This window comes from Paraburkholderia aromaticivorans (assembly GCF_002278075.1).
GTDB lineage: Bacteria > Pseudomonadota > Gammaproteobacteria > Burkholderiales > Burkholderiaceae > Paraburkholderia > Paraburkholderia aromaticivorans.
Genome location: NZ_CP022989.1, coordinates 856,525 through 912,268, shown reverse-complemented (window position 1 = coordinate 912,268; position 55,744 = coordinate 856,525). Strand labels below are relative to the sequence as shown.

Below are 55,744 nucleotides of genomic sequence, written 5' to 3'. Positions count from 1 at the left end.
GCAAGGGCGTTATCTGCATTTCAACGGTCTCGCGCACTGGCTCGCATGGATCTGGCCGTATGCGGCGCTGGTGTGGCTGGCGTATGTCGTCGAGCAGGCGTGGCTCAAGCGGCGCATGAAGCACGCGTGAGGCGGCGGCGGTGAAGCATCGTGCGGCACCGATGAAGCAGGTGCGAAGCAGCGGTAAAAGCATGCGTGAGGCATGGATGAAGCAGTCGCGAAGCACGCGTGCAGCACGCATGAAGCAGGTGCGAAGCACGCAAGGAGCCCCGCCAAGGCGGGCGTGAGGCGGGCGTGAAACGGGCGTGCCCGCAGGCTCGAAGCGCCCCCGGCGTCAGCGACCGCCAGTCCCGCTCGTTATAATCGTTCGCACGACAGGCGCGCCGCTGTGCATCCAGCGCCATTCCGACACTGGCAGTTTCGCCCCCGGACATCATGGATTCCTTCTACAAGTACCACGTCTTCTTCTGTCTCAATCAGCGCGACCCTGGCGCCGAACGCCCGAGCTGCGCGAACTGCAACGCGCAGGAGATGCAGGAGCATGCGAAAAAACGCGTGAAGCAACTCGGTCTCGCAGGTCCGGGTCAGGTGCGCATCAACAAAGCCGGTTGCCTCGACCGCTGCGAACTCGGCCCGGCGCTCGTCGTGTATCCGGAGGGCGTCTGGTACACGTATGTCGACGAGAGCGACATCGACGAAATCGTCGACTCGCATCTCGTGAACGGCAAGATCGTCGAGCGTCTGAAAATCGATCAATAAGCCTCGCCATGAACGCACATACGAAGAAGTATCTGATCGACGGCCCGGTCGGCAAGATCGAGGTCGCGCTGGACCTGCCCGACGAGACGCGCGAGAACGGTGCCGCGCCGCGCGGCATCGCGCTCGTCGCGCATCCGCATCCGCTGTTCGGCGGCACGATGGACAACAAGGTCGCGCAGACGCTCGCGCGCACGCTCGTGCAGTTGAACTACGTGACCTATCGCTCGAATTTTCGCGGCGTCGGCGAAACGCAAGGGGAGCATGACGCGGGCATCGGCGAGCGCGACGATCTGCGCGCCGTGCTCGACCATATGCGCGCCGCGCCGGGTCAGGCCGATCTACCGCTCGTGCTGGCGGGATTTTCGTTCGGCACGTTCGTGCTGTCGCACGTGGCCGCGAAGCTGCGTGACGAAGGTCAGGAGATCGAGCGAATGGTGCTGGTCGGCACGGCGGCGAGCCGCTGGGACGTGGCCCCGGTGCCGGAAAACACGCTCGTGATTCACGGCGAAACCGACGAGACGGTTCCCATTCAATCCGTTTACGACTGGGCGCGGCCGCAGGAGCTGCCGGTCGTCGTGATTCCGGGAGCGGAGCATTTTCTGCATCGCAAGCTGCACGTTCTGAAGCGCATCATCGTCGACGCGTGGCGATGATCGGCATGCGCCGTGTGTTTTCCGGGGTACAGGTACGCACAAACGCAAATTAATCGCCGCCATTTGCGCAAAGTTACCGGGAGAGCACGCGTATAATGGCGACTCTTTTTTGGGCGCAGCGCCGCCCATCCGGCAGTTCGCGCGACGCGTAGCGTCTTTTCGCCGCAGCGGTGCCGGATACGGGGCGTGCTGCGCGAACCGATCGCGTGGCCGGAAGTCCAACGGGCGCCGCGCCGTTTTTACGGCCGGACGCTCGCCGACCGGCTCTTCCAAACAATGCGCCCTGCGCGCGATGTACTTTTCTGCACGAATCGACCCTATGCGTTTCTTCACCTCCGGCCGCACGTCATTCCCTTCGGTTGCTTCCTTCGTTTCTCCTTCGCTTAGCCGTGCCGTGACCCTCGGCGTGGTGCTGCCGGCCACGCTCGCCGCCAGCACGGCATTCGCGCAAGTGCCGCCGCCGGCGGTGAACGCGCGCTCATGGGTGCTCGTCGACGCCACCAGCAACCAGGTGCTCGCCTCGGGCAATGCCGACGAACGCGTGGAACCCGCGTCGCTCACCAAGCTGATGACGGCTTACCTCGTCTTCGAAGCACTGCAGACGAAGAAGATCACGATGGAACAGACGGTCATGCCGAGCGAAGGGGTGCGCCGCGTGCGGACCGACGAATCGCGCATGTTCATCGAAGCGAACAAGCCGGTGACCGTGCACGATCTGGTCTACGGCATGATCGTCCAGTCGGGTAACGACGCTGCGATCGCGCTGGCCGAACTGGTCGGCGGCAGCGAGTCGCAGTTCGTCAACATGATGAACACCGAAGCGCAGCGTCTCGGCATGAAGCACACGCATTTCGCCGATGTGAACGGCATGCCCGACCCGCAGCACTACACGACCGCGGGCGACCTCGCGATCCTGTCGGCACGGCTGATTCGCGACTTCCCGGACTACTACAACATCTTCTCGGTCAAGGAATTCACGTACAACAAGATCAAGCAGCCGAACCGCAACCGCCTGTTGTGGATCGACCCGACGGTGGACGGTCTGAAGACCGGTCACACGCAAGCCGCGGGTTACTGCCTGATCGCGAGCGCGAAGCGTTCGCTGCCGGGCGCGAACGACGCGTCGCGCCGTCTCGTCTCTGTCATGATGGGCGAGACCAAGGAACACGACCGCGTGCAGGACAGCCTGAAGATGCTGAACTACGGCTACACCGCATACGACACGGTGCGTCTGTACAAGGCGAACCAGGTGGTGGGCACGCCGCGTGTCTACAAGGGTGCGCAGGACACCGTGCAGATCGGCGTGAAGGGCGATCAGTACATCACCGTGCCGAAGGGTATGGGCGACAAGGTGAAGCCGCAGATCGAGCAGATCGATCCGCTGATCGCGCCGCTCGCGAACGGTCAGCAGGTCGGCACGGTGAAGCTGGTTGCAGACGGCAAGGTGCTGGCGCAGTTCCCGGTGGTGGCCTTGCAGGCCGTGCCGCAAGCCGGCGTGGTGGGCCGCGTGTGGGATTCGCTGATGCTCATGTTCAACAAGAAGAAGTAAGAGCCCGATTGCAATGACCGCTGTTTCCGATGTTTCGCCCGATCCGATCGTCTATCTGAACGGTGAGTTGGTGCCGTTGTCCGAAGCGCGTGTGCCTGTTCTCGACCGCGGCTTTATTTTCGGCGACGGCATTTATGAAGTCGCGCCGCTCTATGCCCATCCCGCGCATGCGGGCGCGCGTACGCCGTTTCGCTTCCAGCAGCACCTGGCGCGCCTCGCGCGCTCGGTCGGCAAGATCGGCATCGCCAATCCGTTCGACGACGCCGGCTGGCGCGCGCTGATCGGGCAGGTGGTCGCGGCGAACGAGGCGGACGGCGGTTTGCGCGCCGATCAGGACGCGATTGCCTATATCCAGGTCACGCGCGGTGTCGCGAAACGGGGTCATGCGTTTCCGGTTGGCATCCAGCCGACCGTGTTCGTGATGGTCACGCCGCTCAACCTGCCGGACGCGGTGCAGCGCGCGCAAGGTGTGCGGTGCGTCACCGCGGAAGATCGTCGCTGGCTCAATTGCGATATCAAGTCGGTGTCGCTGCTCGGCAACGTGCTGATGGCGCAATACGCCGCGGAGAACGACGCGTTCGAGACCATCCAGTTTCGCGACGGCATGCTGACCGAAGGGTCGTCGTCGAATGTATGGATGGTGAAGGACGGCGTGTTGTCCGCGCCGCCGCGCAGCCACAAGATTCTCGAAGGGATTCGCTACGGCCTGATCGAGGAACTGACGGGCGAATGCGGCATCCGCTTCGAAGCGCGCGAGATCAGCGAAGCCGAACTGCGCGCGGCAGACGAGATCATCGTCAGTTCGGCAACCAAGGAAGTGCTGCCGGTCACGCAGCTCGATGGCCGGCCGGTCGGCGAAGGCAAGCCGGGTGCCGTCTTTGCGGCGCTGTACGCGGCGTATCAGCGAGCCAAGACCCAGCAAGCGCGCGAGGCGCAGCAAGGAGTAGAGAATGAGTCCCGTGAACGAATCGCTGTTTGAGTTTCCTTGCGATTTCCCGATCAAGATCATGGGCAAATCGCACCCCGAGTTCGCCGAGACGATCGTCACGGTGGTCCGTCGGTTCGACAATGAAGTCGACGAATCGCGCGTCGAGATGCGGCCGTCCAGCGGTGGCAATTACACCGGACTGACGGTCACGGTGCGCGCCACGAGCCGCGAGCAGCTCGACGATATCTACCGCGCGCTCACCGGTCACCCGATGGTGAAGGTCGTGCTTTGAGGCTTCGGCCGGCGTCGTGTTTTACGGTCTGACGCGCAACGCGTTCGCTGCCATATCGACGCTTGCGCCGGGCCCCGCCTCACAGGCGCGGTCGAAAAGCTGCTTGAAACGCCCCACCTCCTCGAACACCCAGTCGCGAAACGCCCTGACCCGGGCCGTTTCGAGCATCTGCGGCGGGCAGATGAAGTAGTACTGCCATGGACTCGGTCCATCCACATCGAACAAGCGCACAAGGCGGCCCGCCGCGATTTCGTGCATGGCCAGCGACCGGCGCGTGAGCGCGACGCCCTGGCCGTCGATGGCCGCCTGCAGCAGATTCGACGAATCCTGATACAGCACGCCGCGCTTGGGCTCGGGCCAGTCGCTGAGGCCGGCGGCGTCGAACCAGGGGCGCCATAGCTCGTCGTCGGAACGCAGCAGCGGGACCTTGGCCAGATCGGCGGGCGTTTGCGGCAGCTTGCCGCCGTTGAAATTCGGCGCGCAGGCGGGAAAGAAGATCTCCTCCAGCAGCAACTCCGAATGCAGCCCCGAATATTTGCCGAAGCCGAAACGGATTGCCACGTCGACGTCGTCGCGCGCGAAATCCGTCAGCGCGTTGGTGGACAGCAATTCGAGGTCCCATTGCGGATGCGCTTCGATAAAGCTGCCGACGCGCGGCGTCACCCAGCGTGCAGCAAACGACGACAACATGGACACGACCAGCCGCCGCTCGCGGTCGCCGGCGCGGATCTGGCGGGTGGCGTCGGCGAGCGCCATCAGCGCGGAGCGCACGTGGGTGGCGTAGCGCCGGCCGGTCTCGGTGAGCCGCACGCGCTTGCCGTCGCGCGCGAACAGCGAGACGCCCAGTTCGGCCTCCAGCGCGCGAATCTGGTGGCTGACGGCGCCGTGGGTGACGAAAAGCTCGTCGGCGGCGCGCGAGAAGCTCTCGTGGCGGGCCGCGGCCTCGAATGCCTTGATCGCGTTCAGCGCGGGTAGTTGCCGAAGGTCCATGCCAATATTTCTCACATAGAGATGAAAATAGATCGTTTTGCGTAAACCCTTGCTACGCCTAGGATTGTAGTCACGAAACGATTTTTGGCGAGGGCATCATGCGAGAAATTTCCTCTAGCATCGCGTTTGAAATCCGCACCGGCGAAACGGTTCCTCTGAAGGTGGCGCGCAGCACCAAGCTGGTCGTTCGCGGCGGCGCCGTATGGATCACGCGCAGCGACGATACGGAAGACTACTGGCTGCAACCCGGCCATACGCTGCGGCTGCGGCGCGGCGAACGGCTGTGGCTGAGCGCTGAAGGCGACACGCAGGCAAAGGTGGCGTTTTCCGTGCCGACGCGTTGCGACGAGCGAGCGCTGAACTGGTTCGCGCGGATCGGCGAACGGCTGGCGGCGCGTGTGCGGGGCGGCTGGCGCACGGTTTGACAGGTGCCGCGGATGCGTTGGATTGGGCGAACGGCGCTGCTGGAGGGCCAAGGCCGCGCCGCGGGCTCAACCGCTCGATGGCGTTTGGCACGACCGGCAGCCGCGCCATGGCGATTCTCCGTCGAGGCGCGGCCAGCAGGCTCCCGACTTGACGCTTCCGATGTCTTCACTTCCGGCGGGGATTCCCAGATTTCGGTAAACTGACGAAATCATGTCCGCCACCCCGGTTTCACCCACTCCTGTGCCTGCCTCGGCGCCGCTTACGCTGCGCTGGCGTGGCGGCGAACCCTACGAAGCCAGTTTCGAAGCCATGCGCGCGTTCACCGACGAGCGCACCGCCGACACCCCCGACGAAATCTGGCTGGTCGAACACCCTCCCGTCTTTACGCTAGGCCAGGCGGGCGATCCCGCCCATCTGCTGGCCGCTGACAGCGGTATTCCTCTGGTCAAAGTCGACCGGGGCGGGCAGATCACCTATCACGGGCCGGGGCAGGTGGTGGCCTACCTGCTGCTCGATTTGCGCCGTCGCAAGCTGATGGTGCGCGAGTTGGTCACGCGGATCGAGCAAGCCGTGATCGACACGCTTGCGGCGTATAATCTCGCCGGAGAACGAAAGGCGGGCGCCCCCGGTATTTATGTCGCGCCCGGGCCGGCTGCCGGATTGCACGCTGGCGCCAAGATCGCGGCGCTGGGTTTGAAAATTCGCAATGGCTGCAGCTATCACGGCGTGAGCCTGAACGTGAAGATGGATTTGCGGCCGTTTCTGGCCATCAATCCGTGTGGCTACGCGGGGCTCGAAACAGTCGATATGGCAACGCTAGGCGTTGCCGCCGGCTGGGACGACGTGGCCCGTACCTTTGCAGCATGTCTCACCGCAAACCTCGACGGCAGTCCCGCGGCCGTCGCCCAACCACAGGCCGGTGCTCTCACCGCCTGACTGGACCGAACGAATGACTGACGTTACCGCGAACCTCGCAGCTTCCCCCGCGCCGGATGCCGTGCCGGCTCCCGCCGCTGCCTACGACGCCACTGCGAAGCAGAAGGCGCAAGCCAAAACCGCCCGTATCCCCATCAAGGTCATCCCGATCGAGAAGCTCAAGAAGCCAGACTGGATTCGCGTCAAAGCGGCCACCGGTAATTCGCGCTTCTATGAAATCAAGCAGATCCTGCGCGAGCACAATCTGCATACGGTGTGTGAAGAAGCGAGCTGCCCGAACATTGGCGAATGCTTCGGCAAGGGCACTGCGACCTTCATGATCATGGGCGACAAGTGCACGCGCCGCTGCCCGTTCTGCGACGTCGGTCACGGCCGTCCCGATCCGCTCGACGTGGACGAACCCGGCAACCTCGCACGCACTATCGCCGCGCTGAAGCTGAAGTACGTGGTGATCACCAGCGTCGACCGTGACGATTTGCGTGACGGCGGGGCGGCACACTTCGTGGAATGTATTCGTCAGACGCGTGAGCTGTCGCCGGATACGCGCATCGAAATTCTGACGCCGGATTTCCGCGGCCGTCTGGATCGCGCGCTTGGCATTCTGAATGCCGCACCGCCCGATGTGATGAACCATAACCTCGAAACGGTGCCGCGTCTGTACAAGGAAGCGCGCCCGGGTTCGGACTACGCGCATTCGCTGAAGCTGCTGAAGGACTTCAAGGCGCTGCATCCTGACGTGGCCACCAAGTCCGGGCTGATGGTCGGCCTTGGCGAAACCGAAGAAGAGATTCTGCAAGTGATGCGCGACCTGCGCGAACACGACGTGGACATGCTGACGATCGGCCAGTACCTGCAACCGTCGGAGCACCATCTGCCGGTGCGCTCGTACGTGCACCCGGACACGTTCAAGATGTACGAGGAAGAAGCGTACAAGATGGGTTTCACGCACGCAGCCGTGGGCGCGATGGTGCGTTCGAGCTACCACGCTGATTTGCAGGCGCACGGAGCCGGCGTGGTCTGAGTATTTTCGCTAGCTCTGTTTGTCAGATTGAGAAAGCCTGCACATGTTGCAGGCTTTTCTCTTTGGGCGGTCGGACATGGGGTGTTGAAATCATGCCCAGTTGATCCGAACCTACGAGTCACCGGTAATACCGCGCGAGCAGCATGCAGATCGAGGCCATCGTTCCGCCGATGATGGAAAAGGGAATCGTGAGTTCGATGATGCGATAACGCAGCTCACGATTCTCCATGATATGGTCGATCAGATTGGGCACTTAAGTTCTCCCAGTTGGACGTGCTCAAAAGTATAGCTCGGATTTTCTTCAATTAGTTAGGTTAACGAATAATGAGATAGAGGGAATGTGGCGGCTATCGTTGCTGTCATGATCACTGACGCCCACATCAATCTTCGCTCGGGTGGTTCGTCTGCGCAGCGAGATCCAGCGTGCGGCGCGGAGTCAGCCGCTGCGAACGATACGAGGATGCACGCCGCAACCAAAAATAGGGCATGCCAGAGCAATCCCGCCAGCATGAAAGCCAGCGTGTTTCTTGTGGATGCTCCGCTCAACGCGCTTCCGATCTCGTAGCATGCGCTCGCGCACATCGAAATGACGACCCAGAGAAGCTGTCCGTCCTGGACTGAACGTATCGCAATCCCCTTCGACGAATCCCGATAAAAGCGCGAAAAGCTCAACAGTGGAAGCAGCGCGAAAGGCGCACACACGGGCACGCCGACGTTAAAGAATAGCCAACTGAGACACCTAAGAAAATCGATCATAGGAATGCTAATTTCGACAACGAAAGGATGATCCGGCCGCAGCCAATCCCGGGTCAATCTGCCGAACAGCCAGCTTGCGCACAGGCGCCGCTAACCGCATCATTTGCTGGAACCGTTCGACTGCACGCAGCAGCAGTCGCGGCTTACCAACCCAACGTGAAAAGCAATGCTAAAACAGCGTGATTAGCAATCGCGGATTAATTAGAACCGGCCGCGAACAAACTGCCTATAGTCGAAAGCCTCCCGAACTCCACTTACACAAGAGGCTTTCCGATGAACCGCTTCCGCCGTTCGCTGGCCGCGTTCGCCACGCTGCTTGCACTGTCCGCGCCGTTTGCATCCGTGGCGCACGCCGACACTAAAGAAGTCGTGATTGCGTATCAGGACATGGTGGTGCCGTGGCGCTACGCGCAGGCCACCGGCGAAGTGGAAAAAGCCACCGGCTACAAGGTCACCTACCGTAAGCTCGGCAGCGGCGCCGACGTGATCCGCGCCCTGGCCTCCGGCTCGGTGCAGCTCGGTGAAGCTGGTTCGAGCCCGATCGCCGCGGGTCTGTCGCAGGGCGTGGACATTTCGCTGTTCTGGATTCTCGACAATATCAACGACGCCGAAGCGCTGGTCGCTCGCGACGGCTCCAATGTTTCGAGCGTCGCCGGCCTCAAAGGCAAGAAGATCGGCGTGCCGTTCGTCTCCACCTCGCACTTTCACACACTGGTCGCGTTGCAGAACGCCGGCGTGAATCCGTCCGACGTCAAGATCGTCAACCTGCGCCCGCCTGAAGTCGCGGCGGCGTGGGAGCGCGGCGACATCGACGCGACGTACATCTGGGATCCCGTGCTCGCCAAGGTCAAGAAGAGCGGCAAGGTACTCATCACGTCGGGGCAGGTCGCGCAGCAGACCGGCAAGGCGACCTTCGACGGGTTCGTCGTCGATCGCAAGTTCGCCAGTCAGAACGCCGAGTTCGTCACGCGTTTCGTGAAGGTGCTCGCCGCCACCGACGCGAATTATCGCGACCACACCTCCGCATGGACGGCTTCGTCGCCGCAGGTCGAGGCGGTCGCCAAAGAGTCCGGCGCCAATGCGCAGGAAGTGCCGGCGAGCCTCGCGCTGTACGCGTTCCCGACGCCCGCTCAGCAGGCGTCGAATGCGTGGCTTGGCGGCGGCGCGCAATCGGGCGCGGCGAAGTCGCTGGCTGCCACCGCGGCGTTTCTGAAGACGCAAGGCACGATCCAGAACGTGCTGGCCGATTACTCGACCGGCGTCGATCCACAGTTCGTGCAACGCGCGGCGCATTGATCGTCGCGCGCTGTTTTCAATCAGCATCATGAGGTCCGGCGATGAGCGGTCTTGAAATACGGCAACTGCACGTCGCCTACGAAGGCCCGCGCGGCGCGGCGCCGCACCTCGCGCTGGCCGATGTCGATCTGCGCATCGAACCCGGCGAGTTCGTGGTCGCGCTGGGCGCGTCGGGCTGCGGCAAGACGACCTTGCTCAACTGCATTGCGGGTTTTATCCAGCCGACCGGAGGCGAGGTGCGGCTGAACGGCGAGCCCGTTCTCGGGCCGGGCGCGGACCGCGGCGTGGTATTTCAGAAGTACGCGCTGATGCCGTGGCTCGACGTGCTCGACAATGTTGCGCTCGGCTTGCGCTTTCAGCGCGTGCCCAAGGCGGAGCGCGAGCGCGTTGCGCTCGAAATGCTGAAGCTCGTCGGACTGCAGAAGCATGCGCGCTCGCGGGTCTATGCGCTCTCAGGCGGCATGCAGCAACGCGTGGGGATCGCCCGCGCGCTGGCGAGCGATCCGCAAGTGCTGCTGATGGACGAACCGATGGGCGCGCTCGACGCCATGACGCGCGAGTCCATGCAGGAACTCGTACTCGACGTCTGGGGCCGCACGCGCAAGACGGTGTTCTTCATTACCCACAGCGTCGAAGAGGCGCTCTTTCTCGCGACCCGCCTCGTCGTCATGACGCCGGGTCCGGGCCGCATCGCCGACAGCTACGGCTTGCCGTTCGCGCGGCGTTTTCTGCAGACGCGCGATGCACGCGCGGTGAAGTCGTCGGCGGATTTCATCGAATGGCGCGAGCGCCTGGTGCATCGTCTGCACGAGCGCAATCAGGAAGAGGTGGTGTCGTGACGGCTTCGCGTGAATCATTGGGCAATGTGCCGCTCGCCGAGACCGGCACCGGCGCGAGCACCGGCATGAGCACCGGCAAGCCGCGGCGGACGGCGCGCCCCGTACGCGGCTGGCGTTTGCCGGGCGAAGGCCCAACCGCGGCGCTGAGCGCGATGTCGGTCACGGCGCTCGCGGCGTTGTGGTGGCTTGCCACGCATCTGCACTGGCTGCCGCCGCTCTTTCTGCCGACACCCGAAGCCGTGTGGGCCGCCTTTATCGACGCGTGGCACGGTCGCATTCAAGGCGGCTTGCCGCTCTCCGAACACCTCGCATGGAGTGCGTTGCGGGTGTTCGGCGCGTTTGCGCTCGCCGCGGTCACGGCCGTGCCGGTCGGTATCCTGATGGGGGTAAGCCGGGTCGCGCGCGGCCTGCTCGATCCGCCGCTGGAGTTCTACCGGCCGCTGCCGCCGCTCGCGTATTTGCCGCTGGTAGTGATCTGGTTCGGCATCGACGAAACGGCGAAGATCGTCGTGATCTATCTGGCCTGTTTTGCACCGATTGCCATGGCCGCGCGCGCCGGCGTGCGCAGCGCAACGATCGAGCAGATTCATGCGGCGTATTCACTGGGCGGCCGCTTTTCGCAGATCGTGCGGCACGTGGTCTTGCCGGCGGCGTTGCCGGAGATTCTGACCGGCCTGCGTATTGCCATCGGCTTCGGCTGGACCACGCTGGTCGCCGCGGAAATGGTCGCGGCTACGGCGGGCCTGGGTCAGATGGTGCTGAACGCGTCGAGTTTTTTGCGCACCGACGTGGTGGTGATGGGCATTATGCTGATCGGACTGATCGCGTGGTTCTTCGATCTGGGTATGCGTGCACTGGAGCGGCGGCTCGTGCCGTGGAAAGGGCGCGCCTAGCGCGGCGGCCGCCGCGCGCGCGGGTTCGGGCTCAGGCTGAGGCTTGGGCAAACAGTTCGATCACCGGCCAGCCGCGCTCCGCGGCGACGGCGCGCAATCGCGGATCGGGATTGGTCGCGACCGGATGCGTGACGCGTTCCAGCAAGGGGACGTCGTTGATCGAATCGCTATAGAACCAGCTCTGCGGGAAATCCTGCAGGCAATGCCCAAGCGAAGCCAGCCAGCTTTCGGTGCGCGTGATCTTGCCTTCGCGGAAGGTGGGCGTGCCGACCGCCTTTCCCGTAAAGCGCGCCAACGGATCGCCGCCTTCGGTGCCGAGCTCGATTCCCAGCAGATGCTCGAATCCGAGCGCCTTGCCGATCGGCTCCGTGATGAACACGTTGGTGGCGGTGACGATGCAGCAAAGGTCGCCCGCGTCCAGATGGCGTTGCACGAGTTCGCGCGCGGCCGGCAGGATGGCAGGCGTAATCACCTGCTGCATGAACTGCGCATGCCACGCGTCGAGCTGCTCTCGTGAGTGGCGCGCGAGCGGTGCTAGCGTGTAGTTCAGATACGCGGTCATATCGAGCGTGCCGGCCACATACTGCCGGTAATAATCGTCGATTTCCTGCGCGTGCCGCACGGCGCCTTCTATACCCAATCCGGCGATGAAGTGGGCCCACGCCTGATCGCTGTCGAGCGGCAGCAGCGTGTGGTCCAGGTCGAACAGCGCAAGGTTGCGGCTCATCCAGAGTCCTCATGATTAAGTGGTCAAGCGGTCGAACTCGATGCATGACTGACCACGAGCCGGTACACACAGCAATCCACAGCTTTACACGAGCGTATATTTAAACGCACAAAATTACAATAAGGCAAAAATGTGCAACACTACTGTCATATACGCCCCGGTGCCGGTTCGCGCGGCATGCGGTTCGGGTCATGGCAGCAGGAACGGATGCGCAGTGCCTTATGTTGATTCTCCTAAACCTTCTGGCCGGTGTGGCGCTCCTCGTGTGGGGTTCGCACATTGTGCGCACCGGCATATTGCGGGTGCTCGGCGCGGATCTGCGCAGCGTGCTGGGGCGCAGCACCAGTAGCCGCTGGCGGGCATTCCTCTCGGGTGTCGGTGTCACGAGCCTCGTGCAGAGCAGCAACGCCACCGCGGTGATCGTCACGTCGTTCGCGGCGCAGGGACTGTTGCCGCTTACCAGCGGCCTCGCGATCATGCTCGGCGCCGACGTGGGCACGGCATTGATGGCGCGGGTGCTCACACTCGACCTGTCCTGGTTGTCGCCGATCCTGATTCTGCTCGGCGTGCCGCTCTTCCTGTCGCGCAAACAAACCCGTCTCGGTCAGGTCGGCCGCACGTTGATCGGCCTCGGTCTGATCCTGCTCGCGCTGCGTCTGATCGTCGAAGCCGCCCAGCCCATGATGCAAGGCGCGGGCGTGCGCGTGATGTTCGGCGCGCTGACCGGCGACACCATGCTCGACGCACTGGTCGGCGCCGCGTTCGCCATGCTGTCGTATTCGAGCCTTGCCGCCGTGCTGCTGACGGCGACGCTCGCTTCATCCGGGGTGATTTCCCTGAAGGTCGCGCTGTGCCTCGTGATCGGCGCGAATCTCGGCAGCGGCCTGCTGGCGCTTCTCGGCACCGTCGCACAGAATGCGGCCGCGCGGCGCCTCGCGTTGGGCAGCTTTGCGTTCAAGCTGGCCGGCGCGTTGCTGATCCTGCCGTTCACCTCGCTGCTCGCACGCGGGCTGCCGGTGCTGATCGCGAATCCGCGCGAAGCGACTGTCGGTTTTCACCTGATCTACAACACGCTGCGCTGCTGCGCGTGCCTCTCGCTGATCGATCCAGTGGCGCGCGTCTGCGCGCGGGTCCTACCCAACCGGCCGTTGCCGAATGGCGAGCTGCGGCCGCTCCACCTGGATACCGCGGCGCTGTCCACTCCCACGCTCGCGCTCGCGCATGCCGCACGCGAGGTGCTGCGCATCGGCGACATCGTGCGCACCATGCTCGACAATGTCGCGGACCTGATCCATCACAACAATCTGGACAAAGCGCGGGAAACGGTCCGCATGGACGACGACGTGGACGAGCTCTACGCCGCGGTCAAGACCTACTTAACGCTGATCTCGCGCGAGCAGCTCGACGAAGCCGACAGCCGCCGCTGGACCGACATCATTTCACTGACGATCAACCTCGAACATGCGGGCGATATCATCGAGCGGATCGTGGGCGATATCGAAGAAAAGAAGATCGCCCATCGGCTGTCGTTTTCGGAGGAAGGGCTGGGTGAGCTGGACGACTTGCAGGCACGGCTCGTCAGCAATCTGCAGCTCGGGCTGTCGGTGTTTCTGAACAACGATCTGCGGTGCGCCGAGCGCCTTCTCGCGGAGAAGGAGCGCTTTCGCGATCTGGAGCGCGCCTATTCATACCGGCATCTGGACCGGCTCACCGGCCAGACCTTGCGCAGCATCGAGACCAGCGCTCTGCATCTCGATCTGATCAGCGACATGAAGCGGCTCAATTCACTGTTCTGTTCGACCGCCTATCCGGTGCTCGACGCCGCCGGCGCGTTGCACGACACTCGTCTGCGCAAGCGTTCGCTCGACACGATGCATGTGAAGGAATAAACATCGAGCATCGGGCCTCGAGCTGCCAACTTCGCGGCCCAGGCCTCAAGCAAGAATGATCTCTTCGAGCTTCTTTTTCAGCGATGCAAAATCGGCGGCTTCGGCCGCCTTCTTGTTGGTGACGAGCACGTCGATCCGATCGACCGGGCAGTAGGAGATGCGGCTGCGCTGGCCGATCTTGCTGTAATCGGCGAGGATCGCCACGCGGTCCGCGTTGGCGACCATGGCGCGCGCCACTTCGGTTTCGGCGTGGTCGTAATTGGTCGCGCCGTGCCGGTGATCGATGCCGACCGGCGACAGCAGCGCGAGGTCCGCGCGATAGCGCTGGATATCGAGCACGGTGGTGGCGCCGGTGGTCGCCATCGCGCGGTCGCTGATCGAGCCGCCGAGCAGGATGACTTCGTTGGCGGTTTCGGTTTGATCGCCTCCACCGCGCATCTTCAGCGCGACATCGATCGAATTGGTGACGATGGTCAGGTTCGCGAGTTTCGCCAGTTCTTCCGCTAGCGCGGCGGTGGTGGTGCCCGCGTCGATGAAAAGCGTCTGGCCGCTCGTGATCAGTCCCGTGGCCGCCTTCGCGATGGCGGTTTTGGATTTGACGCGCATATGCGCGCGCTCGGCGATCGGCGCTTCATCGGCGGGCTTGATCGCGCCGCCATGCACGCGTCGCAGCTCGCCAAGCGCTTCGAGGTCGAGCAGATCGCGCCGCACCGTTTCGCGCGACACCCCGAGGTCCGCCATGATCCGTTCCGTGGACACACGTTGAAGCGTGGACAGCAACGCGCGAATTCTCTGATGACGATCTTCCTGCCACATGCATGTTTCCCTGGGTGCGTACGCGCGTTTATCTTGCTTGTTGTTAACTACGACATCGTGCTCACGAATGTGTGTCCGGACGATGTCAAGCGTACTACTTTAGTCGAATTGTGTTGTATTTTTTTGGCAGCTTGCAAGTTTGTGTATTTAACTTTAGCCTTCGCAGATCGAAGCGCCAAGCCTGTTTCGAACATCAAATGTTCGAAAAGGAATTGAAATGTCCGATTTCGAGCATTGAGTGGCGTTTTTTGGCAATCCGGCTGGTCTGCGTCGTCGCCATAATGGATTCTGGGATCCACCGCCTGAACGAAGCACGCAAGGGGGGCGCTCCCCGGTGGCGGCACGCTTCGTCATCCTGACCATGGCGCCGCCGCGGCCGGCTCGGTGGAAGCATGAAGCGTTCGTCCGACTATCGCGGCGCCTGTCTTAGCGCGATACTACGCGCCAGGCTCGCGCGGGAAAGGACTACCTGAAGCATGCGTGCGTGCTTGATGGCAACGCGCAGTGGCGGCCGGGAACGTGTCGAGAGCATAGTCAACCGCTCTATCTGAAAGGTAACGAGACGTGGGAAACGGGATTAATCGCGCTTCATCCGCAGACTGGCCTTATCCGCGACTGGCGGCGCATCGCTGCGGCGGCACGCTCGCTCCGGAGAACACGCTCGCCGGTTTCGACGCCTGCGTGCGCTATGGCTACCGCATGGTCGAATTCGACGCCAAGCTGTCCGCCGACAACCAACTCTTTCTGCTGCACGACGACACGCTCGAGCGCACCACCAACGGCCATGGCGCCGCCGCGGAACACACGTGGCGGCAACTGGCCACGCTCGACGCCGGTGCATGGTACGGGGCGCAATTCGCCGGCACGCGTTTGCCGACGCTCGCCGAGGCGGCCGAACGCTGCGCGCGCGACGGCATTGCCGCCAACATCGAAATCAAGCCATGTCCGGGCCGCGACGCGATCACCGGGACATTGGTGGCAGGCGGCGCGCTGACGCTCTGGCAAGGGCAGACGCCGCCGTTGCTGTCGTCGTTTTCATTCGAGGCGCTGGCCGCCGCGCGTGACGCGGCGCCGTCATTGCAACGCGGCATGCTGTTCGACGAGGTGCCGGCGGACTGGCTGCGCGTCGTGCGGGAACTCGACTGCGTGTCCTTCCACGCGAACCACCGGTATCTGACCGAGCCGCTGGTCGCGAAGATTCACGCCGCCGGCCTGCGCGTGCTCGCCTACACGGTCAACGACACGGCGCGCGCGCAACTGCTCGCGCAATGGGGTGTCGACATGATTTGTACAGATCGCATCGATACACTGCGACACGACATGTTTTCCGCGCCGGCAAACCCGGCCTGAACATGGCGAGGCGGCGCAGGTGCCAGGGTGCACGGGCGCGCGTCCTGAAGCTCGAATTAGAAATTTTCCAAACGTAGCAATTTCGGCAGAGGATGGGGAAAACTATGAACCGCACCGCGTTAGCTCGTTTACTCTCGATGTCGGCCGTTGCGGGTGTGGCCGCCGCCGGCGCCAGCAGCGGCGCTTCGGCCGCGCCGCTCGATGCATTGATCGCCGCCGCCAAGCAGGAAGGCCAACTCACCGTGATCGCATTGCCCCATGACTGGTGCAACTACGGTGAACTGGTCGCCGGGTTTCAGAAGAAGTACGGTATCAAGATCAACGAACTGAATCCGGATGCGGGTTCGGGCGACGAAGTCGAAGCCATCAAGGCGAACAAGGGTAACAAGGGCCCGCAGGCGCCCGACGTGATCGACGTGGGCCTCTCGTTCGGCCCGTCGGCGAAGGCCGAAGGGCTGCTGCAGCCGTACAAGGTCGCCTCGTGGAACTCGATTCCGAAAGAGTCGAAAGACGCCGACGGCTATTGGTATGGCGATTACTACGGCGTGCTCTCGTTTGAAGTGAACGCCGACATGATCGACAAGGCGCCGTCCGACTGGAGCGATCTGCTCAAGCCGGACTACAAGAATGCCGTGTCGCTGGCGGGCGACCCGCGCTCGGCCAATCAGGCGATCCAGGCCGTCTATGCGGCGGGCCTCTCGCAAAGCAAGGGCGACGCGAGCAAAGCCGGACAGGCCGGGCTTACCTATTTCGCCAACCTGAACAAGAGCGGCAACTTCGTGCCGGTGATCGGCAAGGCCGCCTCGCTCGCGCAAGGCACCACGCCGATCGTCGTGCGTTGGGATTACAACGCGCTGGCCGACCGCGATACGCTGAAGGGCAATCCAAAGGTGCAGGTGGTGATTCCAAAGACGGGCGTGGTCGCGGGCGTGTACGTGCAGGCGATCAGCGCTTATGCGCCGCATCCGAACGCAGCCAAGCTGTGGATGGAATATCTGTACTCGGATGAAGGTCAGATCGGCTGGCTGAAGGGTTATTGCCACCCCATGCGCTACAACGAACTGGTGGCCGGCAAGAAAGTGCCGCAGGCGTTGCTCGACAAGCTGCCGCCCCCGTCGGCATACAAGAACGTGGTGTTCCCGACGCTCTCGCAACAGGACGCGTACAAGGAGACCATTACGAAGCACTGGGACGAAGCGGTCGGCGCGAACGTCAAGTAAGCCGCGTAGTGGAGGTCGCGGCGGCAGCGGAACACGTGCGCCGCGACCTCCAACCGTAACGTGAAGTTTTGCCGCCGGCGCGCCGCACGTGATGTGCGGCGCGTCCGGCGTTTGCCAGATTGCCCCAAGGGTGAGCTATGAGCGCTTCATCGGATGCTGGCTCGGTGCAGCCGGAATTGCTGGTTCCGCCTGTCCCCACTCCAACGCCTCGCGTCGACGGTCCGGGCCGCGCGTCGCAGTTCCTCGCGTGGATCGGCGTGGTGCCGTTTTTTGCTTTCGCGCTGCTGTTCCTGATTCTGCCGACCGGTTTCCTGATGGTCGGCGCGTTCCAGGATTCGCAAGGCCACTTCACGCTCGCCAACTTCCGCGACCTGCTCCAGCCGACCGTGATGGACGCGTACTGGATCAGCTTCAAGGTGAGCGCCGCTTCCTCGCTCGGCGGCGCGGTGATCGGCTCGCTGCTCGCATGGGCGGCGGTGCAGGGCAAACTGCCGGGCTGGATCCGTCCGACCTTGATGACGTTTTCCGGCGTCGCGTCGAACTTTGCCGGCGTGCCGCTCGCGTTTGCCTTCATCTGCACATTGGGACGCGTCGGGCTCGTCACCGTGTTGCTGAAGAAATACCTCGGCTTCAATCTGTACTCGACCGGCTTCAGCATCCTGAGCTTTTCCGGGCTGACGCTGACCTATCTGTATTTCCAGATTCCCTTGATGGTGCTGATCGTCACGCCCGCGCTCGACGGCCTGAAGCGCGAATGGCGCGAGGCCTGCGATTGCCTCGGCGGCACCGCGTATCAATACTGGCGCTACGTCGCGCTGCCTGTGCTGTGGCCGAGCGTGCTCGGCGCCGCGCTGCTGCTGTTCGCCAACTCGTTCGGTGCGGTCGCGACGGCTTATGCGCTGACCGGCAGTTCGCTGAACATCGTCACGATCCTGCTGTATGCGCAAATTCGCGGCGACGTGATGCACAACCAGAATCTCGGCTATGCACTCGCGCTCGGCATGGTGCTCGTCACCGGCCTCTCGAATGGCGGCTACATCTGGCTGCGCTCGCGCGCTGAAAGGGGACGTCGATGAAAAGCCAATCGCGTGTGGGTGCGTGGACCGCGATGATCGTCGGTTCGCTGTACTTCCTTATTCCGTTGATCGCGACGTTCGAGTTCAGCCTGCGCATGAAGCGCGGCACCTATAGCTTCGAAGCGTACAGCGTCGTGCTCGGCGATCCGCGCTTTCAGGCCTCGTTCGGCTATTCGATCCTGATGGCGTTGCTGACGATCGTGGTCGGCGTGCTGCTGGTGGTGCCGACGGCTTACTGGGTGCAACTGCGTTTGCCGAAGCTGCGCCCGCTCGTCGAGTTCATCACGTTGTTGCCGCTGGTGGTGCCGGCCATCGTGATCGTGTTCGGTTATCTGCGCATCTATAACAGCAGTTCGATTCTGCCGCTCACCGGCAACGAGCGCGCCACCGATCTGCTGCTCGTGTTCGGCTACGTGACGCTGTCACTGCCGTACATGTACCGCGCCGTCGATGCCGGCCTGCGCGCGGTCGATGTGCGTTCGCTCACCGAAGCGGCCGAATGTCTCGGCGCGAACTGGCCGACGATTCTCTTCAAGGTGATCTTCCCGAACATCCGCTCGGGCATTCTGTCGGGCGCGTTTCTCACCTTTGCGGTGGTGATCGGCGAGTTCACGCTGGCGAGCCTGCTCGACCGTCCCGCGTTCGGCCCCTATCTGCAGTTGATCGGCGCGAACCGCGCGTACGAGCCGTCGGCGCTCGCGATCATCGCGTTCGTAATTACGTGGGCGTCGATGGGTTTGATTCAGGTATTCGGCTCCGCCCGCGCGATGAGCGGCCAGAAAGTTTAATCCAACCGTTTGATCCAATGAGTTTGACGGACTGGGGCAGCGAAACATGGCATTCCTAGAGATCGAAAATCTGCATAAGTCCTTCGGGGCGAACACGGCGCTGCATCACTTCGATATGAAGATCGAGCGCGGCGAGTTCATCACGTTCCTCGGGCCGTCCGGCTGCGGCAAGACGACGGTGCTGCGCATGATCGCCGGCTTCGAAACGCCCACGCGCGGTATCATCCGGCTGGACAACAAGGACGTCACCCACCTTCGCACGCGGCAGCGCAAGGTCGGCATGGTGTTCCAGTCGTATGCGCTGTTTCCGAACATGACGGTGGCCGAGAATATCGGCTTCGGGCTGAAGATCACACATCGGCCGCAGGCGGAGATCAATCAGCGCGTCGAGGAGATGCTGCAACTGATCAAGCTGCCGCAACTGGGCGGGCGTTATCCGTGGCAATTGTCGGGCGGCCAGCAGCAGCGCGTGGCGCTCGCGCGGGCGCTCGCCGGTAAGCCGCAAGTGCTGCTGCTCGACGAACCGCTCTCGGCGCTCGACGCCAAGATCCGCATTTCGTTGCGCCAGGACATTCGCGCGTTGCAGCGCGAACTCGGGATCACGTCGATTTTCGTCACGCACGATCAGGAAGAGGCGCTGTCGATTTCCGACCGCATCGTCGTGATGAACGAGGGCCGCGTCGAGCAGATCGGCTCGCCCTCCGAAATCTATAACTACCCGCGCACACGGTTTGTCGCGTCATTCGTGGGCACACTGAACATTCTGGCCGGGCACGTGGTCGATCCGGCGACCGGCAAGATGGTGGTGGACGGCCAGGAATTGACCACCACGCAGGAGTTGCCGTCGAACGATGCGGGCAAGAAGCGTCTGCTCGCGCTGCGGCCCGAAGCGATCGTGCTGGAGCCCGCCGCGCCAGGCCGCAACACGCTGAACGCCACTGTCGAAGAAGTGAATTTCCTCGGTGCCGTGGTGCGCATCAGAACCCGCGTGAAAGACGCGGTGATTTCGCTCGATGTGTTCAACGACCCGAATCGCGGTTTGCCCGAACGCGGGCAGCCCGTGTCGCTGGGTTTCTCGCACGAGAATCTGCTGGTGCTGGAAGAGGGCGCGGTTTGAGCGCTGTTGCGGTGGCGTCGCTCGCTTCGCGCGAATCGAGCGTTTGAAAAGCCTCCGGGTTTTCCCGAGGCTTCTGTGCCGATAAATTCCGGATTCCGCGACATCCTGTGTCCGGCTTTCCGGAATTCCGGACGGCATGCGCGGTGAGTCGCTAGAAAATCTATATAAATCAACGCGCTGCGCCTGGCGTCGAGCTGGCATCGACCTTGCGAAATAGATATCGCGGCCGCAACGGTCCGACAACTAAAGCAAGGAGACAACGATGTCCGATTTCCCTTCCCGGTATTTCTGAATTCGTCGTCTTGTCGCGGCCTAATGCCGTGCACAGGCGTGACGATCATTCGTTCGCATGATGCGCAGCGTGGCAGGCCATTGAGCTCATCCACATCGCAGGAACCATCGTGAAGAAACCTATCCACAAAGTGCTGTACGTCCAGGTGATCGTGGCGATCATCATCGGTATCGCGCTCGGGCATTTCTACCCGGATTTCGCCGTCGACATGAAGCCGCTCGGCGACGGCTTCATCAAGCTGATCAAAATGGTGATCGGGCCGATCATCTTCTGTACGGTGGTGACGGGTATCGCCGGCATGGAGGACATGAAGAAGGTCGGGCGAGTGGGCGGCAAGGCGCTGCTGTACTTCGAAGTCGTCTCGACTTTCGCGCTGGTGCTCGGTCTGATCGCCACGCACGTGCTGAAACCGGGTGTCGGCTTCAACATCGATCCGGCCACGCTCGACGGCAAGGCGGTCGCCTCGTATGCCGCGAAAGCGCACGGACAGACCACCGTCGACTTCCTGATGCACCTCATTCCGGACACGCTCGTGTCGGCGTTCGCGCAGGGTGAAATCCTGCAGATCCTGCTGATCGCGTTGCTGTTCGGCGCGGTGCTCGCGACAGCCGGTGAAAAGGGCAAGGTCGTGACGAGCTTTATCGACGGCCTCTCGCATGTGCTGTTCGGCATCGTGCGCATCATCACGAAGCTGGCGCCGATCGGCGCGTTCGGCGCGATGGCCTTTACGATCGGCAAGTACGGCATCGGCTCGCTGCTGCCCATGCTCAAGCTGATCGGCACGTTCTATCTGACCTCGATCGTGTTCGTGGTGGTCGTGCTCGGCATCATTGCGCGCGCGGTGGGTTTCAACATCCTGCGCTTCGTGGCGTACATCAAGGAAGAAATGCTGATCGTGCTCGGCACGAGCTCGTCCGAAGCCGCGCTGCCGCAACTGATGCTGAAGCTCGAAAAGCTCGGCTGCTCGCGTTCGGTGGTGGGCCTCGTGGTGCCGACCGGCTATTCGTTCAACCTCGACGGCACCAACATCTATATGACGATGGCCGTGCTGTTCATCGCGCAAGCCACCAACACCGACCTCACGTGGACGCAACAGCTCACGCTGCTGGCGGTGACCATGCTGACGTCGAAGGGCGCGAGCGGCGTGACGGGCGCGGGCTTCATCACGCTGGCGGCGACGCTTGCCGTGGTGCCGACCATTCCGCTGTCGGGAATGGTGCTGATTCTCGGTATCGACCGCTTCATGAGCGAATGCCGGGCGCTGACGAACATTGTCGGCAACGGCGTGGCGACGGTGGTGGTCTCGGCATGGGAAAAGGAACTGGACCGCAGCAAACTGAACGCCGCGTTGCGTGGCGATGTGCCGCTCAAAGAGCCAGCCGGCGTTTGAGCCGCGCAATCGGCAACGCCTTCTAACGTAGCGCTCATGGCCGCGGACACCAGCGTATGAAACCGGTGGCCGCGCGTCCAACCCTCACCTCGTCGGCCGACGAAGCTGACGCCGACGACGCATCGCCTTATGCCACAATAAACGATCCTCACCGATCGGATATTGCCAACGTGACGCGACGCCTGCTGATCCTCTTCGCGCTCGTCGCCGGGCTCGTCGCAGCATGCGGGCTCACGTACAGCATCGCGTGGCAAAGCGGTATCGACCATTTGCGGCGCAACGCCGCGGTGCGAGTCGACCGTACGACCAGCGCGCTCAAAAGTACGCTGGAACGCTACGAGTCACTGCCTTATCTGCTGGCGGAACACCCCATCGTGCAGGATGTGCTGGTGAATCCCAGTCCAGCCAACGTCGCGCGCGCCAATCTCTATCTCGAAGACCTGAACCGCCACGCGCGCGCCACGGTCACCTACATCATTCCGCTCGACGGCTATTGCGTCGCGGCGAGCAACTGGCACGGGCCGGGCAGCTTCATCGGCGCCGGCTATCAATTCCGGCCGTATTTTCTCGATGCGGTCAAAGGCGGCGTGGGCCGCTTTTTCGGCATCGGCACGATCTCGCAGGCGCCGGGCTACTACATCTCGCAACCGGTGCGGCGCGACGGCAAGATTGTCGGCGTGGCGGTCGTCAAACTCGATCTCGAATGGTTTCAGGGCGCGGATGCGTCCGAGCCGCTCGTCGTGACCGACGATCACGGCGTCGTGTTTCTGTCGTCGATACCGGCGTGGAAATACCACACGATCCGGCCGCTGTCGGGGCCGGTCGCCGATTCGATCTACCAGGCGCGTCAATACGCGCAACAGCCGATCGCGCCGTTGCCGGTGTCGATCGAACGCACGCTCGAAGGCAACGCGCAGATCGTGCGCATCGGCGGCGGCCGCTATGCACCGCGCTATCTCGCGTCGCGGCGCGGCATGGGCGAGCCGGACTGGCATCTGATCACCATGTCGCCCGTCGATCCGGTCGACGCCGACGCGCGCAAGGCGACCATCGTCACCGGCTTCGGTTATGTGTCGCTGGTGTTGTTGGCGTTCTACTGGAGAATGCGCCGCGCTCGCGTGCGCGAGGTGATGCGCAGCCGGGCGCTGCTGCAAAAAGCCTACGCGGAACTGAACCGGCGGGTCGCCGAGCGCACCGCGGATCTCTCGCAGGCGAACGAACAGTTGCAAAAGGAAGTGGCCGAGCGCACGCGCGCCGAACAGGAATTGCGCGCCGCGCACGACGAACTGATCCAGGCGAGCAAGCTCGCCGCGCTCGGTCAGATGGCCGCCGGCATCACGCATGAACTGAATCAGCCGCTCGCCGCGTTGCGCGGTTTTTCGGACAACACGCGGGTGCTGCTCGAACGCGGCGACCAGGCGTCGGCGCGCGAAAATCTCGAAGCGATCGCGGCGCTCACGGAGCGCATGGGCAAGATCACCAATCAGTTGAAGCTGTTCGTCGGCCGCGCGCGGCCACGCAGTGCGCGTGCGCCGATCGTGCGGGCGTTGCGCAACGTGGTGGCGCTCTTGCAAAAGCGCCTGCAAGGCGTCGAGGTCGAATTGACGTTGCTCGACGCGCCAGGCGGCACGCGTACGGCGCTGAGTCTCGCCGACGACCATCCCGAACTGATCGCGCATTGCGACGATCTGCGACTCGAGCAGGTGCTGATCAACCTGCTCGGCAACGCGCTCGATGCGACGGCGGACATCGGCTCGCCGCGCATTGCGATCGAAATCGAAGTCGCCGATGCGAATCTGTCGTTCGTCGTGAGCGACAACGGCCCCGGCATTCCCGACGATGTCTTGCCGCGGCTGTTCGAGCCGTTCTTCACCACCAAGGAAATGGGCCAGGGGTTGGGGCTCGGGCTGGCGATATCGTCGTCGATCGCGCGCGATTGCGGCGGCTCGCTGGTGGCGCGCAACGCGCCGGACGGCGGTGCATTATTCGTGTTGACGCTGCGCCGCGCGCGCGCGCAGACGAGCCACACCCCGGACCCGCTGACCACGGGCTCCTGAATCACACGGAAAACGCCATGCTGAACCACGGCCTGCAAGTGCTGTATATCGAAGACGACGAACTGGTGCGGCGCGCCAGCGTGCAAAGTCTGCAACTGGCGGGCTTCGACGTGATCGGCCATGCGTCGGTGGAATCCGCGGCGAAGATGATCAGCGCGGACTTTTCCGGCGTGATTGTCAGCGACATTCGTTTGCCGGGCGCAAGCGGTCTTGAACTGCTTGCGCAATGCCATGAGCGCGCACCCGACGTGCCGGTGATTCTGGTGACCGGCCACGGCGACATTTCAATGGCCGTACAGGCAATGCGCGACGGCGCGTACGACTTTATCGAAAAGCCGTTCGCGTCCGAACGCTTGATCGAAACCGTGCGGCGTGCGTTGGAGCGCCGCAAGCTGGTGCTGGAGAATCTCGCGCTGCGACGCGAGCTGGCGGAACAGAACTCGGTGGCGCCGCGGATCATCGGCAGGAGTCCGGCGATCGAACAGGTGCGGCGTCTGATCGCCAATGTCGCGCCGACGGATGCCTCCGTGCTGATCAACGGCGACACCGGCGCGGGCAAGGAACTGATCGCGCGCAGTCTGCATGAACTCTCGCCGCGGCGTGACAAGCCGTTTATCGCGGTGAACTGTGGCGCGTTGCCGGAGCCGATGTTCGAGTCGGAAATGTTCGGCTACGAGCCGGGCGCATTCACGGGCGCGGCGAAACGCCGTATCGGCAAGCTCGAGCATGCGTCGGGCGGCACGCTGTTTCTCGACGAAATCGAGAGCATGCCGCTCGCGTTGCAGGTCAAGCTGCTGCGCGTGCTGCAGGACGGCGTGCTGGAGCGGCTCGGTTCGAATCAGCCGATTCGCGTGAATTGCCGCGTGGTCGCCGCCGCCAAGGGCGACATGGCCGAGCACGTCGCGGACGGCTCGTTCCGGCGCGATCTGCTGTACCGGCTGAATGTCGTCACGATCGCGCTACCGCCGCTGGGCGAGCGTCGCGAGGATATCGTGCCGCTCTTCGAACACTTTCTGCTGGACGCGGCGGTGCGTTATCAGCGCCCCGCGCCGATTCTCACCGATCGTCAGCGCGCGAGCCTGATGCAGCGCGACTGGCCGGGCAATGTGCGGGAACTGCGCAATGCCGCCGATCGCTTCGTGCTCGGCGTCGCCGACGACCCCGTCATGTCTTTCGGCGACGACGGCGCGGCCACGCAGCCTCTGAAGGAGCGCGTCGAACAATTCGAGCGGGCGGTGATCGCGGAGGCGTTGGAGCAGACCGGCGGTGTGGTCGCGATTGCGGCAGACAAGCTGCAGCTCGGCAAAGCCACGCTCTACGAGAAGATCAAGCGGTATGGCCTCGCGGCCAAAGGGGAAGGGGAGCGCTGACGAAATGAAAACGCCGGCGTCGAAATGCGACGCCGGCGTGTTTGAATCAGTGTGAATCGGATCAGGCGAGGCTGCGCGCTCAGGCCGGTTTCAGCGCCTTTTCCAGCAATTGGTCGAGTTCCGCGAATTGCGGCTCGCCCACATAGCGCTTGAGAATCCTGCCGTCCTTGTCGACCAGGAAAGTGGTCGGCGTGAGCTGGACATTGCCGAACTGCTTGGCGGCCGAGCCGTCGTCCATCGCAACCTTGAACGGCAACTGGCGCGTTTGCGTGTAGTTGGCCACGTACATGGGCGCGTCGTAGTTCATTGCCACGGCGACGAATTCGAGGCCCTGGTCCTTGAAGCGGTTATAGGTCTGGACCATCTGCGGCATTTCCTTCATGCAGGTATCGCAGCTCGTCGCCCAGAAGTTGACGAGGTAGACCTTGCCTTTCAGGTCGGCGGTCGAGACTTTCTGGCCGGACAGCAACGTGAAGGTCGCATCGGGCACGCGCTGCTGACCGGCAAACGCGAAATAACCGGCGATGGCGATCGCTATGGCCACGGCGGCAATGCTGATGTAGCGAATCGGATTCGCGCGCCGGCTGGCAGTGGACGGAGTGGAACTCATGAACGGAACCTCGAGAGTCGCGCGAAACGCGCGGGACAGTGCGTCGCTTCCGGCTTCGGCGCGGCGCTTTACAGCCTCGCTATTGTAGCCCCATTCCTGCGACGCGGCAGGACGCGAGCCCGCGGCGGATAATAGGGTTTTACGTCCTCGTCAGTTCGATCTTCTGTCCCCATGTTCCGATCCGTTTCCTGTTTTGATCGCTTCAGTTGCGTAAGCCGTTTCCTCGCCCGAATCCTGTTCCGCCTGTCCCTCGCCAACCGCTCCCTGAGCTGGTTTTCGGGCCAATCCGCGGCCGGCGCCGCTTCCCGGCGGGCGAAGGCGCGCGCCGTGTCGGGCACACTGGTTTGCGCCCTCGCGTTGGCCAGCGCACTGAGCGCATGTTCGCCGACCTTCGACTGGCGCACCATCACGAACAACGACAACGGCTATACGGTCGACCTGCCGGCGAAGCCGGGCAACGATCAGCGTGCGGTTCAGATTGACGGCACGCCGATGCAGATGGCGATGCAGACGGCCGAAGCCGGCGACGCCGTGTTCGCGGTCGGCACGGTGATGTTGCCGAACGACAGCGAGGCGACGCAGCGCGCCGCTCTGGCGTTCCTGCGCAACGGTCTTGCCCGCAACGTAGGCGCCGCGCCGGCAGCTCGCGCGGTGCAGATTCCGCTCGCTGCCGGCGGCCAGGTGCTCGGTCTGGAAATGAAGCTGAGCGGCGAAGCCGGCTCGCAACATGAGGAACGCACCGTTTACGCGCGGCTCGTAGCGCGCGGGCGGCACGTCTATCAGGCGGCCATCATTTCACCGAAGCCAATGCAGCAGGAGCAGGTCGACCAATTTTTTTCGTCTTTCAAACTCTATTGAGTGCGGTATTTTTGGCCGAATCGGCGCGTAAAGGACCGCTGTGCGCAGGCCGCGCACAGTGAAAGTTCCTTCGCAGCATCGCGTGCTAATTCCCGGTTTACGTTGAATTTTTTCCGTTCCTCACAGAGGCTGTGGATAACTCTGTTGAGAACTCGCCGAAATTGCCCGGAGATGCCCATTCTATGGGCACTCTGTCAGATTCGATCCGCTCGGCATGATGAAAAAAAGCCAGTCAAATCAATGATTTTCAGATGAGGCGCATGGCACACCTTTCAGATGTTTCAAAATCTGTCTGGAACGTGCGCGTGTGCATAAGTCAAGTCTTGACAGCATGTTTTTCGCCTCATACGGAGCCAAAAGCCCGGCGATATTGGATCGCTTCACCGATCTGCGCGGCGCTCGGCATGGCTGCACCAGCGAGGTCGGCAATGGTGCGCGCCACCTTCAACACCCGGTAGTACGCGCGCGCCGACCATCCGAAACGCTCTCCGGCTTCGCGCAGCAGTATTTCGCCCGCAGTATCGGGGCGGCACACTTCGTCCACTTCGCGTCCCCCCAATTCCCGATTGGTTTTGCCCTGGCGGCTCAACTGACGCTCGCGCGCGCGATTCACACGCGCGGCGATGGCGGCGCTCGTTTCTCCGGCGGCGAGCGAACGGGCGGACAACTCCGCCGGCGTGAGCGCGGGGATCTCGAGTTGGATGTCGATCCGGTCGAGCAAGGGCCCGGAGAGCTTGCGCAGGTAGCGCGCGGCGATTTCGGGCGTACAGCGGCAGCGGCCTTGAGGATCGCCGCGCCAGCCGCAGGGGCACGGGTTCATGGCGGCGATCAACTGGCACGCAGCCGGGAAATCCACCTGCAAGGCGGCGCGTGAAATGGTGATGCGGCCGGCTTCGAGCGGCTCACGCAGCGTCTCGAGCACATCTCGATCGAACTCGGGTAGCTCGTCGAGAAAGAGCACCCCCAGATGCGCCAAGGTGATTTCGCCCGGCTGTGGCGGATTGCGCCCGCCCACCAGCGCCGCGGCGCTAGACGAATGATGCGGGGCGCGAAACGGCCGCCGGCGCCATTGTGCGGGCGTAAAACCGGCCCGGCTGGCGGACAGCAGGGCGGCGGAGGCGAGCGCTTCGTCGTCGGTCATGGGCGGCAAGAGGCCCGGCAGGCGCGCGGCGAGCATCGATTTGCCGGCGCCGGGCGGCCCGACCAGCAGCACATGGTGTCCGCCGGCCGCGGCGACTTCAAGTGCCCGGCGCGCGCCGCGCTGACCGATGACGTCGCCCATATCCGGAACGACGGCGGTGGCGCTCTCGGCGAGGTCTGGCGCGGCAAGCGGATGGAGCCGCGCCTCGGGCGCACCTGCCAGGTGAGCGCACAGCGAAGGCAGATCGGCGGCGCCGTAGACATCGACGCCGGGCACGAGCGCCGCTTCCGCGGCGCTCGCGGCGGGCAGGTAGAGCTGCGGCGTGGAGTGGGCGGGCGGCTCGCACGCCGCCAGCTCGACGTCAGTTCCTGACGTCGACGCGCCGCCGTGAGCCACGCCGCTGCGCGCCGTTCCGCAAGCCATGGCGAAGGCGCCGCGCATCGGACGGAGCGCGCCGGTCAACGACAGCTCGCCCGCGAATTCGCGATGCAGCAAACATTCGGCGGGAATCTGGCCGCTCGCCGCGAGAATGCCCAAGGCGATGGGCAGATCGAAGCGGCCCGATTCCTTGGGCAAATCGGCTGGGGCGAGATTGACGGTGATGCGCCGGACGGGGAAATCGAAATTGCAGTTCTGCAGCGCCGCGCGCACGCGCTCGCGGCTCTCCCGCACTTCCAGATCAGGCAGACCGACAATCGAAAAAGAGGGTAATCCGTTCGCGAGGTGAACCTCGACGGTTACTTCGGGCGCGCGGCCAGCGGCCGGCGCGCGACTGCGCACCACGGCAAGCGACATGTTTTCTCCCGTCGGACGGCGCGCCTGACGCGCGCACGAGTCCCCTAAAACGCTGATGACGTCACGGCTCGCTTGCCTGTGATGTGCAGCACTGCGCGGCGGAAACGCCGCGAGCAGCAGTATTACGGCGTTTGCGTGACCGGAAGCTTCTGTTCGAGTTCGGCGACGCGGCGCTCCAGCTCTTCCAGACGCGCGCGCGTGCGCACCAGCACTTGCGTCTGCGTATCGAATTCCTCACGCGTAACCAGATCGAGCTTCGAAAAGCCCTGCGACAGCATCGCTTTCACGTTGCGTTCGACATCTTTGGCCGGCGAGTTCTTGAACAGCTCGCTCATGCGGGCTTGAAAGTCGTTAAAAACATCATTGGGTTGTTTCATGGTGTTCCCTTTGTTGCACAAAAATTGTGCATGTTTCGTTGCGCCTGTGCTTTGTCGCGGCGAATGGGCATTGTTGGTGCATGACCCGTTGCGCGCCGCGGCCGCATGGGCCCCTTTGGTGCGCGCCCGTGCGTTCAAAACCTTCGAACACTCTAGCAACGATCCATAAGCCGCGCCAGCGTGCCCCGCCAGCGTTGGCCTTCCGGCCAGGGGCGCTTGCGCCCCTTTTGCGACGCCTGCGGGGCGCAGTCTGACACAACTTGGCATGCGAGTTGCTGTTACTGCCCCGCGCGCTCTGCCGGCACCGATTTGCCGGCAGCGGAACGAGACCAGGCGAACGATTTACGGGTACGCAACAGGTTACGCAAACGGGTTACGCAAACGGGTTACGCAACTAAGCGAGGGATTTCATGAAACTCATTACCGCAATCATCAAGCCGTTCAAGCTCGATGAGGCGCGCGAAGCCTTGTCGGCCATCGGCGTCTCGGGCATCACGGTGACCGAAGTCAAGGGCTTCGGTCGCCAGAAGGGCCACACGGAACTGTATCGCGGCGCCGAATACGTCGTCGATTTCCTGCCGAAGGTGAAGATCGAGGCGGCTGTCTCGGACGATATCGTCGACCAGGCGATCGAGGCGCTCGAGCGCGCGGCACGCACCGGCAAGATCGGTGACGGCAAGATCTTCGTCACGCCGATCGAGCAAGTGATTCGGATTCGCACCGGGGAGACCGGCGCGGACGCTCTGTAACACCAAAAGATAGCGACACAGATAGCGATAAGAGGAAACGAAAGATGCGCAAATTATTGATGTCCTTGCTGATGGCCGGTTCGCTGCTCGCGGGCGGTATCGGCGCTGCTCTCGCGGACGACGCGTCCGCTCCCGCAGCCGCCTCGGCTCCCGATGCGACGGCGAGCGCCCCGGCACCGGACGCTTCGGCAGCACCTGCTGCCGCCGCGGCTTCGGCACCGGCCGCTGACGCGTCCGCCGCGCCGGCTGCCAGCGCGGCCGTCGCCGCACCTGCGGCATCGGACGCCGCGCCGGCTGCTCCGACTGCGCCGTTCTCCGTCGATTCGTCGAAGATCAATTCCGGCGACACCGCCTGGATGCTGACCTCCACCGCGCTCGTGCTGTTCATGACGATCCCGGGTCTGGCGCTGTTCTACGGCGGCATGGTCCGCAAGAAGAACGTGCTCGCGATCCTGATGCAAAGCTTCGCGATCACCTGCGTGGTGACGATCGTCTGGATCGTGGTGGGCTACAGCCTGGCCTTCACGCCGGGTGGTTCGTTCATCGGCGGCTTCTCGCGCGTCTTCATGGCGGGCATGAACTACATCAAGGGCGACAAGGCCACGACGCTGACCGTCAGCCACCTTGCCCCGACCATCCCGGAAACGGTCTACTGCGTCTATCAGATGACGTTCGCGATCATCACCCCGGCGCTGATCACGGGCGCGTTTGCCGACCGTATGAAGTTCTCGGCGATGCTGGTGTTCATGACGCTGTGGTCGATCATCGTCTACTCGCCGATCGCGCACATGGTGTGGGAACCGACCGGCTGGCTGGCTAGCGCGGGCATCCTCGACTTCGCGGGCGGCACGGTGGTGCACATCAACGCCGGTATCGCGGCGCTGGTCTGCGCGCTGGTCCTCGGCAAGCGTATCGGTTACGGCAAGGAAGCGATGGCGCCGCACAACCTGACGCTCACGCTGATCGGTGGCGCGATGCTGTGGGTGGGCTGGTTCGGCTTCAACGCGGGTTCGGCAGTGGCGGCTGACGGCCGTGCCGGTTTTGCGATGTTTGCAACCCAAGTGGCGACCGCTGCGGCAGCACTCGGCTGGATGTTTGCTGAATGGGCCGCCAAGGGTAAGCCGTCGGTGCTCGGTATCGTGTCGGGCGCGGTGGCAGGTCTGGTTGCGATCACCCCGGCTTCGGGCTTCGTCGGTACGCTCGGCTCGCTGGTGATCGGTGTCGTGGCAGGCGTGGTTTGCTTCTGGTCGGCAACGTGGCTCAAGCACAAGCTCGGTTACGACGACTCGCTCGACGCGTTCGGCGTGCACTGCATCGGCGGTATCGTGGGTGCGCTCCTGACCGGCGTGTTCGCGGTCAAGGACATCGGCGGCGCGGACGGCAGCGTCATCCTGCAAGCCAAGGGCGTGCTGACGACGCTGATCTACAGCGGCGTGGTGAGCTTCATCCTGCTGAAGATCATCGACATGGTGATGGGCATCCGCGTGACGGAAGAACAGGAACGCGAAGGTCTGGACGTGAGCCTGCACGGCGAACACGTCGAGTAAGCAACGCGCCGCGAGCCCGCGCTCCCGGGCTCGCAGGGTAACAAATAAGCGCAGCGACTTTGGCCCGCCTTCATGGCGGGCTTTTTTCTTGCGCGCTATCTTGTAAACGGTAGTTTTCCCTGCCTATCATGGCGATAGCGAGAATGCATTCGCGTCCGCTTGCGAATGGAGAAACCGTCCCCAAATGGACAAAGCATTTGCTCTACAATCTTTTTTCTCCAGTCTGCGAGTGATCAATGGTTCCGCACCTAGTTACGGCGTTAAACGGCCCGCTGCTCGATCTTGAGCGGAAGATCCTCGACGCCACCCCCGCCATCGAACGCTGGTTCCGGCTCGAATGGCAGGAGCACACGCCGCCGTTCTACTGTTCCGTCGACTTGCGCAACGCGGGTTTCAAGCTCGCGCCGGTCGACACCAATCTGTTTCCCGGCGCATTCAACAATCTGCCGCAGGAAGTGTTGCCGCTCGCCGTGCAGGCCGCGATGGCCTCGATCGAGAAGATCTGCCCGGACGCCAAGAACCTGCTGGTGATCCCCGAGCGCCACACGCGCAACGCGTTTTATCTGGAGAATGTCGCCCGTCTCGCCGCGATCATGCGCCAGGCCGGCTTGAACGTGCGGTTCGGCACGCTCGACGAAAACATCAACGGGCCGGTCACGATCGCGCTTTCCGACGGGCAGAAGCTCGTGCTGGAGCCGCTCGAGCGCTCGCAGCGGCGCCTTGGCCTGAAGAATTTCGACCCGTGCTCGATCCTGCTGAACAACGATCTGTCAGGTGGTATCCCGCCTGTGCTGGAAAATCTGCACGAACAATATCTGTTGCCGCCGCTGCACGCCGGCTGGGCCGTTCGCCGCAAATCGACGCATTTTTCCTGTTATGACGACGTCGCGAAGAAGTTCGCGAAGATGGTCGAGATCGATCCGTGGATGATCAATCCGTACTTCGCGCACGTCGAAGGCGTCGATTTCCAGGAACGCACCGGCGAAGAAGCACTAGCGGATGCAATCGACGGCGTGCTGAAGAAGATTGCCAAGAAGTATCGCGAGTACGGCATTTCCGAAAAACCGTATGTCGTCATCAAGTCGGATGCGGGCACTTATGGCATGGGCGTGATGACCGTGCACGACGCGTCGGAAGTCGCCGCGCTCACCAAGCGCGAACGCGCCAAGATGGCCGCGACCAAAGACGGCCTGGAAGTGCACGACGTGATCGTGCAGGAAGGCGTGTACACCTTCGAGCGCATCGGCGAAGAAGTGGCCGAGCCGGTCGTGTACATGATCGACCGTTACGTGGTGGGCGGCTTCTACCGCGTGCACGGCAGCCGTGAGCGCGATCAGAATCTGAACGCGCCGGGCATGCACTTCGTGCCGCTCGGCTTCGAGCATACGGCACTGCCCGACGCCCACGCCAAGCCCGGCGCGGCGCCGCCGAACCGCTTCTACATGTACGGCGTGGTGGCGCGGCTCGGGCTGCTGGCCGCATCGGTCGAGCTGGAAAAGACCGATCCGGAAGCGATTCAGGTCTAAGCCAGCCTGCGTGGTCGATGGCGGCATGCGTGCCGCCATCGCCATTTTCAACGACTATATTTACGATCAACGCCAAGCCCGTCAGGGCGCACCGGGACCTTCATGGACATTCTTTTCATCGCCGACCCGCTCACGCAATTCAAGATCTACAAGGACTCGACCTACGCGATGATGGCCGAAGCGGCGCGCCGCGGCCATGTGGTGTACACGTGCGAGCCGAAGCATCTGGCGTGGACAGGCGGCGACGTCGAGGCGAACGTGCAGCGCGTTGAGATCGTCGGCGACGGCGCCGATCTGCATCGCGACGTCTGGTATAACGCCGAAGCGGCCACGCCGCGCGCGCTCAAGGGCTTCAGCGCGGTGGTGATGCGCAAGGACCCGCCGTTCGACATGGAATATGTCACGTCGACCTGGCTGCTGGAAATGGCCGAACGCGCCGGCGCACGCATTTTCAACAAGCCGCAGGCGATTCGCGATCACTCGGAAAAGCTCGCCATCGGCGAGTTCGCGCAGTTCGTCACGCCCACGCTGGTCACGCGCGACGCGACCCGCTTGCGTGCTTTCCACGAAGAACACGGCGACGTGATCCTGAAGCCGCTCGACGGCATGGGCGGCATGGGCGTGTTCCGCGTGAAGGCCGACGGCATGAATCTCGGCTCGATCATCGAAATGCTGAGCCACGACGGCGCGCGTTCGGTGATGGCGCAAAAATTCATCCCCGAGATCAAGGAGGGCGACAAGCGTATTTTGCTGATCGGCGGCGAAGCCGTGCCGTATTCGCTTGCCCGTATTCCTCAGGGTAATGAAGTGCGCGGCAATCTCGCGGCCGGTGGCCTCGGCATGGCGCGGCCGCTAACCGCGCATGACCGCAAAATCGCCGATACGCTGGCGCCCGTGCTCGCCGCGCGCGGTTTGCTGCTGGTCGGGCTGGACGCGATTGGCGACTGGTTGACCGAAGTGAACGTGACGAGCCCGACGTGCTTCCGCGAGATCATGGATCAAACCGGTTTCGACGTCGCCGCCATGTTCATCGACGCGCTGGAGCGCGCGGCGGGTTGATGATGCGGGCCGATTTGCGCTCTTGAATGGCCGCCATGATCCCCAAACTGTGTATTAAATCCGCATCATGCAGCATGCCCGCTTTGGCGTGAAAATGAGCCTGATACAATGCCCGCTCTCGCGCGCCGAGCCGGATCGATGGCCTCCTGAACGGTGTCGTGGAGATGGATCGCGGGCTGTGAGCGAGCGGGCTTTCGCGGGCACGGGCATGGCGTCATGCGCCGCGGGCCGCCCGCCGGATTCATGCGTTCCGGCCCTCATGGCCCACGGCCGGTCGAGGGCGCTGACGAACCGGGCTGCGTCCCGGTCCACGGTTGGGGCCGTTCTTTTGCAGTAAGGCTGACATGGCAGGTATTCTGATCATTGCGCACGCTCCGTTCGCCACCGCGTTGCGCGATTGCATTTCGCACATCTACGGTGGCTTGCCGGCTCGCATCGGCGTGATCGACGTATCGCCGGATTGCGATCCCGCGCAGCAGGTCGCGTTCGCGCACGCGGAGATCGAGCGTCTCAAGGAAGAAAACGGCGCGCTCGTGCTCACGGATATGTTCGGCGCCACGCCGGCGAATATCGCCGGCCGGCTCGCTTCCGTGCCGAACGTACGCGTGCTGTGCGGCGTCAATCTGCCGATGCTGGTGCGCGCGGTCTGTTATCGCGCCACACCGCTCGACACGCTGGTCGACAAGGCGCTTGCCGGCGCGACCAAGGGCGTGCATGCCATCGGACCGGCCACGCCGGCACCCGTTGCGCCCACCGCGGAGTCCGGCGACTGTTTGCCCGCCCTGCCGCCCGATGCGGCGTCCGGCGGCGCGTGTATGCCGGCCTTGCCGGCCGACGCCGATCTCACGCAGAAAGCCGACTCGGCCGGCCTGTAGGCAGACTGGCCGGCTGCCTGGCTTTCAACCGCATTGCCAACGCTGTGCAGATTCACCTTTCACAACCACACTTACCCGCGCTTCGGACCATCACATGCTGCAACAGGAAACGACTATCGTGAACAAGCTGGGGCTGCACGCGCGCGCGTCGGCCAAGTTGACGCAACTCGCAGGCAACTACCAGGCGGAAATCTGGATGAGCCGCAATGGCCGCCGCATCAATGCCAAGAGCATCATGGGCGTGATGATGCTGGCGGCGGGTATTGGCAGCACGGTGCTGATCGAAACAGAAGGCGCGGACGAAAAAGACGCGATGGACGCATTGTTGAAACTGATTGCCGATAAATTCGGCGAGGGTCAGTGAGCTAGCGCGTCCACGTTGCGATGAGCGAAAACGCCGCGGCTGCCCGCGGCGTTTTTTTTAACGCGCGAAAATGGCCGGACGAAAGCGCGTCAGGGCGCGCATCGACATTCGCATGCAGGGTTCGCGTTGCCGGAATGCAAGTCGAATGAAGCTGCGTTGCCAGCCCGCTTACGGCAATTCGTGCTGCGCTGCACACAGACCCGACGTACCGGCAAGGGGCGCGGAATTTATAATGGCGCAGAATGTCTGAGAGCATTGCAGCGGTTTGCCGCGGCATCACACAACTAGAGGAGGTGCGCGTGTCCTTCACGCTGCATGGAATTCCCGTGTCACGCGGTATCGCCATCGGGCGGGCTTATCTGATCGCCCCGGCCGCACTCGACGTCGACCACTATCTGATCGAGCCCGCCCAGATCGAAGGCGAGGTCGAACGCTTTCGCGCGGCCCAGCAACACGTGCATCACGAGCTCGACGCGTTGCGCGCCGATCTCGCCGCCGACGCGCCCAGCGAGATGGGCGCGTTCATCAACGTTCATTCAATGATCCTGAACGATGCGATGCTCGTGCAGGAAACCATCGACCTGATCCGCACGCGCCGCTACAACGTGGAGTGGGCGCTGACCGAGCAACTCGAGCGCCTGTCGCGCCATTTCGACGATATCGAAGACGAATATCTGCGCGAGCGCAAAGCCGACATCGAGCAGGTGGTGGAGCGCGTGCTGAAGGCGCTCGCGGGCGCGTCCGTCGCGCTCGCCGATGGCGTACACGGCGCCTGCGACGAGATGATCGTGGTCGCGCACGACATTGCGCCGGCCGACATGATGCAGTTCAAAACGCAAACGTTTCAGGGTTTCGTCACGGACCTCGGTGGTCGCACCTCGCATACGGCGATCGTCGCGCGCAGTCTCGGCATTCCCGCCGCGGTCGGCGTGCAGCATGCGAGCGCGTTGATTCGCCAGGACGATCTGATCATCGTCGACGGCGATCACGGCATTGTAATCGTCGATCCCGCGCCGATCGTGCTGGAGGAGTATTCGTACCGGCAAAGCGAAAAAGCGCTCGAGCAGCGCAAGCTGCAACGGCTGAAGTTTTCGCCCACTCAAACGCTGTGCGGCACGCGCATCGAGTTGTGCGCGAACATCGAGTTGCCGGACGACGCGAGCGCGGCGCTCGACGCGGGGGCGATGGGGGTTGGCCTGTTTCGCTCCGAGTTCCTGTTCATGAATCACAAGAACCGCTTGCCGGAAGAGGAGGAGCAGTTCGCCGCGTACCGTCGCGCGGTCGAATTGATGAACGGCCTGCCGGTCACGATCCGCACGATCGACGTGGGCGCCGACAAGCCGCTCGATTCGATGGGCGGGGGCGACGGTTACGAAACCGCCGCGAACCCGGCCCTGGGTCTGAGAGCGATTCGCTGGAGCCTCTCCGAGCCGCAGATGTTCCTCACGCAGTTGCGCGCCATACTGCGCGCGTCGGCGTTCGGCACGGTGAAGATTCTGATTCCGATGCTTGCCCATGCGCAGGAAATTGACCAGACGCTCGACCTGATTCGCGAAGCGAAGCGTCAGCTCGACGATGCGGGCATCGCCTACGATCCGAACGTGCAGGTGGGAGCAATGATCGAGATCCCGGCTGCCGCCATCGCCTTGCCGCTGTTCCTGAAGCGGCTCGATTTTCTGTCGATCGGCACCAACGATCTGATCCAGTACACGCTTGCGATCGATCGCGCGGACAACTCGGTCGCGCATCTGTACGACCCGCTGCATCCCGCCGTGCTGCATCTGATCGCGTTCACGCTGCGCGAGGCGAAGCGGGCGGGCGTGCCGGTGTCGGTGTGCGGCGAGATGGCGGGAGACCCGGCGTTGACGCGTCTATTGCTCGGCATGGGTCTCACCGAGTTCTCGATGCACCCGAGCCAGTTGCTGGTGGTCAAGCAGGAAGTGCTGCGCGCGCATCTGAAGACGCTGGAAAAGCCGGTGGCCGACGTGCTGGCCTCGTTCGAACCGGAAGAGGTGCAGGCTGCGCTCAAGCGCGTGGCGCTGGCTTGAGCCGCCGGAGTCACGTCTTCGAATGAGAAACGCCGCCTCATGGGCGGCGTTTCCTTTTCAGTCGTCAGTCAGCCGATCAGGCGGGATGCATTTGCCCACACACGGGGCAATCCGGCTGACGCGCGATGCGCATGGTGTTCCACTCCATGCGCAGCGAATCGAGCATCATCAGTCGGCCGAGCAACGGCGTGCCGATTCCGCCGATCACCTTGAGCGCTTCGGCGGCCTGCATCGAGCCGACAATGCCGACGGTCGGCGCGAAGACGCCCATGGTCGAACACGCGACTTCCTCGAACGGCTGGTCTTCGGGGAACACGCAGGCATAGCAGGGAGACGTTTGGTCGCGGAAATCGAAGGTGCTGATCTGCCCGTCGAAGCGCAGCGCCGCACCCGACACGAGCGGCACGCCATGCTTCACGCACGCGCGATTGATCGCATGGCGCGTCGCGAAGTTATCCGTGCAGTCGAGTACGACAGTGGCATGCGGCACGTGCGCGTCGAGCCACGCGTCGTCGACGCGTTCGGCCACCGCATTCACCAGCACCTCGGGATTGATCCGCGCGATCGCGTCGCGCCCGGACTCCACCTTCTTGCGTCCGACGGATGCGGTCACATGCAGGATCTGCCGCTGCAGATTGGTCAGGTCGACCGTGTCGGCGTCGACCAGTGTCAAGCGGCCCACACCTGCCGCCGCCAGGTACATGGCGGCGGGCGAACCCAGGCCGCCCGCGCCGACGATGATCGTGTGAGCGTCGATAAAGCGCTGCTGCGCCTCGATGCCGATTTCGTCGACGAGGATGTGGCGGGAATAGCGAAGGAGTTGATCGTCGTTCATGGCGGGGCGCGTGAGTGTGTCGCGCGACGAGAGGCAGGGCCCGATGGGCGTGCCGTGCGCGGTTTCGTTATTTTAATCGCGCGGGGAGCGGGTGGTCTGGCTGGTGCTCAGGATCACACGGCGTGTCTTCGCAGCATGGTTCGCTGCGAAGACACGTGGGCTCGATGCTTATTTGCTTTGCGTAGCAGGCGTCGAGGCCGGAGCCGGGCCCGATGCACCCGGCACCGGTTGCGTCGGCTTGACCGCGACCGGCGCGGACGCCGAAGCGGCCGGCTTGTTCTGCGCGAGACGGCGCTCGGTCAGCGACTTCGATTCCTGCACCGGCTTGCCTTCCAGCTTGTTCAGCGCCTGTTGCAGCATGAAGTCGTCGGCCGAACCGAATTCCACCGGCTTGCGCTCACGATCCTTCTGACGCTGTTCCGGCGTCTTCTTGTCGTTCTGCTCTTCAAGCATACGCAACTGGTCCATGCGTTCCTGTTCGCGCTGTTCCGCTTCCTTCTTCTCGTTCGGATCCTGCGTGTTCGCAAGGTGATTCGAGTAGTCGACTTCGCGGGTGACGAGCGCGTCGTCCGGATCGCCTTCCGCGTATTGATCGACCGCGATGTCAGGACGGATGCCCTTGTTCTGGATCGACCGGCCGCTCGGCGTGTAGTAGTACGCCGTGGTCAGACGCAGCGCGGTCTCGGCCGTCATGGGGCGCACGGTCTGCACCGAACCCTTGCCGAAGGTGGTCTTGCCGACGATCAGCGCACGATGCTGGTCCTGCAGCGCGCCCGCGACGATTTCCGACGCCGACGCGGAGTACGCGTTGGTCAGCACGATCATCGGCACGGTCTTGAAGATCGGCGCTTCGTCCTTCAGCGGATCGCTGTCGAAAGATTGCAGGCGGTAGTTGTCGTAAGTGTCGCGATAGACCTGCTTCGAATCCGGAATCTGGCCGTTGGTGGACACCACAACCGAATTCGGTGGCAGGAACGCGCCAGCCACGCCGACCGCGCTTTGCAGCAGACCGCCGCCGTTATTGCGCAGGTCGAGCACGAGACCCTTCAGGTTCGGCTGCTGACGCGCGATGTCTTGCAGCTTCGCGGCGAGATCAGGCGTGGTGCGTTCCTGGAAGCTGGTGATCCGCACATACGCGTAGCCCGGCGCGAGGATCTTCATCTTGACCGACTGGACCTTGATGACCGCGCGGGTCACCGTGAGCGGGAACGTGCGGTCGTCGGTCTTGCGGAAGATCGTGAGGGTGACCTTGGTGCCCGGCTCGCCGCGCATCTGCTTGACCGCCTGGTCGAGCGTCATGCCGCGCACGGGCTTGTCGTTGATTCGCGTGATCAGGTCGCCCGGACGGATGCCGGCGCGGAACGCGGGTGTGTCTTCGATCGGCGAAATCACTTTGATCAGCCCGTCTTCCGACGAAATCTCGATGCCGAGACCGGCGAAGCGACCCTTGGTCTGCTCCTGCAGTTCCTCGTAATCGGTCTTGTCGAGATACGACGAGTGCGGGTCGAGGCTCGACACCATGCCCTTGATGGCGGCGGTGAGAAGCTTTTTGTCGTCGACGGGTTCGACGTACTCGTGCTTGATTTGCCCGAACACTTCGGCAAAGAGCCTGAGCTGGTCCAGCGGCAGCGGTGCAACGGCGCTGGAGGCGGCGCTAGCGGGTTGCTGCGCCGAAGCGGAAAGTTGCAGGGTGGCAAATGCACCGGTAGCAAGGCCCGCGGCAATCAGGCCGATATTTTTCAGGTTCTTTCGCATAGAGTCTGTTGCGGTCGGAAGCGCGTGGCAGCGTCGATAGAGATGGGGACGGACAAGTATAACTGCACACGCCAAGTCAGGGCGTAGCGCGGGCAATCGTGATTCGACAGCGCAGGCGGGGTCTGGTTCGTGAGATTACGCCCGCAACGCGTAAGTCATGTGCGGTAACGGCGTGAGGGCGGCCAGAAAGGCGCGCGCGAATGAGGTGAGCCGCGCGGACCGGTACGTCTTGCCGGTCCGCGCGGCCATTCGCCGCCGTCGCGCGACATTTCTGACGGCAACATGGCGGCGAGATGGCAGGATCAGCCCGCTTTGCCTTGCTTGGCGACTGCGGCTTGCGCCTTGGCGATCGCGTCCTGGTCGCCCAGATAGTAGTGCGTAAGCGGCTTCAGGTTCTCGTCCAGTTCGTAGACGAGCGGCACGCCGTTCGGAATATTCAGACCGACGATGTCGTTGTCCGAAATATTGTCGAGGTATTTCACGAGGGCGCGGATCGAGTTGCCGTGGGCGGCGATCAACACCTTGCGGCCCGACTTGATCGCCGGCGCAATCGACTCGTTCCACAGGGGCAGAACGCGCGCGACCGTGTCCTTCAGACATTCGGTGAGCGGCAGCTGTTCGCGCGGCACCTTGGCATAGCGCGGATCGCTGTAGGGCGCGCGCTCGTCCGTCGGCTCGAGTGCGGGCGGCGGCGTGTCGTAGCTGCGGCGCCAGACCAGCACCTGTTCGTCGCCGAATCTGGCGGCGGTCTCAGCCTTGTTCAAACCCGACAGCGCGCCGTAGTGACGCTCGTTCAGGCGCCACGAATGCACCACCGGCAGGTACATCAGATCCATCTTGTCCTGCACGTGCCACAAGGTGCGGATCGCGCGCTTGAGCACCGACGTGTAGGCGATGTCGAACGTGTAGTCCGAATCCTTCAGCAGCACGCCCGCTTGCTGCGCTTCGCTGTTGCCCTGCTCGGTGAGGTCGACGTCGACCCAGCCCGTGAAGCGGTTTTCCTTGTTCCACGTCGATTCGCCGTGGCGGATGAGAACGAGTTTGTACATGAGATTGCCGGTCGGTAGTGAGGAAGCGGTAAAGCGCTGCGGGGGTCCTCCGGAGGAGCGCCGCCATCGCGTCAGACGGTTATTTTATAATGCCTGGATTGCCCTTTTCGATTTCTCTCTTTTTCGGCGGATTTTCCGTGAAGTTTTTCACTGATTACACAAACCTTGTACTGATCGCGATCGTCCTCATCTCCGGTGGGTTGCTGCTGTGGCCGACGATCAGCCGGCGCGGCCGCGGCGGCCTGTCGGCCGCTGAAGCCACGCAACTGATCAACCGGCGCAATGCGGCGGTCATCGACCTGCGTCCGTCCGCCGACTTCGCCAACGGGCATCTGCCAGCGGCGCGGCACCTTGAATTTGCAGAGTTGCAGGCGAAGGTCGCGCAACTCGTGAAGAACAAGAGCAACCCGGTGCTGCTGGTATGCCAGACCGGCCAGCAGTCGAACAAGGCAGCGCGTATCGTGCAGGATGCAGGGTATGCGGAAGTCCATGTTCTCGAAGGCGGTGTCGACGCCTGGCAGAAAGCCGGCATGCCGGTTGTGAAACAAGGAGCAGCCAAGTGAACAAAGTGATCATGTACAGCACCCAGGTGTGCCCGTATTGCCAGATGGCCGAACGTCTTTTAAAGTCGCGCGGCGTCGAGCACGTTGAAAAGGTACTGATCGACAAAGACCCGGCCCGCCGTGAGGAAATGATGACCCGGACCGGTCGCCGCACGGTGCCGCAAGTGTTCATCGGCGAGACGCATGTCGGCGGGTACGATGACCTTTCCGCGCTCGATCGCGCGGGCGGTTTGATGCCGCTGCTCGAAGCAACCGCCTGAATTCGCGCGCTCGCGGGCGCGCGACAAGGGCGGGTGAACACCAAGCCGGCGCTTTCCCGCTCCATCAGGGCGGGCGGCGCGCCGCAACGATCTGGCGGCCCATGCGACCATGGGCCGCCGCCATGCATACCTATCAGGGAATCACTCCATCATGTCCGACGAGAATAACCAGCCGTTCTTCAACATCCAGCGCATCTACCTGAAGGACATGTCGCTCGAGCAGCCGAATTCGCCGGGCATCTTCCTAGAGCAGGAAATGCCGTCGGTCGAAGTCGAAGTCGACGTGAAGGCCGAGCGCCTCGCCGACACCGTGTTCGAGATCCTCGTCACCGGCACGGTCACGGCCAAGGTGTCGGACAAGGTCGCGTTCCTGATCGAAGCCAAGCAAGCCGGCATTTTCGACATCCGCAATATTCCGGCTGAGCAGATCGACCCGCTCGTCGGCATTGCCTGCCCGACCATTCTGTTCCCGTACCTGCGCTCGAACATCGCCGACGCGATCACCCGCGCCGGTTTCCCGCCGATCCACCTCGCCGAAATCAACTTCCAGGCGCTCTACGAGCAACGCCTCGCGCAGATGGGCGGCCCGGACGGCGCGGCGCAAAGCGGCGTCACGCACTAACGTGCCGCAAGCGGTGCCGGCTATGAAGGTTGCCGTCCTTGGCGCCGGCGCATGGGGCACAGCCCTCGCCGGCCATCTGGCCATGCGGCACGACACGATGTTGTGGGCGCGCGACCCCGCGCTCATTGCCGATCTCCGCGCTTCGCATGAAAACGCCCGCTATCTGGCGGGCGTTGCTTTGCCGCCGGCGCTTCGTTACGAAGCGGATTTCGACGCGGCGCTCGGGCACGCGCTCGCCGACGACGCGTTATGCGTCGTGGCCACGCCCGTGGCCGGACTGCGCGGTCTGTTTCGGGCCATGCGCGACGCGGGCAAAGTGCCGGCGCATGTGGTGTGGCTGTGCAAAGGTTTTGAAGCCGATTCGCAGTTGATGCCGCATCAGGTGGTCGCGGCCGAACTGCCGGAGCACGGCAGCAACGGCGTGCTGTCCGGGCCGAGTTTCGCGCGCGAGGTCGGGCAGGGCTTGCCGGTCGCGTTGACTATCGCGAGCGCTTCGGCGGCCTGCCGCGAGCGCACGGTCGCGGCGTTTCACCACGGCGCCATGCGCATCTATACCGGCGACGACGTCGTCGGCGTGGAAGTGGGTGGCGCGGTGAAAAACGTGCTGGCTATTGCCACGGGCATTGCCGACGGCCTCGGGCTCGGTCTGAACGCGCGTGCGGCATTGATTACACGCGGCCTCGCTGAAATGTCGCGTCTCGGCGTGACGCTCGGCGGGCGCGCGGAAACGTTCACCGGCTTGACGGGCCTGGGCGATCTGATCCTGACCGCCACCGGCGATCTGTCGCGCAATCGCACGGTCGGCCTGCAACTCGCCGCGGGTCGGACGCTCGACGATATTCTGGGCGGCCTCGGTCACGTGGCCGAAGGCGTGCGTTGCGCGCAAGCGGTCCTCGCGATCGCCCGCGCACATGCCATCGAGATGCCGATCACGCAGGCGGTTTGTGCCGTGCTGTTCGACGGCGTGGCTCCTCGCGACGCCGTCAGCGCCCTGCTGCGGCGCGACTCCAAAGCTGAATAAGCCTTGTCTGTCAGCCGTTTAGCGCGCAAAAGCGCTGAACGGCTGCCCGCTCCCGCTGTCCACGTTTTTATCGACGCTTCGGATCAGCGAGGTTCCCATGCTCCGTTTCAACCGTTGCACGCTGGAAGCGCGTGTGGTCGACATCACCGGCCTCGCCGTGGATGCGATCGTTAACGCCGCGAATACGTCGTTATTGGGCGGAGGCGGCGTGGACGGCGCAATTCATCGCGCGGCCGGTACCGAGCTGGTGCGGGAGTGCGCGACGCTCGGCGGCTGCGCGACCGGCGACGCGAAGCTGACAGGCGGCTACCGCTTGCCGGCCAGACATGTGATTCACGCGGTCGGTCCGCGCTGGCGGGGCGGTGCGCATGGCGAGGCCGACTTACTGGCGTCCTGCTACCAGCGTTCGCTCGAGGTAGCGCGCGAGGCGCGGTGCCGCAGCATCGCGTTCCCCGCGATTAGTTGCGGCATCTACCATTTTCCCGCTGACGAGGCCGTGCGGATTGCGCTCGGCACGGTGCTCGCCACCTTGCCGCGCACGCCGCGGATCGAACAGGTGGTGTTCGCCTGTTTCGACGGCGCGATGCTCGCGCGCTACGAGGCCGAAATGCGGCGCCGTCAGGCGCCGCCGTCGAAGCCGGTCTGACGCCAGGCTTCGAATACCACGATCGCGACGGTGTTCGACAGGTTCAGGCTGCGGTTGCCCGGCCGCATGGGCAGGCGCACGCGCTGATCGTTGGCGAACTGGTCGAGTACCGAGTCGGGCAGGCCGCGCGTTTCGGCGCCGAATACGAACCAGTCGCCGGATTGGAACGCGTGCTCGTGAAAGCGGCCCGAGCCGCGCGTGGTGAAGGCGAACATGCGCGCCGGGTCCGGCGACTCTTTGGCGATGAACGCCGCCCAGTCGGCGTGCACGTTCATTTGCGCGTACTCGTGATAGTCGAGTCCGGCGCGGCGCAGCTTGGCATCGTCGAGCGGAAAGCCGAGCGGTTCGATCAGATGGAGCCGCGCGCCGGTGTTGGCGCACAGGCGGATCACGTTGCCGGTGTTCGGCGGGATTTCCGGTTCTACGAGAACGACATTGAACATGGTGAGCTCAGGTTGAGACTAGTTTTTCGGCGTGCGCAGCGCGACGAAGTTGGTGACCCGCCGCGCACCGGCGGCCTTGAGCGTGCGAGCCAGCGCCTCGAGTGTCGCGCCGGTCGTCATCACGTCGTCGACGATGCCGACATGCAGGCCTTGCACGGCCCCTGCGACCTTGAAGGCACGGCCTACGTTCAGACGGCGGGCGTCGAGATCGAGCCGCGACTGCGGCGCGGTGTGAATCACCCGATGCAGCAGGGTCGCGTCGCTGCGCACATTGAGCGCGCCAGCCAGCGGCTTCGCGATTTGCCACGCCTGGTTATAGCCACGCTCGATGAGGCGTTTTGGGGCAAGCGGCACGGGCGCGATCACGTCGGGCCATTCAGCGAGGTCTTGCCAGGAATCACGGGCGAGACGCGCGAGGCGTTGCCCGAACTCGCGCGCCAGCATAAGCCGGGCGCGGAATTTCAGACCGACCGCCAGCGTGTCGAGCGGGGCGCGATAGTCGGCAAGGGCCAGCGTGGCGTCGAACGGTGGCGGCTCGCCGAGGCAATCCGCGCACCGATACTGGGTGCGGGCCGCCCATCGCGCGGCGGATAACGGTACCGCGCAGACAGTGCAGCGCAACCGGCCTTCGTTCCAGTAGGCCGCGTCGCAACCGGCACACATCGTCGCATGCGACAAATTGCCGCATAAGGCGCACAGATTCGGCAGCGCAGCCTGCGTCACACGTGGCCATGCCGAATTGACGGCACGCACGAAACGCGCGAATCGGCGGCCGGAAAAAGACGAAATGGGTCGGAGTGGCATAGCTGGACCGCCCGCGAAGGCCTTTCACGCTCAATGGAGGGAAGCGAGCGAGTATACTTCGGGCTCTACGCCAGTACGACACCCATGTCCCCAGCTCCCGCTCAATCAGGCCGTCCGGCCTATGACTCCCAACGCCTGCGGCGGATCTTTGACCGCCGCGCGGCGACTTTCGCCGACGTCGCGTTCCTGCCTCGCGAAATCGCGCAGCGCATGCGCGAGCGTCTCGATTACATCAAGGTCACGCCGGCAAGCGTGCTCGATGCCGGCTGCGGGATGGGTGAAGACATTCCCGCTTTGCGCGAACGCTTTCCCGAGGCGCCGGTGTTCGGCTCCGACCTGTCGCACGGCATGCTCACGCGCGCGCTGCAGCACGATGCGGGTGACACGAGCTGGCGGCGCTTTTTGCCCGCCACGCTCGGCAAGGCACTCGGCGCGCGTGGGCCACGCTTCGCGCAAGCGGACTTCTCGGCGCTGCCGTTCGCGGCCGGCGCCTTCGAATTCATCTGGTCCAATCTGGCGTTGCACTGGCATTCGCGGCCCGATCTCGTGTTTCCCGAGTGGCAGCGCGTGTTGAAAGTCAACGGCCTGCTGATGTTCAGCACGCTCGGTCCCGACTCCCTCAAGGAGTTGCGTGGCGCCTACGCCGAAGTCGAGGCCGCGCACGGCGTCGCCTCGCGCAAGCATGTGATCGACTTCGTCGACATGCACGACCTGGGCGATATGCTGGTGGAAAGCGGTTTCGAGATTCCGGTGATGGACCAGGAAGTTCTCACCATCACCTACAAATCCCCTGAGTCGCTGCTCGCCGACGTGCGCCGTTGGGGCGCCTATCCGTTCGAGCGCGAAGCCTCGTCGAGCGCTGCCGCGCGCAGACTGCACAAGGCTTTGCTGGCTGCGCTCGAAGCCCGCCGGCGCGCCGACGGCACGATCGCGCTGACCTTCGAGGTGATCTACGGACACGCATGGAAAGCGGTGCCGCGCACTACCGCCGAAGGTCATGGGATCGTGCGGATCGAGGACATCGGGCGAGGTTCGGCACGGAATCGTTGAGGAATCGACGAGGTGGTAAAGAGCACATCTGTTATGTCTGAAATTAGCGCTTCAAAAGACCCGCAAAAGGTGCGTCAAAACGGCGCGGAGGCTTGTCGCGCCTGGCTTGTGAGCCAATTGAGGCTTGCTTGTGGATGCTATGGATCGCGCCTATAATGCGTCAGTTTGTCGCCTGGAGTTCCCACATTTGGGGCGGCAAGCCCGAGGCATAGGGCAGCAAGATAAGATGACGCGGCGGTGATCGGCTGGCCGCGATAGCGGTCGCAAGGTATGGCCGCAGGCGGCGACTGGAGGCAATCGGTGGGAGGCAGCGATGCAAGCATCAGATCTGCTGGCGGATTCAGAACCGGTCCTGAAAGACTGGACGATGAAACGCAACTGTTCGATATCGCCGCGGCAGTTCATCTGTTTCTACGTGTCGCTTGCGTTGTTCTCGCTGGTAATTGCTTTCATGCTGGTTCTGGTCGGCGCCTGGCTGGTGTTGCCGTTCACCGGTATCGAATTGCTGACGGTGGGCATCGCGTTTGCCATATATGCGCGTCATGCTGTGGACTACGAGCGCATCCGGTTGTTTCAGAACCGGCTCGTCGTCGAGCAGGTCAGCGCCGAGCAGCTTACGCAGTTCGAGTTCAATCCGCGCTGGGTGCGGATCGAAGCGGGCGCCACGCCGCGTGACCGGATCAAACTGGTCTCGCGCGGCCAGACGATCATGATCGGGCAACATCTCGCGCAATATCGGCGCGCGCAGTTCGCAGGCGAATTGCGTATGTGGCTCACGCGTTGTTAGACGTGTTGAGAAGCGCGGCGTTCACGGGGAGCGCGAGGCAGCCTGCCAGCGGGGTCGAGGGTTTGAATGGAAATTTTGGGTAAGGAAGCTATGAAAACAATCAAGCGAGCCCTCATGGGCGTGCTGGCGATGAGCGGACTGCTTTTCGCCGGTGCCGCCCTGGCAGTGGGCGATGTTCCGGGCGGCCCCGCCGTCAACGAGATCAATCTCCAGCCGCCTGCGACAAAAATCGCTGAGGAGCTCTTCAGCCTCCACATGTTCATGCTGGTGCTTTGCACGGTGATTTTCGTCGGCGTGTTCGCCGTGATGTTCTATTCGATCTTCGCCCACCGCAAATCGAAAGGCCACAAGGCTTCGAATTTCCACGAAAGCACCACCGTCGAAATCATCTGGACGATCGTGCCGTTCATCATCGTCGTGTTGATGGCGCTGCCCGCCACCAAGACCGTCGTGGCGATGAAAGACACCACCAACGCCGACGTCACTATCAAGGTCACCGGCTACCAGTGGAAATGGGGCTACGACTATGTGAAGGGCCCGGGCGAGGGCATCAGCTTCCTGTCCACGCTGTCCACGCCGCGTGCGGAAACCGACGGCCGCCAGCCGATTTCCACCACGTATTTGCAGGAAGTCGACAATCCGCTCGTCGTGCCGGTCGATAAGAAAATCCGCATCATCACCACCGCGAACGACGTGGTCCACTCCTGGTACGTGCCGGCGTTCGGCGTGAAGCAGGACGCGATCCCGGGTTTCGTGCGCGACACGTGGTTCAAGGCTGACAAGGTCGGCACGTTCCGCGGCTTCTGTACCGAGCTGTGCGGCAAGGAACATGCGTTCATGCCGGTGGTGGTGGAAGTGCTGTCCGCCGACGACTACGCGAAGTGGGTCGACGCGCAGAAGAAGAAAATGGCCGCAGGCCAGGACGATCCGAACAAGACCTACACGATGGCCGAGCTGATGGAACGCGGCGGCAAGGTGTACGCGGCGAACTGCGCGGTCTGCCACCAGCCGAACGGCAAGGGCGCGGGCGCATTCCCTGCGCTCGACGGCAGCAAGATCGCCAACGGCGCGATTGCCGAGCACGTCAGCCTCGTGCTGAAGGGCAAGAACGCGATGCCCTCGTGGGCGCCTACGCTGAACGACGTCGAAATCGCCTCGGTCGTCACGTACGAACGCAATTCATGGGGCAACCACACTGGCGACATTCTCCAGCCGAAGCAGGTTGCGGACGCGCGTAATGGCAAGCTGCCGGAAGGCGGCAACCATCTGGCCGACGCCGGCGCGGCAGCGAGCGGCGCAGAGGCGGCTTCGGGCACCTCGGGCGCGCAAGCGGCAGCGGCCGGCTCGGACAGCGCGGCATCGCAGGCAACACTCCCGGCCAGCATCTACTTCGACACCGGCAAGAGCACGCTGCCGGCCGACGCGAAAGCGGCAGTCGACGCAGCCGCGGCCTACGCGAAGGCGCACCCGGACGCGAAATTCACGCTGTCGGGCTTTACCGACGCGACCGGCTCCGCCGATCTCAACGCGAAACTCGCGAAGAGCCGCGCCGAAGCCGTGCGCGACGCGTTGAAAGCAGCCGGCATTGCCGAAGACCATATTATTTTGAAAAAGCCGGAAACGATCACGGGCGGCAGCGACGCGAAAGAAGCCCGGCGTGTTCAGATCAGCCCGGCTGCCTGACGTGTTCATGGTCAGCACCGCAGTATTCGCTTTAGGAGATTGTCATGTCTAGCATCGGACACGATGTAGTCGCGGGCCACGAGCACGTGCACGGCGACCATGCCCACGAAACGCCGCATGGTTGGCGCCGTTGGCTGTTCGCAACCAATCACAAGGACATCGGTACGCTGTACCTGATCTTCTCGTTCACCATGTTCCTCTCCGGGGGCGTGATGGCGCTGATGATCCGTGCCGAACTGTTCGAACCGGGCCTGCAGATCATGCGTCCCGAGTTCTTCAACCAGTTGACCACCATGCACGGCCTGATCATGGTGTTCGGCGCGATCATGCCGGCCTTCGTCGGCTTCGCGAACTGGATGGTGCCGCTGCAGATCGGCGCATCGGACATGGCTTTCGCCCGCATGAACAACTTCAGCTTCTGGCTCCTGCCGGTGGCGGCTGTTCTGCTGGTCGGTTCGTTCTTCTCGCCGGGCGGCGCGACCGCCGCAGGCTGGACGCTCTACGCGCCGCTGTCCACGCAGATGGGCCCGGGCATGGACTTCGCGATTTTCGCGGTCCACTTGATGGGCGCCTCGTCGATCATGGGCGGGATCAACATCGTCGTGACGATCCTGAACATGCGCGCGCCCGGCCTCACGCTGATGAAGATGCCGATGTTCGTCTGGACGTGGCTGATCACCGCGTACCTGCTGATCGCCGTGATGCCGGTTCTGGCAGGCGCGATCACCATGGTGCTGTTCGATCGTCACTTCGGCACGTCGTTCTTCAACGCGGCAGGCGGCGGCGACCCGGTCATGTACCAGCATATCTTCTGGTTCTTCGGGCATCCCGAGGTGTACATCATGATCTTGCCGGCGTTCGGGATCGTCTCGCAGGTGATTCCGGCGTTCTCGCGCAAGCCGTTGTTCGGTTATAGCTCGATGGTGTACGCAACCTCGTCGATCGCGATTCTGTCGTTCATGGTCTGGGCGCACCACATGTTCGCCACCGGCATGCCGGTGACGGGCCAGCTGTTCTTCATGTACGCCACCATGCTGATCGCCGTGCCCACGGGCGTGAAGGTGTTCAACTGGGTCGCGACGATGTGGCGCGGTTCGCTGAGCTTCGAAACGCCTATGCTGTTCGCAGTCGGCTTCCTGCTGGTGTTCACGTTCGGCGGCCTGTCGGGTCTGATGCTGGCCATGGCGCCGCTCGACATTCAGTATCACGGTACTTATTTCGTGGTCGCGCACTTCCACTACGTGCTGGTGGCGGGCTCGCTCTTCGCGCTGTTCTCCGGCTGGTACTACTGGGCGCCGAAGTGGACCGGCTGGATGTACAACGAAACGCGCGGCAAGATTCACTTCTGGGCGTCGATGTTCTTCTTCAACCTCGCGTTCCTGCCGATGCACTTCGTCGGCCTCGCAGGTATGCCGCGTCGTTATGCTGACTACCCGGCACAGTTCACCGACTGGAACCAGGTCATCTCGATCGGCGCGTTCGGCTTCGGTCTGGCGCAGGTCTACTTCCTGTTCGCGGTTGCACTGCCGGCCTACCGTGGCGGCGGCGAACTCGAAAAGGCTGGCGACAAGCCGTGGGACGGCGCAACGGGCCTCGAGTGGACCGTGCCGAGCCCGGCTCCGTTCCACACGTTCGAAAACCCGCCGACGGTCGAGTAACTGACAGCTGGTGAGGTTGCCGGCTCGGGCAGCGCAGCAGTGCGCTGGCCGAGCCGGCAGGCACGAAAGCAGTGGCGGCATCTGTAGTCACGAAAAGTATTCTGAAAGTCGAGCATGACGCGCAATCCTCAAGAAAGACGTACGCCCGAGCAGATTCGCGCGGGCAACCGGCGGATCGGTTTCGTGATGTTCGTGATCGCCGCGGTCTTTTTCGCGAGCGTGATCATTCATCAGAAGTGGTTCTCCTGACAAAGTGGTTCGAGTCAGTTTGCAGGTTTGTTGAGGATTGAGATGTCGACGCAACCTCCGGCTCAGGCCGACCGTTCTTTTAACCGTTCGATGTTGATCAAGCTGTTCATCGTCGCCTTGATGATGTTCGGTTTCGGCTTCGCACTGGTGCCGATGTACCGCGCGATCTGTCAGATCACCGGCATCAACAACCTCGTGCAGCGTGATGCCACGGCGCGCGAGGCGAAGAATACGCAGGTCGACATGAGCCGCACGATTTCGATCGAATTCGATGCAAACGCGCGCGGCCCGCTGGGTTTCAAGCCGGAGCAACGTAGTCTCGACGTGCATCCGGGCGAAGTGACGACGGTGATGTACGAGGTCAGCAACGAACAGGCGCGCACGATTCAGGCGCAGGCCATTCCGAGCTACGCGCCGAAGCAGGCAACCGAGTACTTCAAGAAGATCGAATGTTTTTGCTTTACGCAGCAGACCTTGACGGCGAATCAGACCAAGCGGATGCCGGTGGTGTTCGTGGTCGATCCGAAGTTGCCGAAGGACGTGAAAACGATCACGTTGTCGTACACGTTCTTTGAATTGAATACGCCGGCGGCGGCGACGGCCGGAAGCGCGGCGCCCACGGCCAACACGGCGGCCACGACGGCCAATCCCGCCTGATGGCTCACGCCGCGAGCGAAGGAAGACGAAACAAGATGAGCGACAACGGCAGCAGCCCGCGCAAAAGCAGTTTTGGCCAGTCGATGCGTGCGGTCTTCTGGTCGTTTATCGGTGTACGCAAGCGCCGCGATCTGGAGGCTGACGCCACGCAGCTGAACCCGCTGCACGTGATCGCGGCAGCGTTGATCTGCGCGGCAATTTTTATCGTGGCGTTGATTCTGATCGTGCGCGCCGTGGTAGGTTGAAGCGGCGGGCGCACACGTAGGACCGGGCGAAGCAGCGCCCAGAAATTGGAGCGAAGCGGTGCGGTATCGACGCGCCGCCGAAGATACAGCCGGAGATTCCGGAACAACTGGACTGAAGTGGAGAATCAAGAATGAGCGGTCAAAACGAGAGCCCGTACTATTTCGTACCGCATCCGTCGCGGCATCCGATCAGCGCCGCTGCTGGGTTGCTGGTCATGCTCGGATCGCTTGCGGCCTGGATCAACGAACATGACTGGGCGCCGATCGGCGTCGTCGCCGGTTTGTTGTGGCTGCTCTTTACGTTGTGGCACTGGTTCGGCGACGCGATTGCAGAGTCGGAAGGCGGCATGTACGGCAAGAATGTCGACAAGTCGTACCGCTGGAGCATGAGCTGGTTCATTTTCTCCGAAGTGATGTTCTTCGGTGCGTTCTTCGGCGCGCTGTTCTATGCGCGTGAAATCGCGCTGCATCAATTGGGCAGCCTGGATTACAAGCTGATCTGGCCGGACTTCTCGGCAGTGTGGCCGAACAACGGCCCGGCGGCGCTGGTCTCGACGTTCAAGTCGATGCAACCGTGGCCGGTCCCGACCATCAACACGGCGCTGCTGCTTTCCTCGGGTGCGACGCTGACGGTATCGCACCACGCGTTGCGTGAGAACCATCGCAAGAAGGCGATCATCTGGCTGGCCGCAACGCTCGTGCTCGGTGTCTGCTTCCTGTTCCTGCAAGGCTTCGAGTATTTCCACGCATATAACGAACTGAACCTGACGCTGTCCTCGGGCGTGTATGGTTCGACGTTCTTCCTGTTGACCGGCTTCCACGGCTTCCACGTGTTCCTCGGCGGCACGATGCTGGCAGTCGTGCTGGTGCGTATGATCCGCGGCCACTTCACGGCGGACCATCACTTCGCGTTCGAAGGCGCGGCCTGGTATTGGCACTTCGTGGACGTCGTGTGGCTCGGGCTGTACGTCGTGGTGTACTGGCTGTAACGCAGTCTGGCCTGCGCCGACCGGCAACCCGGAGCGTGCAGGCCGTTCGCGCAACGTCTTTGGACGTCGCGCACGAGCAGTATGCAACGCTTATGCAGCGCCGCCCTCGACCCTGTCAGGGCGGCGTTTTGTTTGGCGGCATGCAGTTTTTGCCGCCGGGCTCAGCGTCCGTAAGGAATGCCGGTCGACTGAATCCAACCCATCCAGTGAGCGAACAGGATGAACAGGAACAACGAGATCGACAGGCCCACCCGCGTGGCGAGCGACCAGACCATCCGCTTGGTTTTGCCCTTGTCGTGCATCATGAAGTACAGCGCCGACACCATGCTGGCGATGATCAGGACGAAGGCGATGGGAACGAGAATGTGCATGGAACCAGCTGAAATCAGGAAGCGCAGAGGCGAGACATTTATTATCGCACCGCGCGTCGGCGTTTGCCGCACGTTCCCCATCTCACCGCGAGAGGCATTGGAGCGTGCCCGATGAAGATCCGCCTCGTTCCCGCGCTGTTGATACTGCTGGTGATCGTGGTGACGGTGCGGCTGGGTTTCTGGCAGCGCGACCGCGCGCATCAGAAGGAAGCGCTCGAAGCGCGCATCACGCAGTTCGAGAACGCCCCCGCGCGGCCCGTGAGCGCCGCGCCGGTCGAGCTGAAGGACATCGAGTTTCATCGCGTGAAGGCGCACGGCAGTTTCGTCGCGGACAAGGTCGTCTACCTCGATAATCGTCCGTATAACGACCAGCCGGGCTTTTACGTCGTGATGCCTTTTAAACTGGCCGACGGCGGCTACGTGCTGGTCAATCGCGGCTGGCTGCCGCGCAATATGAACAATCGCGAAACCATTGCGCCGTACACGACGCCGCAAGGCGAAATCGAGATCGAAGGCATTGCGCGGGCCGACGCGTCACGCGCTTTCGAGTTGGGGCAGGGTGGTTCGGCCGGGCATCAACTGATCCGCCAGAACCTGGACACCGCCGCGTACGCCGCGGAAACCGGCTTGCCGTTGCAATCGTTCGTGCTTCAGCAATTGAGCGACGACGGCGACAAACTGGTGCGCGATTGGCCCGCGCCCACCAACGGTGTCGAGCGCAACTATGGCTATATGTTCCAGTGGTGGGGCATGGCGGCCGCGGCGCTGGTCTTCGGCCTCTACGCCGCGCGCCGTGCCGCCAGGAAAGAGCACGCACCGGGCGTGTAACGCAGCACGGGCGGCTTCGCGGCTTGAGCAAGGCCGAGTCGCCGCGCAAACATTGAAAGAGGTCCTGTAGTGTCGACGCAATCTCCCCGTTCGCCGCAAGCCGGCAAACCCGCAGCGCCCAAACCCATGCCCGGCCAACCCAACGGCAAAGGCTCGTGGGAGCGCGGCCGCTGGATTCTGCTGCTGCTCGCGATCATCTGCGCCGCGCCGATCGCCGTGTCGTATTTCACGTACTACGTGATCAAGCCGACCGGCGGCAGCACCAGCTACGGCACGCTGGTCGAACCGCAACGCCCGATTCCCGATTCGCTCGTGGTCACGGGTGAAGACGGCAAGCCCGTCAAGCTCGCTTCGCTGCGCGGCCGCTGGTTGCTGATCTCGGTCGACAACAGCGCGTGCGACAAAGCGTGCGTCACCAAGCTCTACTTCATGCGACAAATCCGCGCAGCTCAGGGCCCGGAACGCGAGCGCGTCGTGGAAGTGTGGTTGCGCACCGATGCAGGCAACGTGGCTGACGTGATACAACAGGCCTACCCCGACACCAACATGATGATCGCCGACCCGGCGCAGGTGGCCGCATGGCTGCCCACGGAGAACGGCACGAAGACCACCGACCACATCTACATGGTCGATCCGAACGGCAATCTGATGATGCGTTTCCCGAAAGATCCGAACCCCAGCAAAATCAAGGGTGACGTGACCAAGCTGCTCAAATGGTCGAGTATCGGCTGATGCCGCAACATAGGTAAGAGAGATGTTCGTACTGCAACTGGCCCTGATCGGCTTGTGTATCGCGTTGTTGCCGCTGTCCTACGTGTGGGTGAAGGCCGACGACAACAAATTCCGCAAGCTGGTCTGGCTCACCACCTTCCTCACGCTCGATCTGGTGATGTTCGGCGGCTTCACGCGGCTCACCGACTCCGGGCTCGGCTGCCCCGACTGGCCGGGCTGCTACGGCACGTCGTCGCCGTTCATCGCGCACGCGGCCATCACGGCCGCGCATCAGGCGATGCCCACCGGACCGGTCAGCATGACCAAGGCGTGGATCGAAATGATCCACCGTTACTTTGCGATGGCGATCGGCGTGCTGATCATCGCGCAGACCGTCATCGCCTGGACGGCGCGCGTCAAACGGCGACCGTTGCATGTGTCGCCGTGGTGGCCTACCTCGCTGTTGCTGCTGATTCTGGTGCAAGGCGCGTTTGGCGCCTGGACCGTGACGATGAAGCTGCAGCCGATCATCGTGACGACGCACTTGCTGCTCGGCCTCGCACTGCTGGGCACGCTCGGCTGGCTGGCCGCGCGGCAGACGCCGTTGCCGGCGTATGAGCCCGAAGCCGCGCGCTGGCGCACGGCCGCGATCGCGGGGCTGGTGGTGCTGATCGCGCAAATTGCGCTGGGCGGCTGGGTCAGCACGAACTACGCGGTGCTCGCATGTACCGATTTCCCGACCTGCAACGGCCAATGGGTCCCGCCGATGGACTTCGCGCACGGCTTCCATCTGTGGCGCGCACTCGGCATGACCGGCGACGGCGACATGATCACCCAGGACGCGCTGGTGGCGATTCACTGGACGCACCGCACGTTCGCCGTCGTCGTGGTCGCTTATCTGGTCTGGCTGGCGCTGAAACTGCGCCGCTTCGAGTCGCTGCGGCGACCGGCGAATGGGGTGCTGCTGGTGGTGCTGATCCAGTTCATCACGGGGCTGTCGAACATCGTTCTGCAATGGCCGTTGCCCATTGCGGTGGCGCATAACGGTGGGGCCGCGATCCTGCTGCTTCTGCTCGTTATGTTAAACTTTCGAATCGCTTATAGCCGTCCCGGCCGCGCGGTGTTCCCTGCGCGCGATG

58 protein-coding genes (2 of these 58 running past the window's edge) are annotated in these 55,744 nt (G+C 63.3%); 45 read left to right on the top strand and 13 right to left on the bottom strand.

What is annotated here, in order from left to right:
- From CJU94_RS04085 to CJU94_RS04060, 6 genes are all read left to right on the top strand, one after another.
- Positions 1-130, top strand: partial view of a VanZ family protein gene (locus CJU94_RS04085; RefSeq protein ID WP_095417624.1) — the final stretch only. Its footprint begins 1,028 nt before the window's first position; 130 of the gene's 1,158 nt are visible here — the last part of the coding sequence; the start codon falls outside the window, past its left edge; the stop codon is at positions 128-130.
- A gap of 305 nt (positions 131-435) precedes the next feature.
- On the top strand, positions 436-759 hold the full coding sequence (locus CJU94_RS04080) for a (2Fe-2S) ferredoxin domain-containing protein (RefSeq protein ID WP_095417623.1): 324 nt from the start codon (positions 436-438) through the stop codon (positions 757-759).
- Positions 760-767: 8 nt separating this feature from the next.
- Positions 768-1,412 (top strand): alpha/beta hydrolase, encoded by a 645-nt coding sequence (locus CJU94_RS04075; RefSeq protein ID WP_095417622.1) that lies wholly within the window; start codon positions 768-770, stop codon positions 1,410-1,412.
- 319 nt (positions 1,413-1,731) lie between these two features.
- On the top strand, positions 1,732-2,961 hold the full coding sequence (locus CJU94_RS04070; RefSeq protein ID WP_095417621.1) for a D-alanyl-D-alanine carboxypeptidase family protein: 1,230 nt from the start codon (positions 1,732-1,734) through the stop codon (positions 2,959-2,961).
- Positions 2,962-2,974: 13 nt separating this feature from the next.
- Positions 2,975-3,940 (top strand): D-amino acid aminotransferase, encoded by a 966-nt coding sequence (locus CJU94_RS04065; protein WP_095417620.1) that lies wholly within the window; start codon positions 2,975-2,977, stop codon positions 3,938-3,940.
- A complete protein-coding gene (locus tag CJU94_RS04060; RefSeq protein WP_095417619.1) occupies positions 3,912-4,181 on the top strand; it encodes a DUF493 family protein in 270 nt (89 codons plus the stop codon). Before CJU94_RS04065 ends, CJU94_RS04060 begins: the two co-directional genes overlap by 29 nt.
- A 21-nt stretch (positions 4,182-4,202) precedes the next feature.
- Here CJU94_RS04060 and CJU94_RS04055 read toward each other — a convergent pair whose 3' ends face one another.
- A complete protein-coding gene (locus CJU94_RS04055; protein ID WP_095417618.1) occupies positions 4,203-5,171 on the bottom strand; it encodes a transcriptional regulator GcvA in 969 nt (322 codons plus the stop codon).
- A 98-nt stretch (positions 5,172-5,269) separates the two neighbouring features.
- Here CJU94_RS04055 and CJU94_RS04050 point away from each other — a divergent pair, with 98 nt between their 5' ends.
- The 3 genes from CJU94_RS04050 to lipA all read left to right on the top strand — a co-directional run bounded on the left by CJU94_RS04050 (position 5,270) and on the right by lipA (position 7,554).
- Entirely contained in the window at positions 5,270-5,596 is a 327-nt protein-coding gene (locus CJU94_RS04050; protein ID WP_095417617.1) for a DUF2917 domain-containing protein, read from the top strand.
- Positions 5,597-5,807: 211 nt separating this feature from the next.
- Positions 5,808-6,533: a lipoyl(octanoyl) transferase LipB gene (lipB, locus tag CJU94_RS04045; RefSeq protein WP_095417616.1), complete on the top strand. Its 726-nt coding sequence runs from the start codon at positions 5,808-5,810 to the stop codon at positions 6,531-6,533.
- A 13-nt stretch (positions 6,534-6,546) separates the two neighbouring features.
- Positions 6,547-7,554, top strand: coding sequence for a lipoyl synthase (gene lipA / locus CJU94_RS04040; protein ID WP_095417615.1), 1,008 nt, complete (start codon positions 6,547-6,549; stop codon positions 7,552-7,554).
- A 118-nt stretch (positions 7,555-7,672) separates the two neighbouring features.
- On the opposite strand, the gene CJU94_RS42235 is transcribed toward lipA, so the two are convergent.
- On the bottom strand, positions 7,673-7,807 hold the full coding sequence (locus tag CJU94_RS42235; protein ID WP_267886369.1) for a hypothetical protein: 135 nt from the start codon (positions 7,805-7,807) through the stop codon (positions 7,673-7,675).
- 776 nt (positions 7,808-8,583) lie between these two features.
- Between CJU94_RS42235 and tauA the strand changes: the two genes are divergently transcribed.
- From tauA to CJU94_RS04020, 3 genes are read left to right on the top strand one after another with little or no spacing between them, the layout of a single operon-like run.
- Positions 8,584-9,606: a taurine ABC transporter substrate-binding protein gene (gene tauA / locus CJU94_RS04030; protein WP_095417613.1), complete on the top strand. Its 1,023-nt coding sequence runs from the start codon at positions 8,584-8,586 to the stop codon at positions 9,604-9,606.
- A gap of 41 nt (positions 9,607-9,647) precedes the next feature.
- Positions 9,648-10,445 carry a taurine ABC transporter ATP-binding protein gene (locus CJU94_RS04025; protein ID WP_095417612.1) on the top strand — a complete coding sequence of 266 codons (798 nt, stop codon included), beginning with the start codon at positions 9,648-9,650 and terminating at the stop codon, positions 10,443-10,445.
- Positions 10,442-11,338: an ABC transporter permease subunit gene (locus CJU94_RS04020; protein WP_095417611.1), complete on the top strand. Its 897-nt coding sequence runs from the start codon at positions 10,442-10,444 to the stop codon at positions 11,336-11,338. The genes CJU94_RS04025 and CJU94_RS04020 overlap by 4 nt, the downstream gene beginning before the upstream one ends.
- Positions 11,339-11,369: 31 nt before the next feature.
- Here the strand turns inward: CJU94_RS04020 and CJU94_RS04015 are convergent, their stop codons facing one another.
- Positions 11,370-12,065 (bottom strand): histidinol-phosphatase, encoded by a 696-nt coding sequence (locus CJU94_RS04015; RefSeq protein WP_095417610.1) that lies wholly within the window; start codon positions 12,063-12,065, stop codon positions 11,370-11,372.
- A 221-nt stretch (positions 12,066-12,286) separates the two neighbouring features.
- On the opposite strand from CJU94_RS04015, the gene CJU94_RS04010 reads away from it, so the two are divergent.
- Positions 12,287-13,954, top strand: a complete 1,668-nt coding sequence (locus CJU94_RS04010; protein ID WP_095417609.1) for a Na/Pi cotransporter family protein — start codon at positions 12,287-12,289, stop codon at positions 13,952-13,954.
- Between the two features lie 45 nt (positions 13,955-13,999).
- On the opposite strand, the gene CJU94_RS04005 is transcribed toward CJU94_RS04010, so the two are convergent.
- Positions 14,000-14,770 (bottom strand): DeoR/GlpR family DNA-binding transcription regulator, encoded by a 771-nt coding sequence (locus CJU94_RS04005; RefSeq protein WP_095417608.1) that lies wholly within the window; start codon positions 14,768-14,770, stop codon positions 14,000-14,002.
- A 564-nt stretch (positions 14,771-15,334) separates the two neighbouring features.
- Between CJU94_RS04005 and ugpQ the strand changes: the two genes are divergently transcribed.
- The 8 genes from ugpQ to CJU94_RS03965 all read left to right on the top strand — a co-directional run bounded on the left by ugpQ (position 15,335) and on the right by CJU94_RS03965 (position 25,430).
- Positions 15,335-16,120, top strand: a complete 786-nt coding sequence (ugpQ, locus tag CJU94_RS04000) for a glycerophosphodiester phosphodiesterase (protein WP_095417607.1) — start codon at positions 15,335-15,337, stop codon at positions 16,118-16,120.
- Positions 16,121-16,224: 104 nt separating this feature from the next.
- Positions 16,225-17,340, top strand: coding sequence for an ABC transporter substrate-binding protein (locus CJU94_RS03995; RefSeq protein WP_095417606.1), 1,116 nt, complete (start codon positions 16,225-16,227; stop codon positions 17,338-17,340).
- Positions 17,341-17,477: 137 nt separating this feature from the next.
- Positions 17,478-18,416 carry an ABC transporter permease gene (locus CJU94_RS03990; RefSeq protein WP_095417605.1) on the top strand — a complete coding sequence of 313 codons (939 nt, stop codon included), beginning with the start codon at positions 17,478-17,480 and terminating at the stop codon, positions 18,414-18,416.
- On the top strand, positions 18,413-19,204 hold the full coding sequence (locus CJU94_RS03985) for an ABC transporter permease (RefSeq protein ID WP_095417604.1): 792 nt from the start codon (positions 18,413-18,415) through the stop codon (positions 19,202-19,204). The genes CJU94_RS03990 and CJU94_RS03985 overlap by 4 nt, the downstream gene beginning before the upstream one ends.
- Positions 19,205-19,250: 46 nt before the next feature.
- A complete protein-coding gene (locus CJU94_RS03980; protein WP_095417603.1) occupies positions 19,251-20,321 on the top strand; it encodes an ABC transporter ATP-binding protein in 1,071 nt (356 codons plus the stop codon).
- A gap of 401 nt (positions 20,322-20,722) precedes the next feature.
- The gene (locus tag CJU94_RS03975) at positions 20,723-22,003 is read left to right on the top strand and encodes a dicarboxylate/amino acid:cation symporter (protein WP_095417602.1); all 1,281 of its coding nucleotides are present in this window, start codon (positions 20,723-20,725) and stop codon (positions 22,001-22,003) included.
- Between the two features lie 56 nt (positions 22,004-22,059).
- Positions 22,060-24,060 carry a sensor histidine kinase gene (locus tag CJU94_RS03970; protein WP_095417601.1) on the top strand — a complete coding sequence of 667 codons (2,001 nt, stop codon included), beginning with the start codon at positions 22,060-22,062 and terminating at the stop codon, positions 24,058-24,060.
- 20 nt (positions 24,061-24,080) lie between these two features.
- Positions 24,081-25,430 carry a sigma-54-dependent transcriptional regulator gene (locus tag CJU94_RS03965; protein WP_095420210.1) on the top strand — a complete coding sequence of 450 codons (1,350 nt, stop codon included), beginning with the start codon at positions 24,081-24,083 and terminating at the stop codon, positions 25,428-25,430.
- 79 nt (positions 25,431-25,509) lie between these two features.
- Here the strand turns inward: CJU94_RS03965 and CJU94_RS03960 are convergent, their stop codons facing one another.
- On the bottom strand, positions 25,510-26,040 hold the full coding sequence (locus tag CJU94_RS03960) for a TlpA disulfide reductase family protein (RefSeq protein WP_095417600.1): 531 nt from the start codon (positions 26,038-26,040) through the stop codon (positions 25,510-25,512).
- Between the two features lie 171 nt (positions 26,041-26,211).
- On the opposite strand from CJU94_RS03960, the gene CJU94_RS03955 reads away from it, so the two are divergent.
- On the top strand, positions 26,212-26,898 hold the full coding sequence (locus CJU94_RS03955; protein ID WP_095417599.1) for a hypothetical protein: 687 nt from the start codon (positions 26,212-26,214) through the stop codon (positions 26,896-26,898).
- Between the two features lie 343 nt (positions 26,899-27,241).
- On the opposite strand, the gene CJU94_RS03950 is transcribed toward CJU94_RS03955, so the two are convergent.
- Together CJU94_RS03950 and CJU94_RS03945 are read right to left on the bottom strand one after the other, a co-directional pair.
- Positions 27,242-28,834, bottom strand: coding sequence for a YifB family Mg chelatase-like AAA ATPase (locus tag CJU94_RS03950; RefSeq protein ID WP_095417598.1), 1,593 nt, complete (start codon positions 28,832-28,834; stop codon positions 27,242-27,244).
- Positions 28,835-28,956: 122 nt separating this feature from the next.
- On the bottom strand, positions 28,957-29,211 hold the full coding sequence (locus CJU94_RS03945; RefSeq protein ID WP_012431591.1) for an accessory factor UbiK family protein: 255 nt from the start codon (positions 29,209-29,211) through the stop codon (positions 28,957-28,959).
- A 410-nt stretch (positions 29,212-29,621) separates the two neighbouring features.
- Between CJU94_RS03945 and CJU94_RS03940 the strand changes: the two genes are divergently transcribed.
- The 7 genes from CJU94_RS03940 to ptsP all read left to right on the top strand — a co-directional run bounded on the left by CJU94_RS03940 (position 29,622) and on the right by ptsP (position 37,379).
- Positions 29,622-29,960: a P-II family nitrogen regulator gene (locus CJU94_RS03940; RefSeq protein ID WP_006048089.1), complete on the top strand. Its 339-nt coding sequence runs from the start codon at positions 29,622-29,624 to the stop codon at positions 29,958-29,960.
- A gap of 44 nt (positions 29,961-30,004) precedes the next feature.
- A complete protein-coding gene (locus tag CJU94_RS03935) occupies positions 30,005-31,507 on the top strand; it encodes an ammonium transporter (protein ID WP_095417597.1) in 1,503 nt (500 codons plus the stop codon).
- Positions 31,508-31,743: 236 nt separating this feature from the next.
- Entirely contained in the window at positions 31,744-33,033 is a 1,290-nt protein-coding gene (gene gshA / locus CJU94_RS03930; protein WP_095417596.1) for a glutamate--cysteine ligase, read from the top strand.
- A gap of 102 nt (positions 33,034-33,135) precedes the next feature.
- Positions 33,136-34,092 (top strand): glutathione synthase, encoded by a 957-nt coding sequence (gshB, locus tag CJU94_RS03925; RefSeq protein ID WP_095417595.1) that lies wholly within the window; start codon positions 33,136-33,138, stop codon positions 34,090-34,092.
- A 344-nt stretch (positions 34,093-34,436) separates the two neighbouring features.
- Positions 34,437-34,967 (top strand): PTS sugar transporter subunit IIA, encoded by a 531-nt coding sequence (locus CJU94_RS03920; protein ID WP_095417594.1) that lies wholly within the window; start codon positions 34,437-34,439, stop codon positions 34,965-34,967.
- 94 nt (positions 34,968-35,061) lie between these two features.
- Positions 35,062-35,331: an HPr family phosphocarrier protein gene (locus tag CJU94_RS03915; RefSeq protein WP_085482323.1), complete on the top strand. Its 270-nt coding sequence runs from the start codon at positions 35,062-35,064 to the stop codon at positions 35,329-35,331.
- 299 nt (positions 35,332-35,630) lie between these two features.
- Positions 35,631-37,379, top strand: a complete 1,749-nt coding sequence (gene ptsP, locus CJU94_RS03910) for a phosphoenolpyruvate--protein phosphotransferase (protein ID WP_095417593.1) — start codon at positions 35,631-35,633, stop codon at positions 37,377-37,379.
- A gap of 76 nt (positions 37,380-37,455) precedes the next feature.
- Here the strand turns inward: ptsP and CJU94_RS03905 are convergent, their stop codons facing one another.
- The 3 genes from CJU94_RS03905 to gpmA all read right to left on the bottom strand — a co-directional run bounded on the left by CJU94_RS03905 (position 37,456) and on the right by gpmA (position 41,018).
- A complete protein-coding gene (locus CJU94_RS03905) occupies positions 37,456-38,214 on the bottom strand; it encodes a HesA/MoeB/ThiF family protein (RefSeq protein ID WP_095417592.1) in 759 nt (252 codons plus the stop codon).
- 168 nt (positions 38,215-38,382) lie between these two features.
- Positions 38,383-39,969 carry a S41 family peptidase gene (locus CJU94_RS03900; protein WP_095417591.1) on the bottom strand — a complete coding sequence of 529 codons (1,587 nt, stop codon included), beginning with the start codon at positions 39,967-39,969 and terminating at the stop codon, positions 38,383-38,385.
- A gap of 302 nt (positions 39,970-40,271) precedes the next feature.
- Complete coding sequence (gene gpmA / locus CJU94_RS03895) at positions 40,272-41,018, bottom strand: 2,3-diphosphoglycerate-dependent phosphoglycerate mutase (protein ID WP_095417590.1); 747 nt, start codon at positions 41,016-41,018, stop codon at positions 40,272-40,274.
- A 137-nt stretch (positions 41,019-41,155) separates the two neighbouring features.
- On the opposite strand from gpmA, the gene CJU94_RS03890 reads away from it, so the two are divergent.
- The 5 genes from CJU94_RS03890 (at position 41,156) to CJU94_RS03870 (ending at position 44,130) form a co-directional block, all read left to right on the top strand.
- Positions 41,156-41,581, top strand: a complete 426-nt coding sequence (locus CJU94_RS03890) for a rhodanese-like domain-containing protein (protein ID WP_095420209.1) — start codon at positions 41,156-41,158, stop codon at positions 41,579-41,581.
- Entirely contained in the window at positions 41,578-41,841 is a 264-nt protein-coding gene (gene grxC / locus CJU94_RS03885; protein WP_007179466.1) for a glutaredoxin 3, read from the top strand. Before CJU94_RS03890 ends, grxC begins: the two co-directional genes overlap by 4 nt.
- A 151-nt stretch (positions 41,842-41,992) precedes the next feature.
- On the top strand, positions 41,993-42,463 hold the full coding sequence (secB, locus tag CJU94_RS03880) for a protein-export chaperone SecB (RefSeq protein ID WP_095417589.1): 471 nt from the start codon (positions 41,993-41,995) through the stop codon (positions 42,461-42,463).
- 22 nt (positions 42,464-42,485) lie between these two features.
- Complete coding sequence (locus tag CJU94_RS03875) at positions 42,486-43,484, top strand: NAD(P)H-dependent glycerol-3-phosphate dehydrogenase (RefSeq protein WP_095420208.1); 999 nt, start codon at positions 42,486-42,488, stop codon at positions 43,482-43,484.
- 97 nt (positions 43,485-43,581) lie between these two features.
- Positions 43,582-44,130: an O-acetyl-ADP-ribose deacetylase gene (locus tag CJU94_RS03870; protein WP_095417588.1), complete on the top strand. Its 549-nt coding sequence runs from the start codon at positions 43,582-43,584 to the stop codon at positions 44,128-44,130.
- Here CJU94_RS03870 and trmL read toward each other — a convergent pair.
- Both trmL and CJU94_RS03860 read right to left on the bottom strand, forming a co-directional pair.
- Positions 44,103-44,573, bottom strand: a complete 471-nt coding sequence (trmL, locus tag CJU94_RS03865; RefSeq protein WP_095417587.1) for a tRNA (uridine(34)/cytosine(34)/5-carboxymethylaminomethyluridine(34)-2'-O)-methyltransferase TrmL — start codon at positions 44,571-44,573, stop codon at positions 44,103-44,105. The two genes, CJU94_RS03870 and trmL, sit on opposite strands and share 28 nt — an antisense overlap.
- Positions 44,574-44,591: 18 nt before the next feature.
- Positions 44,592-45,377 carry a ComF family protein gene (locus tag CJU94_RS03860; RefSeq protein ID WP_095417586.1) on the bottom strand — a complete coding sequence of 262 codons (786 nt, stop codon included), beginning with the start codon at positions 45,375-45,377 and terminating at the stop codon, positions 44,592-44,594.
- An 84-nt stretch (positions 45,378-45,461) separates the two neighbouring features.
- On the opposite strand from CJU94_RS03860, the gene CJU94_RS03855 reads away from it, so the two are divergent.
- From CJU94_RS03855 to CJU94_RS03820, 8 genes are all read left to right on the top strand, one after another.
- A complete protein-coding gene (locus tag CJU94_RS03855) occupies positions 45,462-46,427 on the top strand; it encodes a methyltransferase domain-containing protein (RefSeq protein ID WP_095417585.1) in 966 nt (321 codons plus the stop codon).
- Between the two features lie 313 nt (positions 46,428-46,740).
- Complete coding sequence (locus tag CJU94_RS03850; RefSeq protein WP_095417584.1) at positions 46,741-47,214, top strand: DUF2244 domain-containing protein; 474 nt, start codon at positions 46,741-46,743, stop codon at positions 47,212-47,214.
- A 66-nt stretch (positions 47,215-47,280) separates the two neighbouring features.
- Positions 47,281-48,897: a cytochrome c oxidase subunit II gene (gene coxB, locus CJU94_RS03845; RefSeq protein ID WP_095417583.1), complete on the top strand. Its 1,617-nt coding sequence runs from the start codon at positions 47,281-47,283 to the stop codon at positions 48,895-48,897.
- Positions 48,898-48,941: 44 nt separating this feature from the next.
- Positions 48,942-50,555 carry a cytochrome c oxidase subunit I gene (gene ctaD, locus CJU94_RS03840; protein ID WP_091796860.1) on the top strand — a complete coding sequence of 538 codons (1,614 nt, stop codon included), beginning with the start codon at positions 48,942-48,944 and terminating at the stop codon, positions 50,553-50,555.
- Positions 50,556-50,669: 114 nt separating this feature from the next.
- Positions 50,670-50,804, top strand: a complete 135-nt coding sequence (locus CJU94_RS41690) for a cytochrome oxidase small assembly protein (RefSeq protein WP_095417582.1) — start codon at positions 50,670-50,672, stop codon at positions 50,802-50,804.
- A gap of 42 nt (positions 50,805-50,846) precedes the next feature.
- Positions 50,847-51,461 carry a cytochrome c oxidase assembly protein gene (locus tag CJU94_RS03830; RefSeq protein WP_095417581.1) on the top strand — a complete coding sequence of 205 codons (615 nt, stop codon included), beginning with the start codon at positions 50,847-50,849 and terminating at the stop codon, positions 51,459-51,461.
- 35 nt (positions 51,462-51,496) lie between these two features.
- Positions 51,497-51,706, top strand: coding sequence for a DUF2970 domain-containing protein (locus CJU94_RS03825; RefSeq protein ID WP_095417580.1), 210 nt, complete (start codon positions 51,497-51,499; stop codon positions 51,704-51,706).
- A 131-nt stretch (positions 51,707-51,837) separates the two neighbouring features.
- Positions 51,838-52,695, top strand: a complete 858-nt coding sequence (locus CJU94_RS03820; RefSeq protein WP_007179453.1) for a cytochrome c oxidase subunit 3 — start codon at positions 51,838-51,840, stop codon at positions 52,693-52,695.
- 161 nt (positions 52,696-52,856) lie between these two features.
- Here CJU94_RS03820 and CJU94_RS03815 read toward each other — a convergent pair whose 3' ends face one another.
- Positions 52,857-53,066 (bottom strand): twin transmembrane helix small protein, encoded by a 210-nt coding sequence (locus CJU94_RS03815; RefSeq protein WP_007179452.1) that lies wholly within the window; start codon positions 53,064-53,066, stop codon positions 52,857-52,859.
- A gap of 111 nt (positions 53,067-53,177) precedes the next feature.
- Between CJU94_RS03815 and CJU94_RS03810 the strand changes: the two genes are divergently transcribed.
- From CJU94_RS03810 to CJU94_RS03800, 3 genes are all read left to right on the top strand, one after another.
- The gene (locus CJU94_RS03810; protein WP_095417579.1) at positions 53,178-53,894 is read left to right on the top strand and encodes an SURF1 family protein; all 717 of its coding nucleotides are present in this window, start codon (positions 53,178-53,180) and stop codon (positions 53,892-53,894) included.
- A 69-nt stretch (positions 53,895-53,963) separates the two neighbouring features.
- Positions 53,964-54,626 carry an SCO family protein gene (locus CJU94_RS03805; RefSeq protein WP_095417578.1) on the top strand — a complete coding sequence of 221 codons (663 nt, stop codon included), beginning with the start codon at positions 53,964-53,966 and terminating at the stop codon, positions 54,624-54,626.
- Positions 54,627-54,648: 22 nt separating this feature from the next.
- Positions 54,649-55,744: the 5' portion of a COX15/CtaA family protein gene (locus tag CJU94_RS03800; protein ID WP_095417577.1), read on the top strand. The gene runs 14 nt beyond the window's last position; the window shows 1,096 of its 1,110 coding nt (coding positions 1-1,096); the start codon lies at positions 54,649-54,651; its stop codon lies off the right edge, out of view.

Bases quoted from the DNA above. Each gene is read 5' to 3' on its own strand.
- CJU94_RS04080 (WP_095417623.1), top strand. From the start codon at position 436: ATGGATTCCTTCTACAAGTACCACGTCTTCTTCTGTCTCAATCAGCGC.
- CJU94_RS04075 (WP_095417622.1), top strand. From the start codon at position 768: ATGAACGCACATACGAAGAAGTATCTGATCGACGGCCCGGTCGGCAAG.
- CJU94_RS04070 (WP_095417621.1), top strand. From the start codon at position 1,732: ATGCGTTTCTTCACCTCCGGCCGCACGTCATTCCCTTCGGTTGCTTCC.
- CJU94_RS04065 (WP_095417620.1), top strand. From the start codon at position 2,975: ATGACCGCTGTTTCCGATGTTTCGCCCGATCCGATCGTCTATCTGAAC.
- CJU94_RS04060 (WP_095417619.1), top strand. From the start codon at position 3,912: ATGAGTCCCGTGAACGAATCGCTGTTTGAGTTTCCTTGCGATTTCCCG.
- CJU94_RS04055 (WP_095417618.1), bottom strand. From the start codon at position 5,171: ATGGACCTTCGGCAACTACCCGCGCTGAACGCGATCAAGGCATTCGAG.
- CJU94_RS04050 (WP_095417617.1), top strand. From the start codon at position 5,270: ATGCGAGAAATTTCCTCTAGCATCGCGTTTGAAATCCGCACCGGCGAA.
- lipB (WP_095417616.1), top strand. From the start codon at position 5,808: ATGTCCGCCACCCCGGTTTCACCCACTCCTGTGCCTGCCTCGGCGCCG.
- lipA (WP_095417615.1), top strand. From the start codon at position 6,547: ATGACTGACGTTACCGCGAACCTCGCAGCTTCCCCCGCGCCGGATGCC.
- tauA (WP_095417613.1), top strand. From the start codon at position 8,584: ATGAACCGCTTCCGCCGTTCGCTGGCCGCGTTCGCCACGCTGCTTGCA.
- CJU94_RS04025 (WP_095417612.1), top strand. From the start codon at position 9,648: ATGAGCGGTCTTGAAATACGGCAACTGCACGTCGCCTACGAAGGCCCG.
- CJU94_RS04015 (WP_095417610.1), bottom strand. From the start codon at position 12,065: ATGAGCCGCAACCTTGCGCTGTTCGACCTGGACCACACGCTGCTGCCG.
- CJU94_RS04010 (WP_095417609.1), top strand. From the start codon at position 12,287: ATGTTGATTCTCCTAAACCTTCTGGCCGGTGTGGCGCTCCTCGTGTGG.
- CJU94_RS04005 (WP_095417608.1), bottom strand. From the start codon at position 14,770: ATGTGGCAGGAAGATCGTCATCAGAGAATTCGCGCGTTGCTGTCCACG.
- CJU94_RS03995 (WP_095417606.1), top strand. From the start codon at position 16,225: ATGAACCGCACCGCGTTAGCTCGTTTACTCTCGATGTCGGCCGTTGCG.
- CJU94_RS03990 (WP_095417605.1), top strand. From the start codon at position 17,478: ATGAGCGCTTCATCGGATGCTGGCTCGGTGCAGCCGGAATTGCTGGTT.
- CJU94_RS03985 (WP_095417604.1), top strand. From the start codon at position 18,413: ATGAAAAGCCAATCGCGTGTGGGTGCGTGGACCGCGATGATCGTCGGT.
- CJU94_RS03980 (WP_095417603.1), top strand. From the start codon at position 19,251: ATGGCATTCCTAGAGATCGAAAATCTGCATAAGTCCTTCGGGGCGAAC.
- CJU94_RS03970 (WP_095417601.1), top strand. From the start codon at position 22,060: ATGAAACCGGTGGCCGCGCGTCCAACCCTCACCTCGTCGGCCGACGAA.
- CJU94_RS03960 (WP_095417600.1), bottom strand. From the start codon at position 26,040: ATGAGTTCCACTCCGTCCACTGCCAGCCGGCGCGCGAATCCGATTCGC.
- CJU94_RS03955 (WP_095417599.1), top strand. From the start codon at position 26,212: ATGTTCCGATCCGTTTCCTGTTTTGATCGCTTCAGTTGCGTAAGCCGT.
- CJU94_RS03950 (WP_095417598.1), bottom strand. From the start codon at position 28,834: ATGTCGCTTGCCGTGGTGCGCAGTCGCGCGCCGGCCGCTGGCCGCGCG.
- CJU94_RS03945 (WP_012431591.1), bottom strand. From the start codon at position 29,211: ATGAAACAACCCAATGATGTTTTTAACGACTTTCAAGCCCGCATGAGC.
- CJU94_RS03940 (WP_006048089.1), top strand. From the start codon at position 29,622: ATGAAACTCATTACCGCAATCATCAAGCCGTTCAAGCTCGATGAGGCG.
- CJU94_RS03935 (WP_095417597.1), top strand. From the start codon at position 30,005: ATGCGCAAATTATTGATGTCCTTGCTGATGGCCGGTTCGCTGCTCGCG.
- gshA (WP_095417596.1), top strand. From the start codon at position 31,744: ATGGTTCCGCACCTAGTTACGGCGTTAAACGGCCCGCTGCTCGATCTT.
- gshB (WP_095417595.1), top strand. From the start codon at position 33,136: ATGGACATTCTTTTCATCGCCGACCCGCTCACGCAATTCAAGATCTAC.
- CJU94_RS03920 (WP_095417594.1), top strand. From the start codon at position 34,437: ATGGCAGGTATTCTGATCATTGCGCACGCTCCGTTCGCCACCGCGTTG.
- CJU94_RS03915 (WP_085482323.1), top strand. From the start codon at position 35,062: ATGCTGCAACAGGAAACGACTATCGTGAACAAGCTGGGGCTGCACGCG.
- CJU94_RS03905 (WP_095417592.1), bottom strand. From the start codon at position 38,214: ATGAACGACGATCAACTCCTTCGCTATTCCCGCCACATCCTCGTCGAC.
- CJU94_RS03900 (WP_095417591.1), bottom strand. From the start codon at position 39,969: ATGCGAAAGAACCTGAAAAATATCGGCCTGATTGCCGCGGGCCTTGCT.
- gpmA (WP_095417590.1), bottom strand. From the start codon at position 41,018: ATGTACAAACTCGTTCTCATCCGCCACGGCGAATCGACGTGGAACAAG.
- secB (WP_095417589.1), top strand. From the start codon at position 41,993: ATGTCCGACGAGAATAACCAGCCGTTCTTCAACATCCAGCGCATCTAC.
- CJU94_RS03875 (WP_095420208.1), top strand. From the start codon at position 42,486: ATGAAGGTTGCCGTCCTTGGCGCCGGCGCATGGGGCACAGCCCTCGCC.
- CJU94_RS03870 (WP_095417588.1), top strand. From the start codon at position 43,582: ATGCTCCGTTTCAACCGTTGCACGCTGGAAGCGCGTGTGGTCGACATC.
- trmL (WP_095417587.1), bottom strand. From the start codon at position 44,573: ATGTTCAATGTCGTTCTCGTAGAACCGGAAATCCCGCCGAACACCGGC.
- CJU94_RS03860 (WP_095417586.1), bottom strand. From the start codon at position 45,377: ATGCCACTCCGACCCATTTCGTCTTTTTCCGGCCGCCGATTCGCGCGT.
- CJU94_RS03855 (WP_095417585.1), top strand. From the start codon at position 45,462: ATGTCCCCAGCTCCCGCTCAATCAGGCCGTCCGGCCTATGACTCCCAA.
- CJU94_RS03850 (WP_095417584.1), top strand. From the start codon at position 46,741: ATGCAAGCATCAGATCTGCTGGCGGATTCAGAACCGGTCCTGAAAGAC.
- coxB (WP_095417583.1), top strand. From the start codon at position 47,281: ATGGAAATTTTGGGTAAGGAAGCTATGAAAACAATCAAGCGAGCCCTC.
- ctaD (WP_091796860.1), top strand. From the start codon at position 48,942: ATGTCTAGCATCGGACACGATGTAGTCGCGGGCCACGAGCACGTGCAC.
- CJU94_RS41690 (WP_095417582.1), top strand. From the start codon at position 50,670: ATGACGCGCAATCCTCAAGAAAGACGTACGCCCGAGCAGATTCGCGCG.
- CJU94_RS03830 (WP_095417581.1), top strand. From the start codon at position 50,847: ATGTCGACGCAACCTCCGGCTCAGGCCGACCGTTCTTTTAACCGTTCG.
- CJU94_RS03825 (WP_095417580.1), top strand. From the start codon at position 51,497: ATGAGCGACAACGGCAGCAGCCCGCGCAAAAGCAGTTTTGGCCAGTCG.
- CJU94_RS03820 (WP_007179453.1), top strand. From the start codon at position 51,838: ATGAGCGGTCAAAACGAGAGCCCGTACTATTTCGTACCGCATCCGTCG.
- CJU94_RS03815 (WP_007179452.1), bottom strand. From the start codon at position 53,066: ATGCACATTCTCGTTCCCATCGCCTTCGTCCTGATCATCGCCAGCATG.
- CJU94_RS03810 (WP_095417579.1), top strand. From the start codon at position 53,178: ATGAAGATCCGCCTCGTTCCCGCGCTGTTGATACTGCTGGTGATCGTG.